Here is a 50,587-nt window from a genome sequence, read left to right on the forward strand (position 1 = left end):
AACGCGTCGACTTCGTCGCCGTTCATATCGCTCGTGGGGCCGTTTTGCAGCACCCGCCGATTGAGACTCGTCCACTTGATCCAGTTCATGGCGTAACGGCTGATGCGCCAACCGGTAATCACCCCGGCCTCGCGGGCCATGACCTCTTCCAGCGGGCCGTTGTCCATATTGTCGAGCCAGGTGTTGAAACGTTCGATCAGGGTGGGGTCGACGTCGTATTCTCGGGCTGTTGATCCGGCCATAACTAACCACGGCCATCGTACTTCCAACTCAGCGCCTAGTGCCGACTGCGGGGCCTGCAATGGCGCCCCAACCTTGTACGCCTCGCTGTACATATGATGCAGGGCAATTTGCGATAACACCTCATGGCCACCTGCTGCAGCTTTGCCCTGATCGCCGGGCGGGTAGCCGCCGCCAACGTCGGAGTGCATGCCGGGGTAGATATATTCCGTGGTGCCGTTGCGATAGGTGGACAGGCAGTTCGGGTCATCCGGATCGGCCTGGCGCCGGATCGAGTCCAGGGGAAAGCAACTGCGCTGCTCGTGGGCTGCCACCATATGCACGCAGCGCTCCAGAAATTCTTCGGAGTCGGACAGGCGCAGGGTGCCGTCGGCCCAGCCCATGTGGCCTGCGGCAAATGGCGCCAGATAGGGGATACCCACTGAGGCCACGGTATCGAACAGCCCCATAAACACAATCTTGATCGGCAGCCCGGCAAACAGGTAGCAGGTGGTGCCTTCCACTTCGACCTTGGTCAGGGCTTCCAGCCAGTTGGCAAATGCCCGCGCCTGGGCGGCGCCCCGTGAAAAGCCGTACACGAACAGGCGTATGGCCTTGATGGTCGGGATGGTCTTGCCGGCATGAGCGGCGTCGATCTGGGCTTTGAGTTCGGCCAGGGGCTGGGCCAACACTTCCTTGCGGCGGGTATAGCTGTTTTTGAAGACCGAAGCTGCGAGCATATCTTCGGTGAGACTGGTGCCCATTTTTTGTACCAGAGCGTAGCTTTCCGACATGGTCGGCGGCTTTTGATGGCACGCTTTTTTCAGCGCATCTATCAAACGGGTCAGCCCCCAGTTGATCCGGTTCTCTCCGCCTGTCGACATCGTCAAACCTTGGCTATCTGGTTTGAATTCGCCTATTTCCTTGAACTCGGTGCCAACGCCTTGCATGTAATAGGCATAGAAGCCTTCATTCTCAGACGTTTCCTTGTCATCCCTGCCTAAACTTGCGTGATACAGGCGTGCCACATTGGTAGTGGTCGAAGGCAAAGCCAGGCTGTCTGTTGGTTCATGGTTGTTGGTGCCGTCAAAGCAAAGGGTGATCGTCACGATTTGCATACAGGGCCGGCCCGCGTAAGCCCATCCGGCTGCATGAGCAGCGTCCATTGCTTGTTGTTCGAACGGGTCGAAGGCTTGCTGTTGCTTTCGATAATTGAAAAGCACATCTCCCGGTGTTTGGGGTAAAAGCCCGCCCATTTTGAAGTCGGGGGTCAGGCTGAGAAATTCGCCAGTGGATCTTTTAGGGCGCGGCGTCATGGTTTCGGACATGTGGCAGGCTCCTGCATTTTTTGAGGGTAATGAAACGGATAATCCGGCAGGCCGGGATAGGTCGCTCCAGCCGATACCGCGACCTGGTTACACGGCAAGAAATGCACGTTCACAAGTCCCAGATCTTCATACGGCGCAACAGCGGCAACAGCGCGATGGCGGGTGTAGTGGGTTTCGTGCTCATCCATACGTTTTCGCCACCCATCAGAAAACATCGGCTCAGGCCATCTTCCGTAGGCATACGGATCAGGGTCTTTTTCCCACTCGACCACTACGGTCAAGCCGGGGTGCCATTTCACGGGAAGCGTGGCGCAGCAGTTCTGTTTGCCGCCGCCGCCATAGGGGCTGATGTTGGGCCCGCCATTGCCATTGACCGAAAACCGGTTAATCGCCGCCGAGGTATGGCTATAACCCTCGATTGGCGCGCCCAGTCGGTCAGGCAGGGAGTCGGCACAGCCCTGTAGCGCAATCCCGGCGATAAACATCACCAGCAGTGAGCGAGTCATGGTTTCGGACATGTGGCAGGCTCCTGCATTTTTTGAGGGTAATGAAACGGATAATCCGGCCGGCCGGGATAGGTCGCTCCAGCTGATACCGCAACTTGGTTACATGGTAAGAAATGCACGTTTACAAGCCCCAACTCTTCATACGGCGCCACTGCTACAACGGCGCGATGGCGTGTGTATTGAGCTTCGTGCTCTTGAGCGGCCTTGGACCAGGCATCGGAATACCGGGGCTTGGGCCAGTCGGCATACGCATGCGGATCAGGGTCTTTCTCCCACTCGACCACCACGGTCAAGCCGGGGTGCCATTTCACGGGAAGCGTGGCGCAGCAGTTCTGTTTGGCGCCGCCGCCATAGGGGCTGATGTTGGGTCCGCCATTGCCATTCACGGAAAACCGGTTGATCGCCGCCGAGGTATGGCTATAGCCCTCGATTGGCGCGCCCAGTCGGTCAGGCAAGGCGTCGGCACAGCCCTGTAGCAAGAGGGCGCTGATTGATATCAAAAGATGCAAGCGGTTCATGAGTGGGTCTTGTCTCTTGTCAGGCTTATTGAAAGAACAGCGCCCAGTGCAATGCCAATGGGTGTTTGCCAAGTGTCTTTGAAGTATCAGTGAGATTATTAAGATGCCCGCGAGCGCGGCTGAAGTTCGGGCGTCTTGTAACTATCAAGTCTGATGTCGATAAAATCAATGCTCTTTGGGTTGTTGATATAAGTTTGCCAATGCAGGGGGGTGAAGTGTTTAAACAAATAAACGAAACTTATAAAAGTGCGCAAGAAGTTGCGCAGTACTGTTCGGTTTCTTGTGTTTTAGTCGGCAGATAACTGTTCGTCAGTTTGTTCTTGTAATAAGTGTGCAACTTCTTGCGCACTGGTTAATACCGAGCATTTGCGTGAATTGTCGGCGCCAGGATTGTCAGAGGCAGGTTGGGGGCAAGGGATGCGCAAGGCTTTGCGGGTTTTGCGTCGTCAGCGACACGTTTCTGGCCATGCATTGCCGCAACCGGCATAACCCCGCCGTTTTCATCCCGCTGATCTTGCCCCGCACCGCACCCCATCTCCTCGCAAACCCGCGCCGCACAGCGTCAAAAAATAGTTGGTGCGCAAATTGCTTTAACCACGGCAGTACAGCGGTGGGCGGCAAGCGTCCGTCAGACAGAGGAAAGACTGTGGACAAGTACCTATATGTGGCAATGACCGGCGCCAGTCAGAACGCTCTGGCGCAAAAGGCCCATGCCAACAATTTGGCGAACATCTCGACCAACGGTTTTCAGCGTGACCTGGAACAGGCCCGTTCGATGCCGGTGTTCGGTGACAGCTTTCCTGCGCGTGCCTTTGCCTTGAGCGAACGCCCTGCGACCGACTTCACTCCCGGCGCTCTGGTTGAAACAGGGCGGGATCTGGATGTGGCCGTGTCCGGCGATGGCTGGCTGGCCGTGCAGGCACCCGACGGCAGTGAGGCCTATGTGCGTACCGCGAGCATGAATGTGGACGCCCTGGGCATTCTGCGTGCTGGCAACGGGATGCCGATTATGGGCAACGGCGGGCCGATCGCGGTGCCGCCCCAGCAACAGATCGAAGTCGGCCAGGACGGCACCATCAGCATTCGTGCCCAGGGCGAAGGCCCACGGGTGATGGCGCAAGTGGACCGCATCAAGCTGGTCCAGCCGGACCTGAAAACCATGAGCAAGGGCCTGGACGGCCTTATCCACACCAACGACGGCCAACCGGCGCCAGCCGACGCCAACGTGCAGGTGGTCTCGGGGTTTCTGGAGGCGAGCAACGTCAATGCCGTCGATGAAATGACCTCGGTGCTGGCTCTGTCCAAGCAGTTCGAACTGCACATCAAAATGATGAACACCGCCAAAGAAGACGACCAGGCCATGACTCGGGTCTTGTCCATCAGCTAATTACTTGAACGCAGCGCCGAAAAACCGGCGCGCGAGGAGAGCACCATGCTTCCGGCACTGTGGGTTGCAAAAACAGGTTTGGCTGCACAAGACACCAACCTGACCACCATTTCCAACAACCTGGCCAACGTTTCGACTACCGGTTTCAAACGTGATCGCGCCGAGTTCCAGGACTTGCTCTACCAGATCAAGCGCCAGCCAGGTGCCCAGTCGACCCAGGACAGCGAACTGCCGTCGGGGCTGCAAGTGGGGACCGGGGTACGCATCGTAGGCACACAGAAAAACTTCTCCGCCGGTAGCCTGCAGACCACCGACCAGCCGCTGGACATGGCAATCAATGGCCGTGGTTTTTTCCAGATCATGCAGCCCGACGGGACCACGGCCTACAGCCGCGACGGTACTTTCCACCTGGATGCCAACGGCCAGATCGTCACCGCCAGCGGCTTTGCCCTGGAGCCGGCGATTGTGGTGCCCGCCGATGCCCAGACCTTCACCGTCGGCCAGGACGGCACCGTGTCGGTGACCATCGCCGGCAACCCGGCCGCCCAGGTGATCGGCAACGTGCAGACCGCCGACTTTATCAACCCGGCCGGTTTGCAGTCCCAGGGCGGCAACCTGTTCCTGGAAACCGCGTCCAGCGGCGCGCCGCAAATTGGTACCCCCGGCCTCAACGGCTTCGGTTTGACCATGCAGAGCATGCTTGAGACTTCGAACGTCAGCACCGTGGAAGAGATGGTCAACATGATCACCACCCAGCGCGCCTACGAGATGAACTCGAAAGTGATCTCCACGGCTGACCAGATGTTGTCGTTCGTCACGCAAAACCTGTAATTACGTGAAATAGCGGGAGAGCTCATGAAGCGCTTGTTTTCTGTTCTGGCACTGGGCGCCATTACCTTTGTGGCCGGTTGCGTCAGTCCGCCGCCGCGGGCCAACGATCCGTACTACGCGCCGGTCCTGCCGCGCACGCCGCTGCCGGCTGCGGCCAATAACGGTTCGATTTACCAGGCTGGCTTCGAGCAGAACCTGTACAGCGACCGCAAGGCGTTCCGCATTGGCGACATCATTACCATCACCCTGAACGAGCGGACGCAGGCGAGCAAAAACGCCAACTCGGCCATCGGCAAAAACAGCAACACCAGTATTGGCCTGACTTCGTTGTTTGGCAGCGGCCTGACCACCAACAACCCCCTGGGCAGTGGTGATCTGAGCCTCAATGCCGGTTACAGCGGCAGCCGTGCCACCAAGGGCGACAGCAAGGCCGGGCAGGGCAACAGCCTCACCGGCTCCGTCACTGTGACCGTGGCCGACGTATTGCCCAACGGCATCATCGCCGTGCGCGGCGAGAAGTGGATGACCCTGAACACGGGTGACGAACTGGTGCGCATTGCTGGCCTGGTGCGCGCCGATGACATCTCCACCGACAACACCGTGTCTTCGACCCGCGTGGCCGATGCGCGCATTACCTATTCGGGGACCGGCTCGTTTGCCGATGCGAGTCAGCCAGGCTGGTTTGACCGATTCTTCCTTAGCCCGCTGTTTCCCTTTTAGTGATGAACTTCACCATGCCCAACCTCAAGCATCTGCTGGCAGCCGTGTTGCTGTTGTCGACCTCCCTGGGCGTGCACGCCGAACGGTTGAAAGACATCGCCAGCATTTCTGGCGTGCGCTCCAACCAATTGATTGGTTACGGCCTGGTGGTCGGGTTGAATGGCACGGGCGACCAGACCACGCAAACCCCGTTCACCCTGCAAACCTTCAACAACATGCTGTCCCAGTTCGGCATCAAAGTGCCGCCAGGCTCGGGCAATGTGCAGCTTAAAAACGTTGCCGCGGTGTCCATCAGTGCCGACTTGCCAGCATTTGCCAAGCCGGGGCAGGTGATCGACATCACCGTTTCATCCATCGGCAACTCCAAAAGCCTGCGCGGCGGTACGCTGTTGCTGACGCCGCTCAAGGGGATTGATGGCAACGTGTATGCGGTCGCCCAGGGCAACCTGGTGGTGGGCGGTTTTGATGCAGAAGGCCGTGACGGCTCGAAGATCACCGTCAACGTTCCGTCGGCCGGGCGCATTCCGGGCGGGGCCTCGGTGGAGCGTGCGGTGCCCAGTGGCTTCAACCAGGGCAACAGCCTGACCCTGAACCTCAACCGTTCGGACTTCACCACGGCCAAGCGCGTAGTGGACAAGATCAACGACCTGCTCGGCCCGGGTGTGGCGCAGGCGATTGATGGCGGCTCGATCCGTGTTACCGCGCCGCTGGACCCAAGCCAGCGGGTTGATTACCTGTCGATCCTGGAAAACCTCGAAGTCGATCCGGGGCAGGCGGTGGCCAAGGTCATCATCAACTCGCGCACCGGCACTATCGTGATCGGCCAGAACGTCAAGGTATCGCCTGCCGCCGTGACCCACGGCAGCCTGACCGTCACCATTACCGAAGACCCGATTGTCAGCCAGCCCGGGCCGCTGTCCAACGGCGAAACCGCTGTGGTGCCGCGCTCGCGCCTCAATGCCCAGCAGGAAGCCAAGCCGATGTTCAAGTTCGGCCCGGGCACCACCCTGGACGAGATCGTACGGGCGGTGAACCAGGTCGGCGCGGCCCCAGGGGACTTGATGGCGATTCTCGAAGCACTGAAACAGGCCGGCGCCTTGCAAGCCGACCTGATCGTGATCTGAGGCCGACATCATGGACATGCGTAAGAGCGGGGTGGTCAGTGGCAGCGATTCGGGAGCGTTTACCGACCTTAATCGGCTGAACAACCTGAAGGTCGGCGACCGTGAAAGCGATGCCAACATGCGCAAGGTGGCGCAGGAATTTGAGTCGCTGTTCCTGAATGAAATGCTCAAGTCCATGCGCTCGGCCAATGAAGTGCTGGGCAAGGACAACCCGCTCAATACCCCAGCGGCCAAGCAGTATCAGGAAATGTACGACCAGCAACTGTCGGTGACCTTGTCCCGCCAGGGCGGCGGTATCGGTCTGGCTGACGTGTTGATGCGCCAGATGTCGAAAAACAAATCCGCCGTGCCGGGGGAGGCTGCGGCGACCACGGCACTGACCGCCGAAGTCAAAACCCCGACGGGCACCGCCACCGGCGACAGCCCGTTTGTTCGTAGCAGTGGCCAGCGTCCGTTGTGGGCTTCGCGGGTCACCCTCGCGCCGGATGCGGCAGCCGGCGGGCACAAAAATGACATGGTCATGCTCAATCAGCGGCGCCTGGCGTTGCCCACCAAGCTGACCGACCGCTTGTTGGCCGGGATCGTACCTTCGGCCGACCCTGCGCGCTCAACCCTCAATACGGGCGCCGTGCCGGGCCGCACTTCGCCGGGGCTGGACGCGGTGCTCAAGGGCGGTCGCCAGCCGATGCTCAGCGCCAGTGGCGCACAAGGGCGGATGCAGATTTACGGGCGTGCCGTGGCGCAGCCGCCACTGGCCCCGGCCAAGCAGGCGTTCAGCTCCCCCGATGCGTTCGTCGCGACGATGCTGCCGATGGCGCAGCAGGCCGCCGACCGTATTGGTGTCGATCCGCTGTATCTGGTGGCGCAAGCGGCACTGGAAACCGGCTGGGGCAAGTCGGTGATGCGCCAGCAGGACGGCAGCAGCAGCCATAACCTGTTCGGCATCAAGGCCACCGGCAACTGGCAGGGTGCGCAAGCGCGGGCCATCACCAGTGAGTTCAAGGGCGGGCAGATGGTCAAGGAGACGGCGGACTTCCGCTCCTACGATTCCTATCAGGACAGCTTCCACGATCTGGTCACGCTGTTGCAGAGCAACAATCGTTATAAAGAAGTGCTCAATGCGGCCGATAAACCGGAGCAGTTTGTACGTGAGTTGCAGAAGGCCGGTTACGCAACCGACCCTGAATACGCGAGCAAGATTTCTCAGATAGCCAAGCAAATGAAAACCTACCAGAGCTACGCCTCGACGGGTTCTCTCACGAATTTATAAGGTTTGAACCATGGCGAGTTTGATCAACATCGGGATGTCGGGGCTGAACGCCAGCCAGGGCGCATTGGCCACCGTGGGCAACAACATTGCCAACGCCAATACCTCGGGCTATTCGCGTCAGCAAATTGTCCAGGGCAGTGGCGCCTCGCAACAGGTGGGCGGGGTGTTTATCGGCACCGGCACCACCCTGGCCGACGTGCGCCGCGTGTACAACGCCTACCTCGACGCCCAGTTGCAAACCACCACCTCGCTCAATGGCGATGCCCAGGCGTATCTGGATCAGATCGGCACGGTCGACAAGCTGCTGTCGGATAAAAACACCGGGGTTTCGGCCGCACTCAGCAGCTTTTTCAGCTCGCTGCAAACCTCCGCGGCGGCCCCCGGTGATGTGTCCGCGCGCCAGTTGCTGCTGACCAGCGCGCAAACCCTGAGCAACCGTTTCAACTCGATTTCGTCCCAGCTCAATCAGCAGAACGAAGGCATCAACAGCCAGCTGGACACCCTGACCTCGATGGTCAACCAGCACACGGCAACCATTGCTTCGCTGAACAAGCAGATCGCCCAGGCCACCACCGGTGGCAATACGCCGAACAACCTGCTGGATGCGCGCAACGAAGCGGTGCGCACGCTCAACGAGCTGGTGGGCGTTACGGTTCAGGAACACGACAACGTTTACGACATTACCCTGGGCACCGGGCAGGCGCTGGTGCAAGGCTCCACCTCCAATACCCTTTCGGCGGTGCCGGGCCAGGTCGATAAAAGCCAGTACAGCATCCAGATCAATTACCAGCAGTCCAGCTCCGATGTGACCTCGGTGCTCAGTGGCGGCAAGATCGGCGGCCTGCTGCGCTATCGCGACGATGTGCTTGCACCGGCGATCAACGATTTGGGGCGCACGGCAATAGTGGTGGCCGATGCCATCAACCAACAGTTGGGCCAGGGCCTGGATGCCAACGGCGAGTTTGGTTCGTCGCTGTTCACTAACATCAACAGCGAAAAGGCGATCACCCAGCGCAGCCTGGCGGCGACGGGCAACAGCGTCGGCTCAAGCAACCTGAACGTGAGCATCAGCGACAGCAGCCAGCTGACGGCTTACGACTACAAGGTGACCTTCACCAGTGCCACCGAATACACGATCCAGCGTTCTGACGGCCAGGATGCCAAGGGCCCGTTCAAGCTCGGTGACAAGCAGGTGGTTGACGGTTTTACCCTTCAGCTCCCGAAGGACGGTGCGGTCGCAGCGGGCGACACTTTCAAAGTCAGCCCCACCCGCAGCGGCGCGAGCAATATCGGTGTGCAAATGACCGATGCCAATAAGTTGGCGTTCGCCGGGCCCTTGGTGGCGGGGGCAGGCGGCTCCAACACCGGTACCGGGGCGGTGGGCGGTCTGAACCTGTCATCGGCGCTGGATATTTACAGCGGCACAAACCTGGGCCAGTCCCAGATCGAAGCCGCGATGCCGGTGCGCATTGTCTTTGATGGCGTGAATGGCGATGGCGCCCATGCTTACCGGGTGCTGAACGAAAAAGGCGAAAAAATCAGCGACGGCACCTATGTGCCGGGCCAGGACAACGCGGTCACTATCAAGGTGCCAGTCACCAACGCTGATGGCAGCGTGACCGATGTCAGCTTCGATGCCACCCTCAGTGGCACGCCGGGCAAGGGCGACAGCTTCGATATCCAGTTCAACAAGGACGGCAAGGCCGACAACCGCAACGCCAACGAACTGCTGGGCCTGCAGACCAAAGCGACGGTGGGGGCGGACAGCCAGGGCAATGGCGGCGTGAGCATGGCCACCTCCTACAGCCAGCTGGTGTCCAAGGTGGGCGGCAAGGCCAGTCAGGCCGCCGTCGACGGCACCGCCAACGGCGCGGCGCTGGCGTACGCCAAGGAAGTGCGCAGCTCGGTGTCCCAGGTCAACCTGGACGAAGAAGCGTCCAACCTGGTCAAGTTCCAGCAGTACTACACGGCCTCGTCGCAGATCATCAAAGCGGCGCAAGCAACCTTCAGCACGCTAATCAACAGTCTTTAAGGGAGCCCGCGACGATGCGTATTTCTACTTCGCAGTTTTTTGAATCGACCAGTGCCACCTACCAGAACAACTTCTCGTCGGTGATCAAGACCCAGGGCCAGATCGATTCCGGCGTGCGTATCCAGACTGCCGCAGATGATCCGGTGGGCGCCGCGCGCCTGCTGCAATTGCAACAGCAAAAAGACATGCTGGGCCAGTATTCCACCAACATGAACAGCATCAAGTCTTCCCTGGGGGCTCAGGAATCGGTGCTCGACAGCATCAACACCGCCTTGCAAAAGGCCGGTGAACTGGCGCTTGGGGCTGGCAGCGGGAAAAGCGACGCGGATCGCACGGCCATCGCCAACGAACTGGGCAGCATTGAAGAGCAGGTGTTCAGCCTGCTCAACAGCAAGGACTCCGCAGGCAACTACATGTTCTCGGGCTCCAAGACCGATACTGCGCCCTACACCCGTAACAACGATGGCACCTACAGCTATCAGGGCGACGACACCCAGCTCAACCTGAAAGTCTCGGACACCCTGACCCTGGCCAGCAGCGACACGGCCAAAAGCTTTATGGAAGGTTCGGTCAATACCGGGCGCACCCAGGCGACTTTCGTACCGGTGCTGGACGCTGACGGCGTGGCATCGGTCAATGATGGCAAGCTTTCCGTCTCGGCTGGCCTGGTCACTTCAAACCCGGTGTTCAACAAAAGCTTTGCCGAGGGCCAGCCGTACAAACTGACGTTTATCAGCAGCACCCAGTTCAAACTGACTAAAAGCCCGGATGACGAGGACATTACCTCGCAAATTCCGGGAAATGGCGTATTCGACCCGACCAAGGAAGGCTCGCAGAGCATCAGCCTGCATGGCGTATCCTTCGATATCACCCCCAATCTCAAGGACGTCCCAGCGGCTGAGCGGGATGCGTTGGTGGCGGGGCGCAGCTTTACGCTTGAGGCCAAGGCGGACTCGTTCAACGCTTCGCGCACACCGGGCAACGGTTCGACTGCGCAGATCAGCCAATCGACAGTGACCGACCCCGGGGTCTACGGTGATAGCTTTCCGAGCAATGGCGCGGTGATCAAATTCACCAGCGCCACGGAGTATGAGGTCTATGCCCAGCCGCTGACGGCCGACAGCAAGTCGATTGCCCAAGGCAACGTTGCCGACGGTGCGCTGGGGATCAAATTCGACTTCACCGGTACGGCGCAAGCGGGCGACCAGTTTGCGATCAACCGCAACAACCACCAGAGCCAAAGTGCGCTGGACACCATCAGCCAACTGCGCAAGGCGCTGGTGATCCCGAGCGACAAAGACCCGCTGGCCCAGCAAACGCAAAAGGACGCGATCAACTCCGCGATCGGCAACCTGAAAAACGCCAGTGCCGGCGTCGACAGCGCCCGGGGTTCGATTGGTGCGCGCTTGAAGACGGTGGACATCCAGGCTGACGAAAACATCAGCTTGGGCCTTGCCAACGACTCCACCACAGCGGCCATTGGCAACACCGACATGGCGGGGGCATCCATCGAACTGGCATTCCAGAAAGCCATGCTCGAAGCCTCGCAACTGGCGTTCGTCAAAATCTCCCAGCTGAGCCTGTTTAACCAGCTTTGATTGACGACGGCATACCTGACCTGTAGTCGCTGACGAGGAACGAAGGCTGCGATCGAATACGCAGTCTTCGCAAGCCCGGTTCTCGCAGTGTTTCTGATGCATCGAGGGTGAATGGATTACGAGTGCTTCGTCCTCGATCGCAGCCTTCGTTCCTCGTCAGCGACTACAGGCCTGGTTCTGTGCTCTCGTAATGTTTTGTATAAAACCACACAAAATAGCGTGACCTATGAGTCATAACGGGCATCTTCACTGTATCGTGTGAAACGTACGGGCGGGTGCCGGGCCTTTTTCAGGCTGTTTTGTCTATTTTTATGCACCCACATTCGCCGCAATCCTGCGCGATAAAGCCCTTTTATTGTCAGCGCCCCTCGATTGTGCGAGCGGGTGATCTCCAGCTATTCAGTATTGGGAAGCCACAATGATTGGCATTAAAAGCATCGCCAGTTACGTGCCAGCAAGCGGTGTAGACAACTACGCGCAAGGCGCGAAGTTCTCCAAGGACGAAGAATTCATTCTGGGCAAGATCGGTTCGGCCTTTCTTCCGCGCAAAGACGCCGACCAGGAAACCTCGGACCTGTGTGTCGAAGCGGTCAACGCGCTGTTCGCCAACAATCCGCAGCTCAAGCGCGAATCCATCGACGCGCTGATCGTCGTCACCCAGAACGGCGACGCCGAAGGCCTGCCGCACACGGCCGCCATCGTTCAGGACAAACTTGGTCTGCCGACCCACGTGGCTGCCTTTGACATTTCCCTGGGGTGCTCGGGCTATGTCTACGGCATCTACGCGATGAAAGGCTTTATGGAAGCCACGGGCCTGAAAAACGGCCTGCTGATCACCGCAGACCCGTATTCGAAAATCGTCGACCCTGAAGACCGCAACACCACCATGCTCTTCGGCGACGCGGCCACCGCCACCTGGATGGGCGAAGACGCTCCATGGCAGCTGGGCAAGGCCAAGTTCGGCACCGACGGTTCCGGCGCTCCGCACCTGAAAGTCAGCGATGGCGTGTTCTTCATGAACGGCCGCCAGGTCTTCAACTTCGCGCTGCTCAAAGTGCCTGCGCACCTGAACGAGCTGCTGGAAGAGTCCGAGCTGACCTCCAAGGACATCGACGCCTTCTGCATCCACCAGGGCAGTGCGGCCATTGTCGACGCCGTGGCCCGCCGTTTTGAAGGCGAGCCGGAGAAATTCATCAAGGACATGGTCGAGACGGGCAACACCGTGTCGTCGAGCATTCCTTTGCTGCTGGAAAAACACGTCATGGAAGCCAGCTGGAAGCGCGTAGCGCTGAGCGGTTTTGGCGTGGGCCTGTCCTGGGGCTCGGCGATCATCTATCGCCCATAAGCGTCAAGCCGACACACAAAACGCCCGTGGCCCAAAAAGCCACGGGCGTTTTGCGTTCTGACAGGGGCTGATGCCATCTGTGGGAGCGGGCTTGCTCGCGATGGCATCAACCCGGTTTCCCTGAAGTACCGCGCCGCCCGAATCGCGAGCAAGCCCGCTCCCACACCAGGGGATGTCTGGCAGGTCATCCCTCGCTAACCCCCTGAAATACAAGGGATGGCCTCCTGCCAGTAAAAAAATTCAAAAAACCTCTCAAGCAACCCGCTTTGACGACGATAACTATTACGAAGGTTCTCTAGGCCACACCCGGCGGTTGCCAGGGCCGGAAGCCGCAGTATTCATCCAATGAGGATTTCGTCATGGCTTTATCAGTAAACACTAACGTCACGTCCCTGACCGTTCAGAAAAACCTGAACAAAGCCGGTGATGCGCTTAGCACCTCGATGACCCGTTTGTCTTCCGGCCTGAAAATCAACAGCGCCAAAGACGACGCGGCTGGCCTGCAAATGGCTAACCGTCTGACTTCGCAGACCAAAGGCATGACCGTAGCGATCGCCAACGCCAACAACGGCAACTCGATCGCTCAGACTGCTGAAGGCGCGATGCAAGAGTCGACCAATATTCTGCAACGTCTGCGTGAACTGGCCCTGCAGTCCGCGAACGGTGATAAAAGCGACGCTGACCGTGCGTCCCTGCAACAAGAATTTACAGCAAAAACCGGTGAACTGACCCGTATTGCTCAAACCACTACCTACGGTGGTCGTAACATCCTGGACGGTTCGTTCACTAACCAGTCTTTCCAAGTCGGCGCTGATGCCAACCAGACCATTTCGTTCGGCATGAGCGATATCAGCGCTACTGCTTTGAAGGGGTCTTACAGCGAGGCATCTTCGGGTGGGGCGGCTATGCAGGGGCTTTCAGCTTCTGCTATAGGCTCTGTACTGGCTGGTACGGCTACCACGACTACTACAGCTGCTTTTGCTAGTACTGATGGTACTGCTGATCTTACTTTAACTACTGGCGGAGCAGCGTCATCGATAACAGCTACGGATAAAATTACTATTAATGGTAAGACCGTTGCTCTGACTGATGGCATGAAAGGCAACGATCTCGCCGCTGCCATTAACACTGCCGATTCTAGCGTTACAGCAACATTTGATAATACGACTGGTGTGATGAATCTTGCCTCGGCAAAAGACATTGTCGTTGGTGGCGCTGATGCTGCTAAAACAGGTATTGCTGCTACTACAATTTCTGCTGGGGCTACTGCTACCAGTTCAGCTGTTGATAATTTGAAAACAGGTGGCACTTCGAATCTTGCAGCTACAGATAAAATCACGATCAACGGTAAAAGCGTAATTGTTACTGATGGTATGTCGGGTACTGATCTTGCCACAGCTATTGGTAAAGCTGATGGAGATGTTAATGCAGTTTTTGATGCTGCCACCGGTGTAATGAAGCTTACTTCTACATCATCTATTGTTGTCGGTGGTGCCGATGCAGGTAAGGCGGGCCTTACAGCAATTACATCTCCACAAACAACCGCTACAACAACGAATGTCTCAAAAACTAACAGCTCAAACATGGGGGCTGATGGTGGAATTTCCGTTAACGGTAAATCAGTAGCTTGGACAGCGTCTGAAACAGTCGATCAAGTGTTGAATAAAATGAAGGCGGTTGATGGGATCAAATCTGCTTCAATCAATAGCGATGGGCGAATCGAACTCACGTCAAAGGATGGGAGTGATATCAAGCTGGCTAACACTCAAGGTGGTTCGTTGGCTCAGTTAGGGTTGTCGGCTGGCACTTCTCAAGCAAAATTGACCGCTGATACTTCGATTGAGTTGAACGGTGTTGAAGTTAAGTTCAAGAAGGGGGATAACGCCGACGCAGTCGTCTCTTCGATCAACAGCGCCAGCACAGGTGTGACCGCCAGCAAGAATGAGGACGGCACGTTGAAGTTGTTTTCTAACAAAGACATTACTGTCAAAGATGGTGGCGCCGGTACAGGCTTGGCTGCACTGGGTCTGAAAGCTGTTTCTGATGCTGGCACTGCGAAAGCAACCACTGTTGAAACTAGCGTTGCCAGCCTGAGTGTTCTGACCGCCGCTGATTCGCAGCGTACCGTTCAGGCGCTGGCTGATGCGATTCAGCAGATCGACACGCAGCGTTCGGCTTTGGGTGCTGTGCAAAACCGTTTTGACAGCACAGTGGCCAACCTGCAGAGTATCTCCGAGAACTCCACCGCTGCACTGGGTCGCGTTCAGGACACTGACTTCGCTTCCGAAGCGGCTCAGCTGACCAAGCAACAAACCCTGCAACAGGCTTCGACTGCGATCCTGTCTCAGGCGAACCAACTGCCTTCCGCTGTGATGAAACTGCTTCAGTAATTTCAGCGCTCGGTTGATAACGGAAGGGCGAGTTTACTCGCCCTTTTGTTTTTTCAGAGGTGAGGTGATGACATTGACATGAGCATCAAACTGAATACCGCCCACCCAGCCGCCGTCAGCCCGTCCAGCCCCGCGACCGCACCGGTTGCAATTTCCAGGGCTGACGCAGATGACTTCGCGCTGCTCGGCAAGCCGCCTAAAGCAGTCAGTGATTTGCGTGACTTTGCGCAGTCTAATCAGCGCCAGCTGAATTCTTCGATTGATGACACCACCGGCATCATGGTGGTCAAAGTCATCGCTACGCACAGCGGTGAAGTGATTCGCCAGTTGCCTTCAGAAGTCGTTCTAAAGCTCGCGCAAAATCTGGCAGACCCTAATAGCCTACTTTTTAACGCCAGCGCTTGAAGGTGGCATGAAATGTGAAGCTATCCGTGGCTTCGGCATTCTTTGTCAATAAAGTGTTCGCCAGCCAAGCGGCAGCCACCGGATAAGGAGAATAAAGATGGCCAGTTCAACCATTACAGGTGTGGGTTCGGGGTTCGATACAGTCGGTATCGTAAAGGCCTTGGTCGATGCTGAAAAAGCACCCAAGCAAGCCCAGATTACCAAGTTGCAAACCGTCACCACGACCCAGCTCTCGGCGGTGGGCATCGTGAAAGCCTCGCTTGAGACTTACCGCACAGCCATTGCCAAGCTCAACAGTGTCTCCAGTTTCAACGGATTGGCGGCGACGTCATCCGATGAAAAGATTTCCAAGGTCACCCTCGGCGACAAAGCCGCCAGCGGTACCTATGCGCTGAAAGTCACGCAACTGGCGACCGCGCCAAAAATCACCAGCAAGGTGTTTGAAGGCAGCTCGGCAGTGGTTAACGCCAGCGAAAAAGATCAAACCCTGACCCTCTTGCAGTCGGATAGCAGCTACGACGTGAAGATCCCGGCGGGCGCGACCATGCAGCAGACTCGCGATGCGATCAACACGCAGCTGCAATCCAAGGGCTTTAGTGCCAACGTCCTGACGGACGCCAACGGCTCGCGTCTGGTGATCAGTTCGCAGACCACCGGCAAAGGGTCCGACATCACCATCAGCGGTGACTCAGAGCTGGCTACGGGCTATGACGCCGGTAAACCGCCAGTCAATGCTGAATACACCATCGATAACATTGCCATGGAGTCGACGAGCAACAAGGTGACGTCGGCCATCAGCGGCGTGAGTCTTGAGTTGCTGGACACCAAGGAGTCCACGATTACCGTGGCGTCCAACACCTCGACCCTGAAAACCTCGGTGCAGTCGTTTGTCAGTGCCTACAACGCGCTGATGACCATTATCAACACGCAAACTAAAGTCACCGCCACCGGCGATGCGGCGACCACCACCACCGGCGCTCTGACCGGTGACTCGTCTATGCGCCAGTTGGTCAACGGTATTCGCAGCGAGCTGCTACAAAATACCAGCGGCTCTTCCATCGGCAACCTGGCGCAAATGGGCATCAGCACAGACCAAAAAACCGGGTTGTTGACCCTCGACGACACCAAGTGGAGCGCCGCCGTGGCACTGCCTAACGGTGCGACCGAGATTGCCAAGGTTTTTGCCGGTGACACCGGTTTGATCTCGCGCATGACCAAAGCCACCGACAGCTATGTGGGGACGGCCGGGCTTCTAACAACTCGTGCGGCAGACTTGAATACCAAACTGACGGACCTGACGACTCAGCAGGGCGATCTGGATCGCCGAATGGACTCGCTAAAGACATCCCTGACCGCCAAATATACGGCGATGGACGGCCTGATCGCGAAGATCAACGCCAGCAGCTCAAGCATCATGACCACGCTTAATTCATTGAATAACCCTAAGTCGTCCAGCTGATTTTTCAGTGTGTGCGGCGCGGCTTCATGGCTAAAGTTTTCAGCGCCACAGTCGACATAAGGGTTAAGTCCCAGACAATTTGTTACGAGGTAAGAACATGAACCCGATGCGCGCCCTTCGTCAGTATCAGAAGGTTAATTCCCACGCTCAAATCTCCGAAGCCAGCCCCCATCGCTTGATTCAAATGCTGATGGAAGGCGGTCTGGATCGCATGGCCCAGGCCAAAGGCGCAATGAGCCGTGGTGATATCCCGCAGAAGGCCATGTTGATCACCAAGGCCATCGACATCATCACCGGCCTGCGTCAGGGCCTGGATGAAGACAAGACCGATGACAAGGCTGCGTTGCAGCAGCTGGACAGCCTGTATGAATTCATGGCGGTGCGTTTGACCCAGGCCAATGCCAAGAACGACCCTGAAATCATCGATGAAGTGGCTCGCCTGCTGATCACTGTAAAAAGTGGTTGGGATGCCATTGCCCCGCAATAAGCCCGAGGAGTGTGTCATGAGCCAACTGCAACGAATTCAGGAAACCCGCGTAGCGCTGATTGATGCTCTGGCCGAGCGCAATTGGGATGCCATCGGCGAGCTGGACTCGGCTTGTCGGGTGTGTGTCGAGAGTGTTCTGGATGAGGCGCCGCTGGATGAGGCGGTGTTGCGCGAGAATCTGGAAGGGCTGTTGGTGGTGTATCGCATGCTGCTGGAAGCCGCGACCGATGAGCGTCAGTCAGTCGTTGAGCAAATGGGGCAGATCAATCAAGCAAAAAATGCGTCAAAGGTTTACCATCTATTCGGTTAAGGCCTAAAGAATATGTGGTTAATCGCGTTTTAAACCGCCATAAATTTGACTATGCACAGTTTTTTGACTTAACTAGCTCGTTATTCTGTATTCAGTCGTCTTAGATATCCAACAGGGTTAGGGCGTCTACATATGCCCTGCCATCCGGGGCATTGAGTTGACTAGGGAAGTTGCTATTGCATGTGGCGTGAAACCAAAATTCTGTTGATCGATGACGATAGCGTCCGTCGCCGCGACCTGGCGGTGATTCTGAATTTTCTTGGTGAAGAAAATTTAGCCAGTCCTAGCCACGAATGGGAGCAAGCCGTCAAAGTCTTGCCGTCCAGTCGTGAAGTACTCTGCGTGCTTGTAGGCACGGTGAGTACTGCGGGTGGTCTTTCAAGCTTGCTTAAGACACTGGCTGTGTGGGATGAGTTCCTGCCGATCATGCTTTTAGGTGAAGTTTCTTCAGTCGATTTGCCTGAAGACCAGCGCCGCCGGGTGTTGTCCAGTCTTGAAATGCCCCCCAGCTACAGCAAATTGCTTGATTCCCTGCACCGTGCCCAGGTCTATCGCGAGATGTACGACCAGGCCCGTGAGCGCGGCCGTCATCGTGAGCCCAACCTGTTTCGCAGCCTGGTCGGTACCAGCCGTGCGATTCAGCATGTGCGCCAGATGATGCAGCAAGTGGCCGACACCGATGCCAGCGTCTTGATCCTCGGCGAGTCCGGGACCGGCAAGGAAGTGGTTGCACGTAACCTGCATTACCACTCCAAGCGCCGTGACGCGCCGTTTGTGCCCGTCAACTGTGGGGCGATTCCAGCCGAACTGCTCGAAAGCGAGCTGTTCGGGCATGAGAAGGGCGCCTTCACCGGGGCAATCACCAGCCGTGCCGGGCGTTTCGAGCTGGCCAATGGCGGCACGCTGTTTCTCGATGAAATCGGCGATATGCCGCTGCCGATGCAGGTCAAGCTGCTACGCGTGTTGCAGGAACGTACCTTTGAGCGCGTGGGCAGCAACAAGACCCAGTGCGCCGATGTGCGGATCATTGCCGCGACCCACAAAAACCTCGAAAGCATGATTGAAGTCGGCGCCTTCCGCGAAGACTTGTACTACCGCCTCAACGTATTCCCGATTGAAATGGCGCCCCTGCGCGAGCGGGTCGAAGATATTCCGCTGTTGATGAACGAGCTGATTTCGCGCATGGAGCACGAAAAGCGTGGCTCGATCCGCTTCAATTCTGCCGCGATCATGTCGTTGTGCCGTCATGCATGGCCGGGCAACGTCCGTGAGCTGGCCAATCTGGTGGAGCGCATGGCGATCATGCATCCCTATGGCGTGATTGGCGTGGTTGAGCTGCCGAAGAAATTCCGCTACGTGGATGACGAAGACGAGCAGATGGTCGACAGCCTGCGCAGCGACATGGAAGAGCGCGTGGCCATCAACAGTGCTACTACCGATTTCGTCGCCAGCGCCAATGCGATGCTGCCGCCCGAAGGCCTGGATCTCAAGGACTACCTGGGTGGGCTGGAGCAGGGGCTGATCCAGCAGGCGCTCGACGACGCCAATGGCATCGTCGCCCGCGCGGCAGAACGCCTGCGGATTCGTCGCACCACCCTGGTGGAAAAAATGCGCAAGTACGGCATGAGCCGTCGTGAAGGCGAAGAACAGGCAGACGATTGACGCCTGTCTCTGTGGGAGCGGGCTTGCTCGCGATAGCATCACCCGTTATTCCTGACACTGCGAGGCGCCCAAATCGCGAGCAAGCCCGCTCCCACATAAGTCGGGACCGGCATTGCGGTTCGCTAGTGTTATCTATTCAGGCACGGGTATTGCTTCGCTTGGTTCAACGAACCGTTTTATGACGGTCAGCCAAGCGAGCACGCACCATGCCTCAAGCCGCCGTCCAGCTTTCTTCCGTTCCTGATCCCTATAGCCTGCTCCAAGCCCGTGTTTCGGAGCTTACGGGGGAGCTGGCGGTGGTCAGCGAGCAGCGCATGGCTGAGCTGGCGGAAAAAGAGCGACTGGCCAATCGCCTGCAACACCTGCTTGATCTGCTGCCGGGCGGGGTCATCGTCATCGATGATCGCGGACGGGTGCGCGAGGCCAACCCTGCGGCCTGCGAGCTACTGGGCCTGCCCCTAGAGGGCGAGCTGTGGCGCCATGTGATTGCCCGCTGTTTTGCACCCCGCGAAGACGATGGTCACGAAGTCTCCCTCAAGGACGGTCGGCGCCTGTCGATTGCCACCCGTTCGCTGGATGCCGAGCCGGGGCAACTGGTCTTGCTCAATGACCTGACAGAAACCCGGCGCCTGCAAGATCAGCTTGCCCGCCATGAGCGTTTGTCGTCTTTGGGGCGGATGGTTGCCTCCCTGGCCCACCAGATTCGTACGCCACTGTCGGCAGCGCTGATCTACGCCAGTCATTTGACCGAGCAGGCGCTGCCGCTGGAAACCCAGCAGCGCTTTGCCGGGCGCCTCAAGGAGCGTCTGCACGAGCTTGAGCATCAAGTACGCGACATGCTGGTCTTTGCCCGGGGCGAATTGCCGCTGACAGATCGGGTCAGCCCCAAGGTCCTGATGCAAACCCTGCAGGCCGCCGCGCAAACCCATGTTCAGGGCGTGTCGATACGCTGGCAGTGCGATGCCTATACGGGGCAGCTGCTGTGCAATCGCGACACCCTGGTGGGCGCGCTGCTGAACCTGATCGAAAACGCCCTGCAAACGGGTGCTGTGCAGGTGCGGCTTAAAGTCCATTTATACCGCCGTGATAACTGCCTGAGGCTGTGCGTGAGCGACAGTGGCAGTGGCATTGAACCCCGAGTCCTGGCGCGTTTGGGCGAACCGTTTTTCACCACCAAGGCGACCGGCACCGGTCTCGGGTTGGCGGTGGTCAACGCGGTGGTACGGGCGCATCAGGGCCACTTGCAGTTACGTTCGCGGCTGGGGCGTGGTACCTGCGCCTTGCTCAGCTTGCCGCTGATTCCCGGTGTGGCGGAGGCAAACTGATGATGATGCGAATTAACGTGCTGTTGGTCGAAGACGATCACGCGTTGCGCGAAGCGCTGGCGGACACGCTATTGCTGGCCGGTCACGGCTTTAAGGCGGTCAGCTCGGGGGAAGAAGCCCTGGCGGCGGTCACTTCGCAGGCGTTCAGCCTGGTGGTCAGTGACGTCAACATGCCGGGCATGGATGGCCACCAGTTGCTCGCTCGCCTGCGCGCCTGTCAGCCCCAGTTGCCGGTGTTGCTGATGACGGCTCATGGCGCCGTGGAGCGGGCGGTGGATGCCATGCGCCAGGGGGCGGTGGACTATCTGGTCAAACCGTTTGAACCCAAGGCCTTGCTCGATCTGGTGGCTCGCCATGCCCTGGGCAGTCTGGGGGTGGCGGACACTGAAGGTCCGGTGGCGGTTGAGCCGGCCAGTGTCCAGCTGTTGGAGTTGGCGGCGCGGGTGGCGCGCAGTGATGCGACGGTGCTGATCTCGGGCGAGTCGGGTACGGGTAAAGAAGTGCTGGCGCGTTATATCCACCAGCATTCCCGTCGGGTTGATCAGCCGTTTGTGGCGATCAACTGCGCGGCCATCCCCGACAACATGCTCGAAGCCACTCTGTTTGGTCATGAGAAAGGTGCCTTTACCGGCGCCATTGCGGCCCAGGCCGGCAAGTTTGAGCAGGCGGATGGCGGCACCTTGCTGCTCGATGAAATTTCCGAAATGCCTCTGGGCCTGCAGGCAAAACTGCTGCGGGTGCTGCAAGAGCGCGAAGTGGAGCGGGTAGGCGGGCGCAAGCCGATTGTGCTGGATATCCGCGTGGTCGCCACCACCAACCGTGATCTGGCGGGCGAAGTGGCTGCGGGACGGTTTCGCGAGGATCTGTTCTATCGCCTTTCAGTGTTTCCGCTGGCCTGGACCCCGCTGCGCGAGCGTACTGCCGACATCCTGCCGTTGGCTGAGCGGCTGCTGGCCAAGTACATCGGCAAAATGAAGCACACGGCAGTCGGGTTTTCGCCGGATGCCCGGGCGTGCCTGGGCGCATACCCCTGGCCCGGTAATGTGCGCGAGCTGGATAACGCGATTCAGCGGGCGTTGATTTTGCAGCAGGGCGGCCAGATCGAAGCGGCAGATTTTTGCCTGGCAGGGCCTGTGGCCTGCGCGCCCTTGCCGGCACTGGCTTCGCCGGTCGAGATTGTGGAGTCGGCGGGGGCGCTGGGTGATGATCTGCGCCGACGTGAATTCCAGCTGATTATCGACACCTTGCGTGCCGAGCGGGGGCGACGCAAGGAAGCTTCCGAGCGCCTGGGCATCAGCCCGCGGACCTTGCGCTACAAGCTGGCGCAGATGCGCGATGCGGGGATGGATGTTGAGGCTTATCTGTTTGCCGCAACCTGAGAGCGCCACTAAACCAGTGTGGGAGCGGGCTTGCTCGCGATTTGATCGACGCGGGGCATCAGACGTTGCGCGGTGATGCCATCGCGGGCAAGCCCGCTCCCACAGGTTAGGTGTGATCCTTGTCTGCGACGTTTTGTAACGGTAATTGTTATAAAACGACAAAGAGCTGGCACCCTTGTTGCTATACCTCGGTAAGCGCTGTGAAAGTGTCAAAAAATTGCGGGTCGTCGGAGGCAGTTGTCCATGAGCCAGGGTATTGAATTTAATCGATTGATGTTGGACATGCGGGCCATGCAGATGGACGCCATGGCTCAGCCAAAATCGGCTGTGCAGGCGGTTCCCGAAGCCGGTGCCAGCAGCTTTTCCGACATGCTCGGCAATGCGATCAACAAGGTCAGCGACACGCAGCAGGCATCGAGCCAGTTGTCGAACGCATTCGAAATCGGCAAGACCGGCGTAGACCTGACGGATGTGATGATTGCTTCCCAGAAGGCCAGTGTTTCTTTCCAGGCGTTGACCCAAGTCCGTAACAAGCTGGTTCAGGCATACCAAGACATCATGCAGATGCCGGTTTAAGGGCGATATCAAGTCATGGCAGATGCACTCCCGGATAACGTTCCGGCCCAAACAGGCCCAGCCGGCGGCAAGCCGCCGCTGTTTGGCCTGTCTTTTCTGGACAACCTGGCCGATATGACCATGCTGCGTCAGGTCGGCCTGATGGTCGGCCTGGCGGCGAGCGTGGCCATTGGTTTTGCCGTTGTGTTGTGGTCCCAGCAACCCGATTACCGGCCGCTGTATGGCAGCCTGGCCGGTATGGATGCCAAGCAGGTCATGGAAACCCTGGCCTCCGCCGACATTGCCTACACCGTTGAGCCCAACTCGGGCGCCTTGCTGGTCAAGGCCGACGACATTGCCCGTGCCCGACTGAAACTGGCGGCCGCAGGCGTCACGCCGACCGACAGCAATATCGGTTTCGAAATCCTCGACAAGGACCAGGGCCTGGGCACCAGCCAGTTCATGGAGGCCACGCGTTATCGTCGAGGTCTGGAAGGCGAGTTGGCGCGCACCATTTCCAGCCTCAATAACGTCAAGGGTGCACGGGTTCACCTGGCGATTCCCAAAAGCTCGGTGTTCGTGCGCGATGAGCGCAGGCCCAGTGCGTCGGTCCTGGTTGAACTCTACGCGGGCCGCTCGCTGGAGCCGGGCCAGGTGCTGGCGATCGTCAATCTGGTCGCCACCAGCGTGCCTGAATTGAGCAAGTCCCAGATCACCGTGGTCGACCAAAAAGGCAATCTGCTTTCGGATCAGGGTGAAAACTCCGAACTGACCATGGCCGGCAAGCAGTTCGACTACAGCCGCCGCATGGAAGGCATGTTGACTCAGCGCGTGCACAACATCTTGCAGCCGGTGCTGGGCAATGACCGTTACAAGGCAGAAGTGTCGGCCGATGTGGATTTCAGTGCCGTCGAGTCCACCTCCGAGCAGTTCAACCCCGATCAACCGGCGCTGCGCAGCGAGCAATCGACCAGCGAGCAACGCACCGCCAGCAATGGCCCCCAAGGCGTGCCCGGTGCCTTGAGCAATCAGCCGCCGAGCCCGGCCACCGCCCCTCAGCAAACCGGCCAGGGCGCCGCCGCAGCGGGCATGATCCAACCGGGTCAGCCTTTGCTCGATGCCAACGGTCAGCAAATTATGGACCCGGGCACCGGCCAGCCAATGCTGGCACCGTACCCGGCAGACAAGCGCTCGCAATCGACCCGCAACTTCGAGCTGGACCGCTCCATCAGCCACACCAAGCAGCAGCAGGGCAGGGTCAATCGCCTGTCGGTGGCGGTGGTGATCGACGACAAGATCAGCGTCAACCCGGCCAACGGTGAAATCACCCAGGTACCGTGGAGCACCGATCAACTGGCACGCTTTACCCGCCTGGTGCAGGACGCCGTGGGTTTTGATGCCAGCCGTGGCGACAGTGTCAGTGTGATCAACGTACCGTTCTCCACCGAGCGCGCCGAAGTGATCGCCGACATCCCGTTCTATTCGCAGCCCTGGTTCTGGGATGTGGTCAAACAAGTACTGGGCGTGCTGTTTATTCTGGTGCTGGTGTTTGGTGTGTTGCGCCCGGTGCTCAACAACATCACCGGCAACGGTCGCAACAAGCAAGTGGCAGGCATTGGCAGCGATGCCGAGATGGGCGGCCCGGGCGGACTCGATCGTGAGTTGGCCAACGACCGTGTCAGCCTCAGCGGTCCGCAGAGCATCATGTTGCCAAGCCCGAGCGAAGGCTATGACGCTCAGTTGAACGCAATCAAGAGTCTGGTCGCAGAAGATCCGGGCCGTGTGGCCCAGGTAGTAAAAGAGTGGATCAATGCCGATGAGTGATAACCGTGCGGGCGCCAACGCCAAGTTGACCCGGGTCGACAAGGCCGCCATTTTGCTGCTGTCCCTGGGCGAATCCGACGCGGCCCAGGTGCTGCGCCACATGGGCCCCAAAGAGGTCCAGCGGGTGGGGGTGGCGATGGCGCAAATGCGCAACGTTCACCGTGAGCAGGTCGAGCAGGTGATGAGCGAGTTCGTCGAGATCGTCGGCGACCAGACCAGCCTTGGCGTGGGGTCGGACAGCTACATTCGCAAAATGCTCACCTCGGCCCTGGGCGAAGACAAGGCCAACGGCCTGATCGACCGCATCCTGCTGGGTGGCAACACCAGTGGCCTCGACAGCCTGAAGTGGATGGAACCGCGTGCCGTGGCCGACGTGATCCGCTTCGAGCACCCGCAAATCCAGGCCATTGTGGTGGCGTATCTGGACCCGGACCAGGCGGGTGAAGTGCTGGGTCACTTCGACCAGAAGGCGCGCCTGGACATCATCCTGCGGGTTTCGTCGCTCAATACCGTGCAGCCGGCGGCGCTCAAAGAGCTGAACCAGATCCTCGAAAAACAGTTCTCCGGCAACTCCAATGCGGCGCGCACCTCTCTGGGCGGCGTCAAGCGGGCGGCCGACATCATGAACTTCCTCGACAGCTCGATGGAATCCCAGTTGATGGATTCGATCCGCGATATCGACGAAGACCTCTCGGGTCAGATCGAAGACCTGATGTTCGTGTTCAACAACCTGGCCGATGTAGACGACCGGGGGATCCAGGCGTTGCTGCGCGAGGTGTCCTCGGACGTGCTGGTGCTGGCGCTCAAGGGCTCCGACGAGAACGTGCAGGAAAAAATCTTCAAGAACATGTCCAAGCGCGCGGCCGAACTGTTGCGTGACGACCTGGAAGCCAAGGGCCCGGTACGTGTCAGTGATGTTGAAACTGCGCAGAAAGAAATCCTCACCATCGCCCGCCGTATGGCCGAAGCCGGAGACATTGTTCTCGGCGGGAAGGGCGGCGAAGAGATGATCTAAGTGAGCAGCGGTGACTCTCCCGGAGATGTGATCCGGGCCAAGGATGTGGGTGCCTTCGATGTATGGGGCCTGCCCAGCTTTGACCCTTGGCGCGAGCCCGAAGAGCCTGAGCCCGAGCCGGTCGAAGAGCTGCCGGTGGAAAGCGAAGAAGTGCCGCTGGATGAAGTCCAGCCACTGACCCTCGAAGAACTCGAAAGCATTCGCCAGGAGGCCTGGAACGAAGGCTTTGCCACGGGCGAAAAAGAAGGTTTTCACAGCACTCAGCTCAAGGTTCGCCAGGAAGCCGAGGTTGCCCTGAGCGCCAGGGTGGCCAGCCTTGAACGCTTGATGAACAGCTTGCTGGCGCCGCTTGCCGAGCAGGACCAACAACTTGAAAAAGCCATGGTCGGGCTGGTCGAGCACATGACCCGGCAAGTGATCCAGCGTGAGCTCAAAACCGATTCGACCCAGATCGAGAAAGTGCTGCGCGAGGGTTTGAAGCTGTTGCCGATGGGTGCCGAGAACATTCGGCTGTTCATCAATCCGCAGGATTTCGATCAGATCAAGGCCTTGCGCGAGCGCCACGACGAACACTGGCGGATTGTCGAAGACGACACCCTGCAGCCCGGCGGTTGCCGGATTGAAACCGAGCACAGCCGCATCGATGCCAGCATCGAAACCCGTATCAAACAGGCCATGAACCAGTTGCTCGACCAGCTCCACGAGCAGTCGCTGCATCCGGCGGCGCCTGACATCGACATCGACCTCGATGCACCTTAAGCGCACCAGCTTTGCCAAGCGCCTGAGCACCTATGCCCCGGCTGTGTCTTTGCCTGCGCAGCCGGTGGTTGAAGGCCGATTGCTGCGCATGGTTGGCCTGACCCTTGAAGCCGAAGGCCTGCGCGCCGCCATGGGCAGTCGTTGCCTGGTGATCAACGACGACAGTTTTCACCCGGTGGAAGTCGAAGCCGAGGTGATGGGCTTCTCCGGTGGCAAAATCTTCCTGATGCCCGTGGGCAGCGTCGCCGGGATCGCGCCGGGCGCCCGTGTGGTGCCCCTGGCCGATAATGGCCGCCTGCCGATGGGCATGAGCATGCTCGGTCGGGTGCTTGACGGCGCCGGGCGTGCACTGGATGGCAAAGGGCCGATGAAGGCCGAAGACTGGGTACCGATGGACGGGCCTGCCATCAACCCCCTCAAGCGTGACCCGATCAGCGTGCCGCTGGACGTGGGCATTCGCAGCATCAACGGTTTATTGACGGTCGGGCGCGGCCAGCGTCTGGGCCTGTTTGCCGGTACGGGCGTGGGCAAGAGTGTGCTGCTGGGGATGATGACCCGTTTTACCGAGGCCGACATTATCGTGGTTGGCCTGATCGGTGAGCGGGGTCGTGAGGTAAAGGAATTTATCGAGCATATCCTCGGCACCGAAGGCCTCAAGCGCTCGGTGGTCGTGGCATCGCCTGCCGATGACGCGCCGCTGATGCGTTTGCGTGCAGCCATGTACTGCACGCGAATCGCCGAATATTTTCGCGACAAGGGCAAGAATGTCCTGTTGCTGATGGACTCCCTGACCCGATTCGCCCAGGCCCAGCGGGAAATCGCCCTGGCCATTGGCGAGCCGCCAGCGACCAAGGGCTATCCGCCTTCGGTGTTCGCCAAACTGCCCAAGCTGGTGGAGCGGGCCGGTAATGCCGAGGCCGGTGGCGGTTCGATCACGGCGTTCTACACCGTGCTCTCTGAAGGCGATGACCAGCAGGACCCCATCGCCGACTCGGCGCGGGGCGTGCTCGACGGCCATATCGTGTTGTCCCGGCGCCTGGCCGAAGAAGGGCATTACCCGGCCATCGATATTGAAGCGTCCATCAGCCGGGTCATGCCGTCGGTGGTCACGCCAGAACACATGCGTCGTGCGCAGCAGTTCAAACAGCTGTGGTCCCGCTTCCAGCAAGCACGCGACCTGATCAGCGTGGGCGCCTATGTGCCGGGTGGCGACCGTGAAACCGATACCGCCATTGCCTTGCAACCGGCAATGGTGGCGTACCTGCGCCAAGGGCTGAACGACAACATCAGCCTGGCCGAGAGCGGCGGGCATCTGGGCAGCATCTTCGCCCCGGCAGAGGGTGGTTAATCGACGATGGCCGGTGATTCAAGGGCAGTGCGCCTGGCGCCAGTGGTCGATATGGCCGAAAAGACCGAGAAGGCGGCGGCCCAGCGATTGGGGCACTTTCAAGGGCAGGTCAACCTGGCGAACAGCAAGCTGGGGGACCTGGAAAACTTCCGTGGCGAGTACCAGGCGCAGTGGGTTGATCGCGGCAGCCAGGGCGTGTCGGGCCAATGGCTGCGCAACTATCAATATTTCCTTGGCCAGCTGGAAACCGCCGTCGGCCAGCAGCGCCAGAGTCTGGTGTGGCATCAGAACAACCTCGACAAGGCCCGTGAGACGTGGCAGACGGCCTATGCCCGCGTCGAGGGGCTGCGCAAGCTGGTTCAGCGTTACGCCGACGAAGCCCGCCAGCTGGAAGACAAGCGCGAGCAAAAATTGATGGACGAGTTGTCCCAGCGATTGCCGCGAAAAGACGTGTACTGACCCCTCTACACAAAGCGTCTATAGTTGCTGGGACAACCTCGGGAGCATCCACATGGCAGTGATATCTGAAGTCTCCGAAGATGGCAGCAAGCTGACAATCGCAATCAAGGGCCGGTTCGACTTTGCCAAACATCAGGAATTTCGCAGCGCCTATGAGGAATTGAACCCCAAGCCCGCTTGCGTGGTAGTGGATTTGAAAGACGCGACCTACCTCGACAGTTCGGCGCTGGGCATGTTGTTGCTGTTACGCGAGCACGCCGGTGGCGATGAGTCGGATATCCGGGTAGTCAACAGCAGTCCGGATGTGCGCAAGATTCTCGGTATTTCCAACTTTGACAAGCTGTTCGATATCAATTGAGCCGCTCAATGGAGCGCCTGCGGCGCTTGCAGCAAACCGTGCTGCAGCAGCGTGACTTGATAGCCGAGCACAACGATTACCTGCTCAACGAGCAGCGGGTAGCCAAGGCGGTATTTGATCGGGTGGCGCATTCAGGGTGTCTGGATGCCCCCAATATCCGCTTCTTGCAATCGCCCTATGCCTTGTTCAATGGTGATCTGTTATTGGCGGCCTACACCCCCGCCGGGGATACCCACCTGCTGCTCGCTGATTTCACCGGCCACGGTCTTCCTGCGGCCATTGGCGCAATGCCACTGGCCGAGGTGTTCTACAGCATGACGGCCAAAGGCTATGGCCTGGCCGAAATCCTCCGTGAAATGAACGCCAAGCTTAAGCGCATCCTGCCCGTCGACATGTTCTGCTGCGCCACGTTGCTGTGTGTCAGTGCCCAGCGCCGTTGTGTCGAGGTCTGGAATGGCGGGATGCCCGACGGTTACTTGCAGTCCGGTGGTGAGCGTACGGCATTGACGTCGCAACACCTGCCGCTGGGGGTGTTGCGCGCTGAAGTGTTTGACCATGCCACTCAAGTCTTTGCGATGCTGCCCGGTGATCAGGTGTTTTTGTTGACCGACGGCGTGATCGATACCTGTGGCCCGGATCAGCAACTGTTCGGGGTTGAACGTCTGGAGCGGGTGCTCGATGCCAATCGCCATCCGCTGCAACTGATTGCCGAGGTCGAACAGGCGTTGCGCGATTTTCAGGGGCGGGCCCGGGATGACGTGAGCATGGTGCATATCACCTCACAATTGCCGCAGTTTCTGGGTGTGCCAGCCATCGTCTATTCAGACAGCGGCCAATGCAGCCCGCGGGACTGGTCGTCCCGTTTCGAGTTTCGGGCGCGAACCCTGCAACAGTTCAATCCACTGCCTTTCTTGCTGCAATTGCTGATGGAGGTCCACGGATTGCGTGCCCAGGGGCCGGTGATCCATGCGGTGCTGTCCGAGCTTTACAATAATGCCCTGGAACACGGGGTGCTGGGCCTCGACTCTCGGCTCAAGCGCGATACAGAAGGGTTTGCCCATTATTACCAGCAGCGCAGGGAGCGCTTGGCGACCCTCAAAAGCGGATTTGTGCGGGTGTCGTTGCAGGTCGAGCCGATCGGGGAGAGCGGACGCCTGTTTATCCAGGTTGAAGACAGTGGTGCCGGCTTTGATGTCGACAAAGTCATGTCCAGACCCCTTGATTCAGACCGTCTGTCGGGGCGTGGCGTGAGTTTGGTCCGGCAACTGTGCCCTGCGGCCCGCTGGGCACCTGATGGCCGCAGTGCGACCGTAGAGTTTTCATGGGGGGGTCTGGCATAATCCGGCCATTCTTGATCAAGGAGTGAACAAGTGTCTGACATTCATATGGATCCGAAAGTGGTCGATGCGTTGCGAGACGTGATGGAGGGCGGTTTTGCAGACCTGCTCGATACCTTCCTCTCTGACTCCGAAGAGCGCATGGGGCAATTGCACAACACCCGCGAAGCCGACGACCTGACACTGGTTGCCCACAGCTTTAAAGGCAGCAGCAGCAACATGGGTGCCATTCGTTTGGCGCACTTGTGCGGCCTGCTCGAAGAGCGTGCGCAAAAGAAGCAACTGGCCGGTATCCAGGAGCTGGTGATCAAGATCGACGATGAATACCAGATGGTTCGGCGACTTTATCGTGCCGAGCGCCATCGCTCAGGGCCTCCGTATTTTGTGATCAGCTGATTGCGCAAAGCTGGCCCAAACCTTGCTCTGACTCTCTGACCTGTACCTATGCCTGCCGTACAGCGGAGACCCGTTAATGCCCGTTGCCGCCCAACCCTTGCTTCAGATACCTGCCGTTGCTGCGCCAAAAGCAGCGGCGGGCAGCCCTGCGCAACCTGCCACGTCCCCGGCACAACCCTTTGCCGCGGTGTATGCCAGCGCGTCTGAGCCGGCGCCAGCCGTTGCCGATAGCGGCAACCCATTGCCTGGCGGCAAGACCAGGGATGCAGCCATGACTGATCAGGATGACAGCGCTGGCCAGTCGGGCGACGACTTGGCCGTTGTCGATCCACTCATGCTGCTGCCTGTGACGGCACCTCCCGCGGCGGTTGTCGAGGCGGTACCCGAGACACCAGAGGTGCCGGTAGCTGCACAGGCCCAAGCGGCACAGCCACGGGTGGCTCAAGCTCAGGTTCAGTCGCTTCTGCAACCGGCAGCCGACGACACCTTCGACCCCGAAGCGGATCCTCTCGACGCGATGCCGGCCGTGCGCCTGGCGATGGAGCAGGGCGGGCATGTATCGGCCAGCAGCCAGAGCCCGGTCAAGATCCCGTCGAACGAAACCCCACCGGCCACGGTTCAGGGGCAGGCCAGCAGCATCGCCATGCTGATCGATGGGAGTGCTGGCGAGTCAGCGACCGGTGAGGGCGGCGAGAAGGCTTTCAAGGGCTTGCTCGATGACGGTCTCAAGGATCTGAAAAGTACGTCCAGCGATACGCGGGTCGATGACTTCGCCAATCGCCTGGCGGCCCTAACCCAGGCTGCAGTGCCCAAGACCGTGAACACGCTGCCGGTCAATCAGCCCCTGGCCATGCATCAGGGCGGCTGGTCTGAAGAGGTCGTCAATCGGGTGATGTACCTGTCCAGCGCCAATCTCAAATCTGCCGACATCCAGCTGGAGCCAGCGGAGCTGGGGCGCCTGGATATTCGGGTCAACATTGCCGCTGACCAGTCGGCGCAGGTCAACTTTGTCAGTGGTCATGCTGGCGTGCGCGAAGCGCTGGACAGCCAGATGCACCGCTTGCGCGACATGCTGGCACAACAGGGGATGGGGCAGGTGGACGTCAACGTCTCCGACCAGCCGCGCAACTGGCAAGGGCAGCAGGGCCAGGAGCAACAGGCCCGCAGCGGAAGCGGTGGTCAGCGGCTGGACAGTGTCATGGATGACGAGCCAGTGGACGTCGCGGCGGTCGCGCCAAGCGTAGTATTGGGCTCCAGTGCAGTGGATTACTACGCCTGAGTAAAAACCCTGTGGGAGCGGGCTTGTTCGCGATGGCTTCGGCGCGCTGTAACGGCGGCGCCCCATAGCCTGTATCGCGAGCAAGCCCGCGTCCACAAAGTCACCCACCGTCCTGCTTCTGGCATAACACTTGCTGTGCCTACCCCGGCATCTGTGAAAACCAAATAGTGACGGATTATTGGCATGGCGACGAGCGACGCGGTAGATGAACCGGCCGGCAAAGGCAAACTCAAGCTGATTATCCTGATCGTCGTGGCTGTACTGCTGGCGATTGGTCTTTCTGTAGGCGCCACCTGGTATTTCATGCACAGCCCCAAGAGCGAGCCTGTGCCGCAAGTGGACAGCAACGTCAAACCGGCCGCCCTCTATGAGCCCATGGCCCCGGCCTTCGTGGTCAATTACAACGCCAATGGCCGCCAGCGCTACATGCAAGTGAGTGTGACCTTGCAGGCCCGCGACCCCGCCGATCTGAAGGCGCTCATGGTGCATATGCCGGTGATTCGCAACAACCTGGTGATGCTGTTTTCCGGTCAGTCCTTTGACGACCTCGCAACACCGGTGGGCCAGGAAATTCTGCGCCAGAAAACGACTGCCAGCGTGCAGGACGTAGCACAGAAAGAACTCGGCAAAGTGGTTATCGACCAGGTGCTCTTTACTAACTTTGTATTGCAGTAGGATCACGACATGGCCGTGCAAGACCTGCTGTCCCAGGATGAGATTGACGCGCTGTTGCATGGCGTCGATGACGGTCTGGTACAGGCCGAAACAGCTGCCGAGCCCGGCAGTGTCAAAAGCTATGACCTGACCAGTCAGGACCGTATTGTCCGGGGGCGCATGCCGACCCTGGAAATGATCAACGAGCGTTTCGCCCGCTATACCCGTATCAGCATGTTCAACCTGCTGCGCCGCTCGGCGGACGTGGCGGTGGGCGGGGTGCAGGTCATGAAGTTCGGCGAGTACGTGCACTCGCTTTACGTGCCTACCAGCCTGAACCTGGTCAAGATCAAGCCGTTGCGCGGCACGGCACTGTTCATCCTCGACGCCAAACTGGTGTTCAAGCTGGTGGACAATTTCTTTGGCGGCGACGGCCGTCACGCCAAGATCGAAGGCCGGGAATTCACCCCTACCGAATTGCGCGTGGTGCGCATGGTGCTGGAGCAGGCCTTCATTGATTTGAAGGAGGCCTGGCAGGCGATCATGGAGGTCAATTTCGAGTACATCAACTCAGAAGTTAACCCGGCCATGGCCAATATCGTCGGCCCCAGTGAGGCCATTGTGGTGTCCACTTTCCATATCGAGCTCGACGGCGGTGGCGGCGACCTGCACGTGACCATGCCGTACTCGATGATCGAGCCGGTGCGCGAAATGCTCGATGCCGGATTCCAGTCCGACCTCGACGACCAGGACGAACGCTGGAGCAAGGCCCTGCGCGAAGACGTACTCGACGTCAGCGTGCCGCTCAGTGCCACCGTGGCCCGCCGTCAATTGCGCCTGCGGGACATCTTGCACATGCAGCCCGGCGATGTGATCCCCATCGAACTGGAAGATGAATTGGTAATGCGCGCCAATGGCGTGCCTTCGTTCAAGGTCAAACTGGGCTCCCACAAAGGCAATCTTGCCTTGCAAGTGGTTGAGCCCATCGGGCGGCGTTAAGCCGCTCCACACCCATCCAATGATTGACTGCCCGCCGAGGACACCCCATGGCTAACGAACACGATACAACTGCTGCAGACCAGGCGCTGGCTGATGAATGGGCTGCGGCGCTGGAAGAAACCGGCGATGTTGGCCAGGCAGATATCGATGCTTTGCTGGCGGCTGATGCAGTCACCAAACCGGCCCCCAACCGTCTGGCAATGGAAGAGTTCGGCAGTGTGCCGCGCAACAACCAGCCGGTGACGCTGGATGGCCCTAACCTGGACGTGATTCTGGATATCCCGGTGTCGATTTCCATGGAAGTGGGCAGCACCGACATCAATATCCGTAACCTGCTGCAACTCAACCAGGGGTCGGTGATCGAGCTGGATCGCCTGGCTGGCGAACCGCTGGACGTGCTGGTGAACGGCACCCTGATTGCTCACGGCGAAGTGGTGGTGGTCAACGAAAAGTTCGGCATCCGCCTGACTGACGTGATCAGCCCCAGCGAACGCATCAAGAAGCTGCGTTAAGTGAAGCGGTTACTCGGCGGTTTAGTGGCCTTGCCCTTTAGCGTGCTGGCGGCCGAACCTGTGGCCACGGCTGTCGCGGCTCCGGTGGTGGGCACCAGTATTGGCGGGCAATTGACGCAATTGGTGCTCGGCCTGCTGCTGGTGCTGGGGGTGATATTTGCCCTGGCCTGGCTGCTGCGCCGTGTCCAGCAGGCGGGCCCGCGTCAGGGGCAGGTGATCGAGCTGATCAGTACCCGTGCCCTGGGTGCGCGGGATCGGCTGGTGCTGGTGCAGGTCGGCAGTGAACAGATCCTGCTGGGCCTGACGCCGGGCCGTATCACCCCGCTGCACGTGCTCAAGGAGCCGGTGCAAGTGCCCGGCACAGCGCAACCTGCAACCCCCGAATTTGCCAAGCGCCTGATGGAAATACTGGGTCAGCAAAAGGACAAGCCGTAATGCGTTTAGTTGTCGCGCTGTTGTTGGCGCTTGTCGCGCCGTTGGCGTCAGGGGCTGACCCGCTGTCGATTCCGGCGATAACCCTGGGCACCGGGGCCAATGGCCAGCAGGAATATTCAGTCAGTCTGCAAATTCTGCTGATCATGACCGCGCTGAGTTTCATTCCGGCGTTCGTCATGCTGATGACCAGCTTTACGCGGATCATCATCGTGTTCTCGATCCTGCGTCAGGCCCTGGGCCTGCAGCAGACACCGTCCAACCAGATCCTCACGGGCATGGCGTTGTTTCTGACGATGTTCATCATGGCCCCGGTATTCGACCGGGTGAACAACGACGCCCTGCAGCCTTATCTTGCCGAAAAGCTCTCGGCCCAGGATGCGATTCTCAAGGCTGAAGTGCCGATCAAGGACTTCATGCTGGCCCAGACCCGGACCAGCGATCTGGAGCTGTTTATGCGCCTGTCCAAGCGCACCGACATCGCCACTCCGGATGCCGCTCCCCTGACCATCCTGGTGCCCGCGTTCGTCACCTCGGAACTGAAAACCGCGTTCCAGATCGGGTTCATGATTTTTATCCCGTTTTTGATCATCGACCTCGTGGTGGCCAGTGTGCTGATGGCCATGGGCATGATGATGCTCTCGCCGTTGATCATTTCGCTGCCGTTCAAAATCATGCTGTTTGTGCTGGTGGATGGCTGGGCGTTGATTATCGGCACCCTGGCCAGCAGTTTTGGCGGAGTGTGAGTCATGACCCCAGAAGTTGCGGTTGACCTGTTTCGCAGTGCGCTGTGGCTGACCACCCTGATGGTCGCCGTGCTGGTGATCCCCAGCTTGCTGGTCGGGTTGCTGGTGGCCATGTTTCAGGCGGCGACCCAGATCAACGAACAAACCCTCAGCTTTCTCCCGCGACTGCTGGTGATGCTGATCACGCTGATCGTGGCAGGGCCCTGGCTGGTGCAGACCTTTATGGAATACATCCTGCAGTTGTACGGCAGCATTCCGCAGTTGATCGGTTAAATGTCGCTTCTGGCCCTGACGGACGCGCAGATCAGTACCTGGGTCGCCAGCTTTATGCTGCCACTGTTTCGGGTGGGCGCACTGCTGACCACCATGCCGATCATCGGCACGACCCTGGTGCCCAAGCGGATCAAGCTGTTTCTGTCATTGGCGATCACCCTGGCGATCATGCCCAGCCTGCCGCCGCTACCCGTCGTCAACCCGCTGGACCTCAGCGGCCTGATGCTGATTGCCGAGCAAATCATCATTGGTGCATTACTGGGGTTTTCGTTGCAGCTGTTTTTCCAGGCGTTCGTGGTGGCCGGGCAAATTGTCGCGATTCAGATGGGCATGGGCTTTGCGTCCATGGTCGATCCGGCCAACGGCGTTAACGTGGCGGTGATCGGGCAGTTTTTCACCATGCTCGTGACCTTGCTGTTTTTGTCCATGAACGGCCATCTGGTGGTGTTTGAGGTACTCACCGAGAGCTTCACCACCTTGCCGGTGGGTGGCGGGTTGCTGAGCCATCACTACTGGGAAATCGCCAACAAGCTCGGTTGGGTGCTGGGGGCGGCGCTGCTGCTGGTGCTGCCTGCCATCACCGCGTTGCTGGTGGTCAACATCGCGTTTGGCGTGATGACCCGGGCTGCGCCGCAACTTAATATTTTTGCCATCGGCTTTCCGCTGACCCTGGTGCTGGGCATGGTGATTCTGTGGATCAGCATGGCGGACATTCTCAACCAGTATCAACCGCTGGCCTCCGAGGCCCTGCAGTTTTTACGTGAACTGGCACAGGCGAAGTAGACCGCTATGGCAGAGAGTGAAAGCGGTGCCGATAAAACAGAAGACCCCACGGAGAAACGGAAAAAGGACTCCAGGGAAAAGGGCGAGATCGCACGCTCAAAAGAGCTGAATACCTTGGCCATCATGTTGGCCGGCTCGGCGGGTCTGCTGATTTTTGGTGGTGCGCTGGCCCAGGACATGATGGAGTTGATGCGCTACAACTTCAGCCTGAGCCGCGAGGTGCTGCTCAATCCTGACTCCATGGGCCTGTTTTTACTCCACTCGGGAAAAATAGCCCTGCTTGCCCTGCAGCCGGTATTGGTCACCTTGCTGATCGCCGCTCTGGTCGGGCCGATTTCCCTGGGAGGCTGGCTGTTCGCCGCTGGCAGCCTGGCCCCTAAATTCAGCCGCATGAACCCCGCAGCGGGGATCAAGCGCATGTTCTCGGCCAAGGCGCTGGTCGAGTTGCTCAAGGCCCTGGCCAAGTTCTTCATCATCCTGATCGTGGCCTTGCTGGTGTTGAAGTCCGATATCGACGACCTGCTGCGCATCGCCCATGAGCCGCTGGAACTGGCGGTGATCCATAGTCTGCAAGTGGTGGCCTGGAGCGCCTTGTGGATGGCCTGCGGGCTGATCCTGATTGCCGCCGTGGACGTGCCGGTGCAGCTGTGGGAAAGCCATCAGAAACTGCTGATGACCAAGCAGGAAGTGCGCGACGAACACAAGGACCAGGAGGGGCGGCCCGAGGTCAAGCAGCGGATTCGCCAGTTGCAGCGCGATATGTCGCAACGGCGGATGATGGCGGCGATCCCGGATGCGGATGTCATCATCACCAACCCGACCCATTACGCCGTGGCCCTCAAGTACGACCCGGAGAAAGGCGCGGCGCCGATGTTGCTGGCCAAGGGCAGTGACTTCCTGGCGCTGAAGATTCGCGAGATTGGTGAAAAGCACAACATCCTGCTGCTTGAATCCCCTGCGCTGGCGCGTTCGATCTACCACTCCACCGAGCTGGAACAAGAGATTCCTGCCGGGCTGTACCTGGCCGTGGCCCAGGTGCTGGCCTACGTGTACCAGATCCGCCAGCACCAGGCGGGCAAGGGCAAGCACCCGGACGCGCTCAAGGACCTGCCGATCCCGCCGGATTTGAAACGCGATGATTGAGAAGCCGTTAATTCTTTCATTGCATTAGACAGTGCTTGAATGAAGTGCGTATAAGTATTCTTAAGTAATACATATGTTGGAGTTGAAGTGCTTGCGATATGTTTCGTGAAAAACATATAGTTATTACTTCAGTGCGTAGGTGATTGAGAGGCTTTTAATTGTTGTTGGTTTCCTACGTTTATTTTCGAAGTTTCCTTCTATCTTATGAAGTTGTCCTGCGTGCCGGTAATAAAGTTCCTGCGTGCTGATAGTCAATGTCTTGCATATTTTTTAATGATTTGATTGTTAAATTCCCTCCGCTCTTTTTATGGGGCTGCACTCGATCACAGCAAGAAAGTTTGACTGTGTTCTGAATCAAATAAACAACTCAAATCCATATTTGTTTTATATGGTTTAACAGTGTTTGTGTGGGAGGCATTTTGATGAATGTTGTATTTAAAACAGTCGTGGCATCCATGGCTATTCTGATGGCTTCTGTGTCGGGAGCTCATGCGGCAGGTGCCGGTACAGGCACGATCAGTTTCGAGGGAGAAATCCTCGAAGCGGCGTGCTCTATCGTGCCAACCAGTGTCGATCAGACGATTCCATTGGGGCAGGTTGCCAAGTCGCAACTGAGTACTGGGGGTGTTACCAGTCCTGAGAGCTTTCAAATCGAACTGACCGGATGTGCGCTGACGGCACTCACCGATAAAACAGTCACGGCCACCTTTACGGGTGCAGCTTCTACAGACGTGACAGGGGCATTGGGTATTGCCGGCACGGCCCAGGGCGCGGGCATCATGATGGTCGATGGTGCTGGCACCCCGATCGTTCTGGGCACGCCGACCAGGCCGCAACTCCTTCAGCCGGGCGAGAATACCCTGACCTATGGTGCCTACTTGAAAGGCAAGGCCACGGGCGATATCACGCCGGGCGTGTTTACTGCTGTGACCAACTTCTCCTTGGCTTATCAGTAAGTGATTACCCTGCTACCGCTCACCCGGTAGCAGGGCAACTACAGGTGGGAGTTGGGTGTGAAAATACTCTCGAGGCTGAAAGTTTTCTGCGCGTTTATTCTGTTTGCTGTTTCGTTTGATACGGTCAGTGCGCAGCAACTGTATCAGGGTGGTGGTCGAGTCACGTTGGTTGGGCAAGTTATTGATTCTGCGTGCGCACTGGATGCAAACAGTATTTATCAAGTGATTGAATTTGATCCATTGCCCATGGGGCAACTTATTCGGCTGGGTGAAAGTGCGCCGCGTACATTCATATTGCGTTTAATCAAGTGTTCATTGGTACGGCCTGATCCTGGTCGCCCGGGTGCGTTTCTGCCCGATTGGCAGCATGTCAGGGTGACCTTTGATGGGCAGGCCGACAGTGGCGGCAAGTTGTTTGCCGCTGCGGGCTCTACAAGAGGTCTGGCCTTGCGCATTACTGACGGGCAAGGGCTGCAAAGTTTACCGGGCGTACCCATGTCTCTGATGTCTCTCTCCGGAGGAGATCAGGAATTGCGCTACACCCTTCAAATGGTTGGCAACGGAAGCCCTATGGCGGTTGGATCTCATCGTGCTGCGGTGCGTTTCAGGCTGGAGTATTTCTGACATGTACGGGCTGCTTGATTTGCGAGACTACTCAGTTGCCAAAACGCTTCTGTGGACGGGCGTGTTGAGCGGGCTGATGACAATGGGAGGCAAGGTGCTTGCCGTTGAAGACATTCAGTTCAATACCGACATTCTCGATCTGAACGATCGCACCAACATCGATTTATCACAGTTTTCGCGTAGCGGATTTATCTTGCCGGGTACTTATCCAATGCAAGTGCAGATCAACACGCAGTTGCTGCCTGAGCAGCGCATTCCCTTTTACCCTCCGGACGACGACCCCAAAGGCAGTCAGGCCTGCCTGTCACCTGATCTGGTAGAACAACTGGGCCTCAAGAGCGACAAACAAGCCGGGCTCAATTGGTGGAGGGGTACAGAGTGCCTGGATATCAGCGGCCTGCCGGGGATGGAAGTCAGCGGCGACCTGAGCACTTCCACTCTCTATATTTCCTTGCCCCAGGCTTATCTGGAGTACAACGCCTTGAACTGGGACCCGCCTTCGCGGTGGGATGACGGCGTGCCCGGTGTGTTGATCGATTACAACCTGACGGCGCAGTCCATCAACCAGCGCGACACGGCCCGGCGCACCAACTTGACGGGCAACGGTACGTTTGGTGCCAACGCAGGGCCTTGGCGCTTTCGCGCTGACTGGCAAGGTCGTATCGAAGAGGCAACTGTCAGCCGTGAGCAACGGCTTGAGTGGAGCCGCTTTTATGCGTATCGCTCGTTGCCGTCCATCCAGTCGCGGCTGATGCTGGGGGAGAACTACCTCTACTCGGACCTGTTCGACAGCTTTCGTTTCAACGGCATTGCCCTCAGCTCGGATGACAACCAGTTGCCGCCCAACCTGCGCGGCTACGCGCCCGAAGTCGTGGGTGTGGCCAAGACCAATGCCAAGGTCATCATCAGTCAGCAAGGCCGGGTGCTTTATGAGGCGCTGGTCGCGGCGGGGCCCTTTCGCATTCAGGATCTCAATGAAGCCGTCACCGGTACGCTTGATGTCCGGGTCGAAGAGCAGGACGGCAGCGTCACCACCTTCACGGTTGAGTCCGCCAGCATTCCCTACCTCACGCGGCCCGGCACCGTGCGCTACAAGCTGGCTACCGGCCAGCCCTCAAGCCTTCATGATGGCGGGCAGGGGCGTACCTTCGGGATGGGGGAGTTTTCCTGGGGGGTCAGTAACGGCTGGTCCCTGTATGGCGGTGGCATCAGTGATAACAATTACACAGCACTTTCTGTCGGGGCAGGGCGCGATCTGCTGGCCTTCGGTGCGATGTCATTCGATGTCACACGGGCCAGCGCCACACTTCACGACAAGGCCTTGTCGGGTGACTCCTATCGCCTGAGCTACTCGAAAAAATTCGACCAATACGACAGTCAGATCACGTTTGCCGGTTACCGTTTTTCCGAAAAAAACTACCTGAGCATGAGTGAATACCTGAACGCCCGTCATTACGGCGGGCCTGTGGGGGGCAGCAAGTCACTCTACACCGCGACTTTTAACAAGCAGTTTCGCGATGCGGGGCTTTCCGTCTATTTGAATTACAGCAACCAGTCCTATTGGGATCGCCCGGCCAGCGAGCGATGGAATCTGTCGCTGGCCCGCTATTTCAGTGCGGGCACGGTTAAGAACATGAGCCTGTCACTTAACGTGTTCAGAAATCAGGAACGCAACCAGCACAACGGCATCTCCAACAACAGCAGCGGGATGTACCTGTCACTCAGCCTGCCGCTGGGCCGCTCGGGCACCCTGACCACCACCGCCAGCAACTCGCTGGGCAAAAACAGTTATGGCGCACGTTTCAGTGACCGGCTGGATGAGCGCAACAGCTATCAACTGTCAGTCAGTAATACGTCAGTCAGCGGTTATCTGAGCCATATCGGTGATCAGGCTGAAATCTCTGCGAGTGTCGCCCAGCAAGAAAACAACTACACCAGCCTCAACGTTTCTGCCCGAGGCGGTGCCACGCTCACGTCCAGGGGCGGCGCAGGGCATAGAACGTCCGGCACCGGTGGCACCCGGTTGCTGATCGACACCAGTGGTGTGCCCGATGTGCCGGTGCGGGGGTATGGCACGCCCACCCGCAGCAATGTGTTTGGCAAGGCGGTGATCGCCGATGTCAGCAGCTTTTTGCGCACGGGCGCCAGTGTTGACCTGGAGAACCTGCCCGCCAATGTGGAAGCGACGCAGTCCGTGACCCAGCTGACCCTGACTGAAGGCGCCATCGGCTATCGCACGCTGGATGTGATTGCCGGCCACAAAGCGATGGTGCTGCTGAGTCTGCCTGACAGCAGCGTCCCGCCATTCGGGGCCACGGTGAAGAATGAAAAACAGCAGGACACTGGCATCGTCAATGACGGTGGCAGCGTCTACCTGAGCGGAATTCGCCCCGGGGAACGGATGACTGTCAGTTGGGGAGGGGCCGAACGCTGCACGCTGATCATGCCTTCAAGCCTGCCGGATGACGGACTGACCACGACCCTGAAGCTGCCCTGCCAAATCCTCGACCCTGCGCCAGCGCCGCTGACCTCACTTATCGATACGGAGAAAAAGTCCACATGATTCTGAATTTGCGCTGTGCGCCTGCGACGCTGGCCCTTTTGACGTTGAGTCTGTTCAACAACGCGAATGCAGCCATAGGCCTTGATCGAACCCGGGTCGTATTTGATGGCAACAAAGATGCCGTCAGCATGAGCATCACCAACAACAACACCCAGTTGCCCTACCTGGCCCAGGGCTGGGTCGAGGATGAGCAGGGCAACAAGATCACCTCGCCGCTGATCGTGCTGCCGCCGGTCCAGCGCCTGGAGCCCGGCAAGCGCAGTCAGGTGAAAGTCCAGTCGCTACCGGCAGTCAAATCCTTGCCCCAGGACCGTGAGACTGTCTATTACTTCAATCTGCGGGAAATCCCGCCCCGTAGCGACAAGGCCAACAGCCTGCAAATTGCCTTGCAGACCCGTATCAAGCTGTTTTACCGCCCGGCTTCGATAGTCCCTGGTCAGCAGGAGCAATCTGACCCCTGGCAGCAACAACTGACCCTTACCCGTGAGGGTGATCACTATCGGGTCAATAACCCCACCCCCTACTACATCACCCTGATCGATGCCCGTCGTGGCAAGGACGCAGAAACCGCCCCGGGTTTTGAGCCGCTCATGGTCTCGCCAAAGGATTCATTGAAGTTGGGGGCGACGGTGACTGCATTGGGGGCCGCGCCCTTGCTGACGTATGTCAATGATTACGGTGGCCGTCCGACGCTGGTGTTCAGTTGTACCGGTGATACCTGCAAGGTGGACCAGCAAGCGTCTTCAACCAATGAATAGCGTGCGCAGACACCCCGTCACACCCGGCAGGGTAACGGCGCTGAGTTGTTTGTTGCTGACATTGCATGCCGTGCAGAGCCGTGCCGAAGTTGGAGGCATGAGCGGGATTCTGGATATATCGGGCTCACTGCACAATTCACCCTGTGTGCTGGACATGGCTTCGGCGGATCAGGCCATAGACCTTGGCAGCGTGCCGCGCAGTCAATTGATGCGCCCTGGTGATCAGGCATCGCCCGTGGCTTTTCAGTTGCGCTTCCTCGATTGCCAGCGCGCTTCCGGGAGCATCCTCAATGCCCGCACGGGCCAGCTGGTGTGGAGCGCCTATCAGCCTGTGGTGTCCGTGGCTTTTGTGGCGCCAGCCGATGCGGACGATCCGCGGCTGGTCAAAGTGCAGGGTGTTACAGGCATGGGACTGCGACTGACCGATGCCCTTGGGCGGGACGTGCGCCTGGGGTCGGGCGGTGAACCCTTGTTTCTGGAGCGCGGCGATGACGCTCTGACGTGGCAGGTCCAGCCAACCCGCACATCGGCAGCACTGAGCAATGGTGCTTTTCGGGCCACGGTTGATTTCAGGCTTATGTATGAGTGAGGAAAAACGATGAGCATGCCATCTGTTTCGCGGGTTCTGCTCGCCTGTGGTTGTTTGCTGCTGGCCCTTTGCGAAGGGGCTCGGGCAGATGTCAGTGTGTCTATCCGTGGCGTGGTCATGGCGCCTGTGCCTTGCGTCGTCAACGGTGGCAGCACGCTTGATATCTCTTTCGGCAGCGAAGTAGTCACGAACCAGGTTGACGGTTCGAACTACCGCAAAACTGTGCCCTATACGGTGACGTGCGGGCCACAGCCAACGAACAACATGACGTTGACCTTGCTGGGCAGTGGGGCCGGGTTTGACAGTGCAGTTCTGCGCACCAGCAAGAATGATCTCGGGGTCAAGCTTCTGGTAAGCGGTGTTGCCTGGCCCCTCAATCGTGCGCTGAATTTCACATACCCCATCTTGCCGAGAATGGAAGCGGTGCTGGTGAAAAACCCTGGACGCACACTGACTGGCGGGGCGTTTTCAGCCACCGCTACGTTAGTGGTTGCCCTGCGATAAGAAGGATTCACATATGAAACGTTGGCAACTCTCTGCTTTTTTTACCCTGTGCGCTTTGGGTCTTGGCCCCGACGCAATGGCAAACCTCACGTTCCGCGGCACGCTGGTAGAGCCGCCACCCTGCACCATCAGCAGCGGCAGCACGATCGATGTCAACTTCAACAACGTGGGCATCAATGCCGTCGACGGTGTGAACTACCTTCAGCCCTTGAGTTACACGATCAACTGCGCTGCCAGCCCATTGCCCTGGCGGATGATGTTGACGGTGCAGGGCACGGCAACGACGTTTGACCCGGCCGCCGTGCAGACCAGCGCTGCAGACATGGGGGTTCGACTCTTGCGAGATGGTGTGGCTTTCACGCTCAACACGCCGATATCGATCAACCCTTCGAGCCCTCCGGTACTGCAAGCGGTCCCGGTCAAACGACTTGGGGGCTCGCTCGCTTCGGGCGGGTTTACGGCCTCCGCAACGTTGCTGGCCTACTACGAGTAGAGGCGGGTACTCCATGCACATTCAGATAGAAACCCAAGGTTGGAAACCCTTGGCATTGGCACTGCTGATGGGGGTGCCCTTGTCGTTGCCCGCCAGCGCCAGGGCTGCGGACAATCTGCGTTTCAGCGGGGGGCTGGTGGCCGAGGCGTGCTCGTTCAGGCCCGGCGATGAGGCGATCGTACTGGATCAGCTGGAAGCTTCGAGCCAATACCTGTACCTGAACGCCCGCACGGTCAGCAAGCTCTTCCAGATCCACCTTGAAGGGTGCGACACCAGTATCAGCAGCTTTGTCACGACCAGATTCAGTGGTAATGAGAACCCTGCGCTGCCCGGTTTACTGGCACTGGGCGGTGGCAGTACAGCTGCGGGAGTCGCCATCGGGATAGAAACCCCCGGGGATAATCTGGTGCCGTTAAATGTGGCCAGTGACAGGCAGCTATTAAGTAATGGCGCCAATGTAATTGCTTTTAAGGCATTTATTAAGGCTGAGCCACAGGCCATTGTAAATCGATCAATAACGGCTGGTAACTTTACGGCTACTTCGATCTTTATGTTGAATTATCCTTAAAGTGGTATTCCTGTTGTCAGGCTATTTTATAGTGAAGAGATTGATATGAAGTATTTAATTGGGCTGATGATATTGATGCTGGCTCAGATTGCCAGCGCAGCGGAGTGCCGGGTAAATGGCGGCGAGTGGGTTAATCCGGCGGGCCATGGGTTTAATGTTTATGTCGAGGTGGCAGCGAACACCAGTCTCGGGAAAATTTTGCTCGATGGTTATACGATGGACTGCAGGCATGGAATGCCTAGCTCTTCAAGTCCCTATCAACACGTAGTGACCTATCCCGAAGCTGTAAGGCTGAGTCCGAATTACAGCAGTCTCGAGGGCGGGTTGAGCGTGAACGGGAGTGCTTATTATCCGATCCCTGTGAGAGGCGGTATTCTCCTTTCAGTACAGAGAAATGAGCCTTATATGAGTGTGCCGGGTCGGCCATATTTAAACATTGCCACGACGCCGGGTAGTTATATCAAGATCGACTCAGGGACACTCATCGCGACCATTACTTTGGGTATACGTCCCTTTACGTTTTGGGGGGCAGAGAGGGAGATCAGTACAATTGTCAATGTGTTTGCCCGCAATTCTCTCAACTTGAGCCCGTCAACCTGCACGATTAACAATAATAACCCACTGGATGTGGACTTTGGTCCGGTGGATCCCGTTGCGGTAGGGGAAACGCCACACAGTTCACCCAACTTGAAAATTGTCACGCTCAATTACACATGTCCTTCCCCAGGCATTTTTTCCGGCATAGAGGTCTCGTGGAGGGGGGCCGCCTCTTCGTTCAACTCAAGTGCCCTGGCCACCAGCAATGCCAATCTTGCTACCACCATGACTCGGGGCACTTCGGTAGTACCTGTAGGAGGCTCTTTCAGGACCTCTATCAGCAACAGTTCAGGGAGGGACTCGGTAGCGTTTTCACTGATCCGCAAACCCGGCAGCTTTCCTGCCGCAGGGCCTTTCACGGGGAGTGCCACGCTGGTATTGAGCGCGCCCTGAGTCTGGCTGGTGCTTGTACAAACGACTGTTTTAGAGGCCAGTGACGAAAGTTGGAAGGTTTCTTGCACAGGCAGGCTTTACGGCGCACATGGCGTCAAAAGTTTGCTAAAGGTTTGTCGCAATGTCACTGGATCGCTCTCAGTTAATCAACACCGCACGCAGCGGTCTGGCCGGCCTCGGTCGGGGACAGTTGGGTGTGCCGCTGTTGTTGCTGGTGATGCTGGCAATGATGATGTTGCCCGTTCCGCCGTTTCTGCTGGACGTGTTTTTCACCTTCAACATCGCGCTGTCGATTGTGGTGCTGCTGGTGTGCGTCTACGCCCTGCGGCCGCTGGATTTTGCGGTGTTCCCCACCATTTTGCTGGTCGCCACCCTGATGCGGCTGGCCCTGAACGTGGCCTCGACCCGGGTGGTGATGCTCCACGGTCATGAAGGTCACGCGGCCGCAGGCAAGGTGATCCAGGCCTTCGGTGAAGTGGTGATCGGTGGTAACTACGTCGTCGGTATCGTGGTTTTTGCGATTTTGATGATCATCAACTTCGTGGTCGTGACCAAGGGTGCCGGGCGTATCTCCGAAGTGAGCGCCCGCTTTACCCTCGACGCCATGCCCGGCAAGCAAATGGCAATCGATGCCGACCTCAACGCCGGTCTGATCGACCAGAACCAGGCCAAGGCCCGCCGTCAGGAAGTGGCCCAGGAGGCCGAGTTCTACGGCTCGATGGACGGTGCCAGCAAGTTCGTGCGCGGTGACGCCATCGCCGGTCTGCTGATTCTGTTTATCAACCTGATCGGCGGCATGGCCGTCGGTATCTTCCAGCACGGCATGACCTTCAGCGAAGCGGGCAAGGTGTATGCCTTGCTGACCATCGGTGACGGTTTGGTGGCGCAGTTGCCGTCCCTGTTGCTGTCCACCGCTGCCGCGATCATGGTGACCCGTGCTTCGGGCTCCGAAGACATGGGCAAGCAGATCAATCGCCAGATGTTTGCCTCACCCAAGGCGCTGGCGGTGTCGGCAGGCCTGATGGCTGTGATGGGGATGGTGCCGGGCATGCCGCACTTTTCCTTTCTCAGCCTGGCTGCAGTCGCCGGTGGCGTCGCGTACCTGATGTGGAAGAAGCAGAACGTGGTCAAGGTCCAGGCCCTGCAGGAGGTCAAGCGCCAACAGGAGCTGTTGCCATCGCCTGCCCGCGCCCAAGAGACCAAGGAGCTGGGCTGGGATGACGTGACGCCCATCGACATGATCGGCCTGGAGGTTGGCTATCGGCTGATTCCGCTGGTTGACCGCAATCAGGGTGGCCAGTTGCTGGCGCGGATCAAGGGCGTGCGCAAAAAGCTGTCCCAGGACCTGGGCTTTCTGATGCCCACCGTGCATATCCGCGACAACCTCGACCTGGCCCCCAGTGCGTATCGCCTGACCCTGATGGGGGTGATCCTGGCCGAGGCCGAGATCTACCCGGACCGCGAGATGGCGATCAATCCGGGGCAGGTGTTCGGCACGCTCAACGGCATTACCACCAAGGATCCGGCCTTTGGTCTGGAAGCGGTGTGGATTGAGGTCAGCCAGCGCAGCCAGGCGCAATCGCTGGGCTATACCGTAGTGGACGCCAGTACGGTAGTGGCGACCCACCTTAACCAGATTCTGTACAAACACTCCCATGAGCTGATCGGTCATGAAGAAGTGCAGCAGTTGATGCAACTGTTGGCCAAGTCTTCACCCAAGCTGGCTGAAGAGCTGGTGCCGGGCATCCTGAGCCTGTCCCAACTGCTCAAAGTGTTGCAGGCCCTGCTGGCTGAACAGGTGCCGGTGCGCGACATCCGCAGCATTGCCGAAGCCGTCGCGAACAATGCCCATAAGAGTCAAGATACTGCCGCTTTGGTTGCCGCGGTGCGGGTCGGGTTGTCGCGCGCCATCGTGCAAAGCATTGTAGGCGTTGAGTCTGAGCTGCCTGTGATCACCTTGGAGCCAAGGTTGGAACAAATATTGCTCAATAGTTTGCAGAAGGCCGGACAAGGCCAGGAAGAGGGCGTGTTGCTGGAGCCAAGCATGGCAGAAAAGCTCCAGCGCTCGTTGATCGACGCTGCTCAGCGTCAGGAGATGCAAGGTAATCCGGTGATTTTGTTGGTGGCAGGCCCGGTACGCGCGATGCTTTCGCGTTTTGGCCGTCTGGCGGTGCCCAACCTGCATGTACTGGCTTACCAGGAAATCCCTGACAACAAGCAGGTCACGATCGTTGCGACAGTAGGCCCTAACGGCTGAGGGTTTGGTTTATGCAAGTGAAGCGATTTTTCGCCGCCGATATGCGTCAGGCCATGAAGCTGATTCGTGATGAGCTGGGGGCTGACGCCGCCATTATTGGCAACCGCCGGATAGCCGGGGGCGTTGAGTTGACTGCGGCCCTGGACTACAAGCTGTCCGCGCTGGCACCCCGTGTACCGAACATTGAGCTCGAAGAAGAGCTGCGCAAGACCCAGTCGCGGATTGTCTCGGCCCAGGCCGAGTTGAGCCTGCGCGGTGAGGGCGAGGCGGGGGACAACCGTCAGTTGTTTGCCGGTCTGCCGCTGACCGCCGCCGAACCGTTGATCGAGCCGACCCTTGAAGAGCCGCCGCGCCCTGCGCCTGCGCCAGCCGCACCGACGATTGATCAGCGCGCATTCGACAACATGCGTCATGAACTCAACGGTTTGCGCGAGTTGCTCGAAGTGCAGCTCGGCTCGCTGGCCTGGAGCCAGCTGCAGGATGCCAAGCCTGCCCAGGCCAATCTGTGGCGTCGCCTGCAGCGTATCGGCCTGTCCGGGCCGCTGTCCCGTGATCTGCTGGCGCAAGTGGCCGGCATCGAGGAGCCGCGTCAGGCCTGGCGGATGCTGTTGGCGCACCTGGCGCGCATGATTGCCACGCCTGAGCTGGAACCGCTGGAAGAGGGCGGTGTGATCGCGATGGTCGGCCCCGCAGGGATGGGTAAAACCACCACGCTGGCCAAGCTGGCGGCGCGTTATGTGCTCAAGTACGGCGCGCAGAACATTGCCCTGGTGAGCATGGACAGCTTTCGTATTGGCGCCCAGGAGCAACTCAAGACCCTGGGCCGGATTCTCAACGTACCGGTGACCCACGTGGCCCCCGGTCAGTCGTTGGGCCAGACCCTTGAGCCACTGGTGCGCAAGCGCGTGGTGCTGGTGGACACTGCCGGGCTGCAAGCCAGCGACCCGGCGTTGCGCCTGCAGCTGGAAAGCCTCGCGGGGCGGGGCATCAAGGCCAGAAATTATCTGGTACTGGCCACCACCAGCCAGAAACAGGTGCTGACGGCGGCGTACCTCAGTTACAAGCGTTGCGGGCTGGCCGGTTGCATCCTGACCAAACTGGATGAAACGGCAAGCCTGGGCGAGGTGTTGAGCCTGGCGATCAGTCACGGGCTGCCGGTGGCGTACCTCACCGATGGTCCAAGGATTCCGGATGACCTTCACCTGCCGCGCCGTCACCAGTTGGTGAGTCGCGCAGTGAGTGTGCAAATGCAGGAAGAACCCAGCGAAGAAGCCATGGCCGATATGTTCGCTGATATCTATCACAGCCCTCCCAAGCGGGTAGGCTGAGGTAGTCAAGATTACGTTGCAATGTACCTACATCTGATGGTCTGAAGGTTTTGTTCCAATGGGGAACGGGCAGCCAACGCATGTAGCCGCGTCTAAGTAAGACAAGGTAAAAAAAGATCATGGGCAGCATGCATCCCGTACAGGTGATCGCAGTGACCGGCGGCAAGGGTGGCGTCGGTAAAACTAACGTCTCAGTCAACTTGTCCATCGCATTGGCCGAGCTGGGCAGGCGCGTTCTGTTGATGGACGCGGACCTTGGACTGGCGAATGTCGATGTCCTGCTGGGCCTGACCCCCAAATTCACCCTGGCCGATGTGGTCGAGGGGCGTTGCGAGCTGCGCGATGTCTTGCTGCAAGGCCCTGGCGGGATTCGTATCGTGCCGGCGGCTTCGGGCACCCAGAGCATGGTGCAGCTGAGCCCGGCGCAACACGCCGGTCTGATCCAGGCCTTCAGCGACCTCGGCGACAATCTGGATGTGCTGGTGATCGACACCGCTGCCGGGATTGGCGAGTCGGTGGTCAGTTTTGTGCGCGCCGCCCAGGAAGTGCTGCTGGTGGTCTGCGACGAGCCGACATCGATCACCGATGCCTATGCGCTGATCAAGTTGCTCAATCGCGATTACGGCATGAACCGCTTTCGCGTACTGGCGAACATGGCCCAGAGCCCGCAGGAAGGGCGCAATCTGTTCGCCAAATTGACTAAAGTCACCGACCGCTTTCTGGATGTGGCCCTGCAATACGTGGGCGCCGTTCCGTATGACGAATGCGTGCGCAAGGCCGTGCAAAAACAGCGGGCCGTCTACGAAGCGTTCCCGCGCTCCAAGTGCTCCCTGGCGTTTAAAGCCATCGCCCAGAAAGTCGACACCTGGCCGCTGCCCGCCAACCCCCGCGGGCATCTGGAGTTCTTTGTCGAGCGTCTGGTGCAGCAAGCAGGGGGGCGCTTTTAATGACCGCCAGTGGCTATCGCATGTACAGCAAGGCGTCCCGTGACAGCCAGTACGAGCTGATCGAGCGCTACGCCCCTTTGGTCAAGCGCATCGCCTATCACCTGTTGGCGCGCTTGCCGGCCAGCGTGCAGGTGGACGACCTGATCCAGGCCGGGATGATCGGGCTGCTCGAGGTGTCGGGCAAATACGACGCCACCAAGGGGGCGAGTTTTGAGACCTATGCCGGGATTCGCATTCGTGGCGCCATGCTCGATGAAGTGCGAAAAGGCGACTGGGCCCCGCGCTCTGTCCACCGCAATACGCGCATGGTCAGCGATGCAATTCGGGTAATTGAAGCAAAAACCGGTTGTGACGCTAAAGATCATGAAGTTGCGGCCGAACTCCAGTTAAGCCTTGATGATTATTACGCCATCTTGAATGACACCCTGGGCAGCCGCCTGTTCAGTTTCGACGACTTGTTGCAGGACGGCGAACACGAAGGGCTGCATGAGGATGGCGCAAGTGCTCACCCGGAGCCGTCCCGCGATCTGGAAGACGAACGCTTCCAGGGCGCGCTGGCCGATGCGATTGCCCATCTGCCCGAGCGTGAGCGGCTGGTGTTGGCGCTGTACTACGACGAGGAACTGAACCTCAAGGAAATCGGCGAAGTGCTGGGGGTCAGCGAGTCCCGTGTGAGCCAGCTGCACAGCCAGTGCGCAGCGCGGCTGCGTGCACGCCTGAGCCAGTGGCGAGCGCACTGACCGGAACACGCGTACTTATTGTGGGAGCGGGGGGGGGTGGGCGGGGGGGGCGCCCCGGGTGCACTCAAAAAAACCCCCCCCCCACCCCCGCACACCCCCCCCC

At 58.9% G+C, this 50,587-nt stretch carries 49 protein-coding genes and 1 pseudogene (1 of these 50 running past the window's edge); 47 read left to right on the plus strand and 3 right to left on the minus strand.

All coding sequences use genetic code 11. The features are described 5' to 3' along the window. The 3 genes in view from KO536_RS22215 to KO536_RS22225 are tightly spaced (each overlapping or abutting the next) and all read right to left on the minus strand, a layout consistent with a single transcriptional unit that may run on beyond the window. Positions 1 to 1,547, minus strand: partial view of a DUF2235 domain-containing protein gene (locus tag KO536_RS22215; protein ID WP_219262963.1) — the 5' portion only. 1,033 nt of this gene lie to the left of the window's left edge; the window shows 1,547 of its 2,580 coding nt (coding positions 1-1,547); it begins with the start codon at positions 1,545 to 1,547; its stop codon lies beyond the left edge, outside the window. After that, positions 1,532 to 2,065, minus strand: a complete 534-nt coding sequence (locus tag KO536_RS22220; RefSeq protein WP_219262965.1) for a DUF3304 domain-containing protein — start codon at positions 2,063 to 2,065, stop codon at positions 1,532 to 1,534. Before KO536_RS22220 ends, KO536_RS22215 begins: the two co-directional genes overlap by 16 nt. Then, a complete protein-coding gene (locus KO536_RS22225) occupies positions 2,050 to 2,571 on the minus strand; it encodes a DUF3304 domain-containing protein (RefSeq protein ID WP_219262966.1) in 522 nt (173 codons plus the stop codon). Before KO536_RS22225 ends, KO536_RS22220 begins: the two co-directional genes overlap by 16 nt. 646 nt (positions 2,572 to 3,217) lie before the next feature. Here KO536_RS22225 and KO536_RS22230 point away from each other — a divergent pair. From KO536_RS22230 to fliA, 47 genes and pseudogenes are all read left to right on the plus strand, one after another. Next, positions 3,218 to 3,958, plus strand: a complete 741-nt coding sequence (locus KO536_RS22230; protein ID WP_019828794.1) for a flagellar basal body rod protein FlgF — start codon at positions 3,218 to 3,220, stop codon at positions 3,956 to 3,958. Between the two features lie 45 nt (positions 3,959 to 4,003). Continuing rightward, entirely contained in the window at positions 4,004 to 4,789 is a 786-nt protein-coding gene (gene flgG / locus KO536_RS22235) for a flagellar basal-body rod protein FlgG (protein ID WP_133075986.1), read from the plus strand. 24 nt (positions 4,790 to 4,813) lie between these two features. Continuing rightward, positions 4,814 to 5,509, plus strand: coding sequence for a flagellar basal body L-ring protein FlgH (gene flgH / locus KO536_RS22240; protein ID WP_133075987.1), 696 nt, complete (start codon positions 4,814 to 4,816; stop codon positions 5,507 to 5,509). A 14-nt stretch (positions 5,510 to 5,523) separates the two neighbouring features. Continuing rightward, positions 5,524 to 6,633, plus strand: coding sequence for a flagellar basal body P-ring protein FlgI (locus KO536_RS22245; protein WP_133075988.1), 1,110 nt, complete (start codon positions 5,524 to 5,526; stop codon positions 6,631 to 6,633). 10 nt (positions 6,634 to 6,643) lie between these two features. Further along, positions 6,644 to 7,903, plus strand: coding sequence for a flagellar assembly peptidoglycan hydrolase FlgJ (flgJ, locus tag KO536_RS22250; protein WP_219262970.1), 1,260 nt, complete (start codon positions 6,644 to 6,646; stop codon positions 7,901 to 7,903). A 10-nt stretch (positions 7,904 to 7,913) separates the two neighbouring features. Beyond that, positions 7,914 to 9,935 carry a flagellar hook-associated protein FlgK gene (gene flgK, locus KO536_RS22255; RefSeq protein WP_219262971.1) on the plus strand — a complete coding sequence of 674 codons (2,022 nt, stop codon included), beginning with the start codon at positions 7,914 to 7,916 and terminating at the stop codon, positions 9,933 to 9,935. A 14-nt stretch (positions 9,936 to 9,949) separates the two neighbouring features. After that, positions 9,950 to 11,533, plus strand: a complete 1,584-nt coding sequence (locus KO536_RS22260; RefSeq protein WP_219262972.1) for a flagellar hook-associated protein 3 — start codon at positions 9,950 to 9,952, stop codon at positions 11,531 to 11,533. A 418-nt stretch (positions 11,534 to 11,951) separates the two neighbouring features. After that, positions 11,952 to 12,878: a ketoacyl-ACP synthase III gene (locus tag KO536_RS22265; protein WP_019828801.1), complete on the plus strand. Its 927-nt coding sequence runs from the start codon at positions 11,952 to 11,954 to the stop codon at positions 12,876 to 12,878. A gap of 359 nt (positions 12,879 to 13,237) precedes the next feature. Beyond that, entirely contained in the window at positions 13,238 to 15,268 is a 2,031-nt protein-coding gene (locus KO536_RS22270; protein ID WP_219262973.1) for a flagellin, read from the plus strand. A 72-nt stretch (positions 15,269 to 15,340) separates the two neighbouring features. Continuing rightward, entirely contained in the window at positions 15,341 to 15,673 is a 333-nt protein-coding gene (locus KO536_RS22275; protein ID WP_219262999.1) for a flagellar protein FlaG, read from the plus strand. Between the two features lie 97 nt (positions 15,674 to 15,770). Next, a complete protein-coding gene (gene fliD / locus KO536_RS22280) occupies positions 15,771 to 17,132 on the plus strand; it encodes a flagellar filament capping protein FliD (RefSeq protein WP_219262975.1) in 1,362 nt (453 codons plus the stop codon). Between the two features lie 97 nt (positions 17,133 to 17,229). Beyond that, a complete protein-coding gene (fliS, locus tag KO536_RS22285) occupies positions 17,230 to 17,619 on the plus strand; it encodes a flagellar export chaperone FliS (RefSeq protein ID WP_133075993.1) in 390 nt (129 codons plus the stop codon). Positions 17,620 to 17,635: 16 nt separating this feature from the next. After that, complete coding sequence (locus KO536_RS22290; RefSeq protein ID WP_019828807.1) at positions 17,636 to 17,929, plus strand: hypothetical protein; 294 nt, start codon at positions 17,636 to 17,638, stop codon at positions 17,927 to 17,929. Between the two features lie 180 nt (positions 17,930 to 18,109). Beyond that, positions 18,110 to 19,591 (plus strand): sigma-54 dependent transcriptional regulator, encoded by a 1,482-nt coding sequence (locus tag KO536_RS22295; RefSeq protein WP_133075994.1) that lies wholly within the window; start codon positions 18,110 to 18,112, stop codon positions 19,589 to 19,591. A gap of 206 nt (positions 19,592 to 19,797) precedes the next feature. Then, positions 19,798 to 20,916 (plus strand): PAS domain-containing sensor histidine kinase, encoded by a 1,119-nt coding sequence (locus tag KO536_RS22300; RefSeq protein WP_219262977.1) that lies wholly within the window; start codon positions 19,798 to 19,800, stop codon positions 20,914 to 20,916. Between the two features lie 5 nt (positions 20,917 to 20,921). Beyond that, positions 20,922 to 22,295, plus strand: coding sequence for a sigma-54 dependent transcriptional regulator (locus KO536_RS22305; protein WP_219263001.1), 1,374 nt, complete (start codon positions 20,922 to 20,924; stop codon positions 22,293 to 22,295). A gap of 243 nt (positions 22,296 to 22,538) precedes the next feature. Beyond that, positions 22,539 to 22,871 carry a flagellar hook-basal body complex protein FliE gene (gene fliE / locus KO536_RS22310; protein ID WP_019828811.1) on the plus strand — a complete coding sequence of 111 codons (333 nt, stop codon included), beginning with the start codon at positions 22,539 to 22,541 and terminating at the stop codon, positions 22,869 to 22,871. 15 nt (positions 22,872 to 22,886) lie between these two features. Beyond that, on the plus strand, positions 22,887 to 24,674 hold the full coding sequence (gene fliF / locus KO536_RS22315; protein ID WP_133075997.1) for a flagellar basal-body MS-ring/collar protein FliF: 1,788 nt from the start codon (positions 22,887 to 22,889) through the stop codon (positions 24,672 to 24,674). Then, positions 24,667 to 25,689, plus strand: a complete 1,023-nt coding sequence (gene fliG, locus KO536_RS22320; protein ID WP_133075998.1) for a flagellar motor switch protein FliG — start codon at positions 24,667 to 24,669, stop codon at positions 25,687 to 25,689. The genes fliF and fliG overlap by 8 nt, the downstream gene beginning before the upstream one ends. After that, positions 25,690 to 26,448, plus strand: coding sequence for a flagellar assembly protein FliH (gene fliH, locus KO536_RS22325; RefSeq protein ID WP_133075999.1), 759 nt, complete (start codon positions 25,690 to 25,692; stop codon positions 26,446 to 26,448). Continuing rightward, a complete protein-coding gene (gene fliI, locus KO536_RS22330; protein ID WP_133076000.1) occupies positions 26,438 to 27,796 on the plus strand; it encodes a flagellar protein export ATPase FliI in 1,359 nt (452 codons plus the stop codon). Before fliH ends, fliI begins: the two co-directional genes overlap by 11 nt. 6 nt (positions 27,797 to 27,802) lie before the next feature. Beyond that, on the plus strand, positions 27,803 to 28,255 hold the full coding sequence (fliJ, locus tag KO536_RS22335; RefSeq protein ID WP_133076001.1) for a flagellar export protein FliJ: 453 nt from the start codon (positions 27,803 to 27,805) through the stop codon (positions 28,253 to 28,255). Between the two features lie 52 nt (positions 28,256 to 28,307). Next, entirely contained in the window at positions 28,308 to 28,613 is a 306-nt protein-coding gene (locus tag KO536_RS22340) for an STAS domain-containing protein (RefSeq protein WP_133076002.1), read from the plus strand. Between the two features lie 2 nt (positions 28,614 to 28,615). Beyond that, positions 28,616 to 29,953: pseudogene (locus tag KO536_RS22345) on the plus strand (SpoIIE family protein phosphatase); the annotation flags it as partial. Between the two features lie 30 nt (positions 29,954 to 29,983). Next, positions 29,984 to 30,346: an Hpt domain-containing protein gene (locus tag KO536_RS22350; RefSeq protein WP_133076004.1), complete on the plus strand. Its 363-nt coding sequence runs from the start codon at positions 29,984 to 29,986 to the stop codon at positions 30,344 to 30,346. Between the two features lie 76 nt (positions 30,347 to 30,422). After that, positions 30,423 to 31,625 carry a flagellar hook-length control protein FliK gene (locus tag KO536_RS22355; RefSeq protein ID WP_219262981.1) on the plus strand — a complete coding sequence of 401 codons (1,203 nt, stop codon included), beginning with the start codon at positions 30,423 to 30,425 and terminating at the stop codon, positions 31,623 to 31,625. Positions 31,626 to 31,808: 183 nt separating this feature from the next. Further along, positions 31,809 to 32,300 carry a flagellar basal body-associated protein FliL gene (fliL, locus tag KO536_RS22360; RefSeq protein ID WP_133076006.1) on the plus strand — a complete coding sequence of 164 codons (492 nt, stop codon included), beginning with the start codon at positions 31,809 to 31,811 and terminating at the stop codon, positions 32,298 to 32,300. A 9-nt stretch (positions 32,301 to 32,309) separates the two neighbouring features. After that, on the plus strand, positions 32,310 to 33,278 hold the full coding sequence (gene fliM, locus KO536_RS22365) for a flagellar motor switch protein FliM (RefSeq protein ID WP_019828822.1): 969 nt from the start codon (positions 32,310 to 32,312) through the stop codon (positions 33,276 to 33,278). A gap of 47 nt (positions 33,279 to 33,325) precedes the next feature. Continuing rightward, a complete protein-coding gene (gene fliN / locus KO536_RS22370) occupies positions 33,326 to 33,790 on the plus strand; it encodes a flagellar motor switch protein FliN (protein WP_219262982.1) in 465 nt (154 codons plus the stop codon). Next, positions 33,791 to 34,225, plus strand: coding sequence for a flagellar biosynthetic protein FliO (gene fliO / locus KO536_RS22375; protein ID WP_219262984.1), 435 nt, complete (start codon positions 33,791 to 33,793; stop codon positions 34,223 to 34,225). After that, complete coding sequence (gene fliP / locus KO536_RS22380; protein ID WP_133076009.1) at positions 34,225 to 34,968, plus strand: flagellar type III secretion system pore protein FliP; 744 nt, start codon at positions 34,225 to 34,227, stop codon at positions 34,966 to 34,968. Before fliO ends, fliP begins: the two co-directional genes overlap by 1 nt. 3 nt (positions 34,969 to 34,971) lie before the next feature. After that, entirely contained in the window at positions 34,972 to 35,241 is a 270-nt protein-coding gene (gene fliQ, locus KO536_RS22385; RefSeq protein ID WP_019828826.1) for a flagellar biosynthesis protein FliQ, read from the plus strand. Further along, positions 35,242 to 36,024, plus strand: a complete 783-nt coding sequence (fliR, locus tag KO536_RS22390; protein ID WP_133076010.1) for a flagellar biosynthetic protein FliR — start codon at positions 35,242 to 35,244, stop codon at positions 36,022 to 36,024. A gap of 6 nt (positions 36,025 to 36,030) precedes the next feature. Further along, on the plus strand, positions 36,031 to 37,167 hold the full coding sequence (gene flhB / locus KO536_RS22395; RefSeq protein ID WP_133076011.1) for a flagellar biosynthesis protein FlhB: 1,137 nt from the start codon (positions 36,031 to 36,033) through the stop codon (positions 37,165 to 37,167). Between the two features lie 422 nt (positions 37,168 to 37,589). Next, positions 37,590 to 38,123, plus strand: a complete 534-nt coding sequence (locus KO536_RS22400) for a fimbrial protein (protein WP_219262986.1) — start codon at positions 37,590 to 37,592, stop codon at positions 38,121 to 38,123. Between the two features lie 57 nt (positions 38,124 to 38,180). Then, positions 38,181 to 38,747: a fimbrial protein gene (locus KO536_RS22405; protein ID WP_326427188.1), complete on the plus strand. Its 567-nt coding sequence runs from the start codon at positions 38,181 to 38,183 to the stop codon at positions 38,745 to 38,747. Between the two features lies 1 nt (position 38,748). Further along, complete coding sequence (locus tag KO536_RS22410) at positions 38,749 to 41,310, plus strand: outer membrane usher protein (protein WP_219262987.1); 2,562 nt, start codon at positions 38,749 to 38,751, stop codon at positions 41,308 to 41,310. Next, positions 41,307 to 42,068: a fimbria/pilus periplasmic chaperone gene (locus tag KO536_RS22415; protein ID WP_219262988.1), complete on the plus strand. Its 762-nt coding sequence runs from the start codon at positions 41,307 to 41,309 to the stop codon at positions 42,066 to 42,068. Before KO536_RS22410 ends, KO536_RS22415 begins: the two co-directional genes overlap by 4 nt. Continuing rightward, positions 42,061 to 42,657: a fimbrial protein gene (locus KO536_RS22420; protein ID WP_374105726.1), complete on the plus strand. Its 597-nt coding sequence runs from the start codon at positions 42,061 to 42,063 to the stop codon at positions 42,655 to 42,657. Before KO536_RS22415 ends, KO536_RS22420 begins: the two co-directional genes overlap by 8 nt. Positions 42,658 to 42,666: 9 nt before the next feature. Further along, entirely contained in the window at positions 42,667 to 43,161 is a 495-nt protein-coding gene (locus tag KO536_RS22425; RefSeq protein WP_219262989.1) for a fimbrial protein, read from the plus strand. A 13-nt stretch (positions 43,162 to 43,174) separates the two neighbouring features. Then, positions 43,175 to 43,654, plus strand: coding sequence for a fimbrial protein (locus KO536_RS22430; protein WP_219262990.1), 480 nt, complete (start codon positions 43,175 to 43,177; stop codon positions 43,652 to 43,654). A 13-nt stretch (positions 43,655 to 43,667) separates the two neighbouring features. Further along, complete coding sequence (locus KO536_RS22435) at positions 43,668 to 44,222, plus strand: fimbrial protein (protein WP_219262992.1); 555 nt, start codon at positions 43,668 to 43,670, stop codon at positions 44,220 to 44,222. Positions 44,223 to 44,267: 45 nt separating this feature from the next. Continuing rightward, positions 44,268 to 45,212: a fimbrial protein gene (locus KO536_RS22440; protein ID WP_219262994.1), complete on the plus strand. Its 945-nt coding sequence runs from the start codon at positions 44,268 to 44,270 to the stop codon at positions 45,210 to 45,212. A 127-nt stretch (positions 45,213 to 45,339) separates the two neighbouring features. After that, positions 45,340 to 47,469 (plus strand): flagellar biosynthesis protein FlhA, encoded by a 2,130-nt coding sequence (gene flhA / locus KO536_RS22445; protein ID WP_133076257.1) that lies wholly within the window; start codon positions 45,340 to 45,342, stop codon positions 47,467 to 47,469. Between the two features lie 11 nt (positions 47,470 to 47,480). Next, positions 47,481 to 48,797 (plus strand): flagellar biosynthesis protein FlhF, encoded by a 1,317-nt coding sequence (gene flhF, locus KO536_RS22450; RefSeq protein ID WP_095021423.1) that lies wholly within the window; start codon positions 47,481 to 47,483, stop codon positions 48,795 to 48,797. A gap of 119 nt (positions 48,798 to 48,916) precedes the next feature. After that, positions 48,917 to 49,744 (plus strand): flagellar synthesis regulator FleN, encoded by an 828-nt coding sequence (fleN, locus tag KO536_RS22455; protein ID WP_095028721.1) that lies wholly within the window; start codon positions 48,917 to 48,919, stop codon positions 49,742 to 49,744. Beyond that, positions 49,744 to 50,484: an RNA polymerase sigma factor FliA gene (gene fliA / locus KO536_RS22460; RefSeq protein ID WP_019828842.1), complete on the plus strand. Its 741-nt coding sequence runs from the start codon at positions 49,744 to 49,746 to the stop codon at positions 50,482 to 50,484. The genes fleN and fliA overlap by 1 nt, the downstream gene beginning before the upstream one ends. Positions 50,485 to 50,587 lie beyond the last annotated feature (103 nt).

This window comes from Pseudomonas sp. NKUCC02_KPG (genome assembly GCF_019345465.1).
In the GTDB taxonomy this organism is placed as follows: domain Bacteria; phylum Pseudomonadota; class Gammaproteobacteria; order Pseudomonadales; family Pseudomonadaceae; genus Aquipseudomonas.

Coding starts and splice junctions, on each gene's coding strand:
- KO536_RS22410 (WP_219262987.1), top strand. CDS start 38,749: ATGTACGGGCTGCTTGATTTGCGAGACTACTCAGTTGCCAAAACGCTT.
- KO536_RS22290 (WP_019828807.1), top strand. CDS start 17,636: ATGAGCCAACTGCAACGAATTCAGGAAACCCGCGTAGCGCTGATTGAT.
- KO536_RS22420 (WP_374105726.1), top strand. CDS start 42,061: ATGAATAGCGTGCGCAGACACCCCGTCACACCCGGCAGGGTAACGGCG.
- KO536_RS22295 (WP_133075994.1), top strand. CDS start 18,110: ATGTGGCGTGAAACCAAAATTCTGTTGATCGATGACGATAGCGTCCGT.
- fliM (WP_019828822.1), top strand. CDS start 32,310: ATGGCCGTGCAAGACCTGCTGTCCCAGGATGAGATTGACGCGCTGTTG.
- fliF (WP_133075997.1), top strand. CDS start 22,887: ATGGCAGATGCACTCCCGGATAACGTTCCGGCCCAAACAGGCCCAGCC.
- KO536_RS22430 (WP_219262990.1), top strand. CDS start 43,175: ATGAAACGTTGGCAACTCTCTGCTTTTTTTACCCTGTGCGCTTTGGGT.
- KO536_RS22305 (WP_219263001.1), top strand. CDS start 20,922: ATGCGAATTAACGTGCTGTTGGTCGAAGACGATCACGCGTTGCGCGAA.
- fliR (WP_133076010.1), top strand. CDS start 35,242: ATGTCGCTTCTGGCCCTGACGGACGCGCAGATCAGTACCTGGGTCGCC.
- fliN (WP_219262982.1), top strand. CDS start 33,326: ATGGCTAACGAACACGATACAACTGCTGCAGACCAGGCGCTGGCTGAT.
- fleN (WP_095028721.1), top strand. CDS start 48,917: ATGGGCAGCATGCATCCCGTACAGGTGATCGCAGTGACCGGCGGCAAG.
- KO536_RS22225 (WP_219262966.1), bottom strand. CDS start 2,571: ATGAACCGCTTGCATCTTTTGATATCAATCAGCGCCCTCTTGCTACAG.
- flgG (WP_133075986.1), top strand. CDS start 4,004: ATGCTTCCGGCACTGTGGGTTGCAAAAACAGGTTTGGCTGCACAAGAC.
- KO536_RS22220 (WP_219262965.1), bottom strand. CDS start 2,065: ATGTCCGAAACCATGACTCGCTCACTGCTGGTGATGTTTATCGCCGGG.
- KO536_RS22245 (WP_133075988.1), top strand. CDS start 5,524: ATGCCCAACCTCAAGCATCTGCTGGCAGCCGTGTTGCTGTTGTCGACC.
- KO536_RS22440 (WP_219262994.1), top strand. CDS start 44,268: ATGAAGTATTTAATTGGGCTGATGATATTGATGCTGGCTCAGATTGCC.
- KO536_RS22415 (WP_219262988.1), top strand. CDS start 41,307: ATGATTCTGAATTTGCGCTGTGCGCCTGCGACGCTGGCCCTTTTGACG.
- fliE (WP_019828811.1), top strand. CDS start 22,539: ATGAGCCAGGGTATTGAATTTAATCGATTGATGTTGGACATGCGGGCC.
- flgK (WP_219262971.1), top strand. CDS start 7,914: ATGGCGAGTTTGATCAACATCGGGATGTCGGGGCTGAACGCCAGCCAG.
- KO536_RS22435 (WP_219262992.1), top strand. CDS start 43,668: ATGCACATTCAGATAGAAACCCAAGGTTGGAAACCCTTGGCATTGGCA.
- KO536_RS22340 (WP_133076002.1), top strand. CDS start 28,308: ATGGCAGTGATATCTGAAGTCTCCGAAGATGGCAGCAAGCTGACAATC.
- KO536_RS22300 (WP_219262977.1), top strand. CDS start 19,798: ATGCCTCAAGCCGCCGTCCAGCTTTCTTCCGTTCCTGATCCCTATAGC.
- KO536_RS22260 (WP_219262972.1), top strand. CDS start 9,950: ATGCGTATTTCTACTTCGCAGTTTTTTGAATCGACCAGTGCCACCTAC.
- flhF (WP_095021423.1), top strand. CDS start 47,481: ATGCAAGTGAAGCGATTTTTCGCCGCCGATATGCGTCAGGCCATGAAG.
- fliI (WP_133076000.1), top strand. CDS start 26,438: ATGCACCTTAAGCGCACCAGCTTTGCCAAGCGCCTGAGCACCTATGCC.
- KO536_RS22425 (WP_219262989.1), top strand. CDS start 42,667: ATGAGCATGCCATCTGTTTCGCGGGTTCTGCTCGCCTGTGGTTGTTTG.
- KO536_RS22270 (WP_219262973.1), top strand. CDS start 13,238: ATGGCTTTATCAGTAAACACTAACGTCACGTCCCTGACCGTTCAGAAA.
- fliP (WP_133076009.1), top strand. CDS start 34,225: ATGCGTTTAGTTGTCGCGCTGTTGTTGGCGCTTGTCGCGCCGTTGGCG.
- fliG (WP_133075998.1), top strand. CDS start 24,667: ATGAGTGATAACCGTGCGGGCGCCAACGCCAAGTTGACCCGGGTCGAC.
- fliQ (WP_019828826.1), top strand. CDS start 34,972: ATGACCCCAGAAGTTGCGGTTGACCTGTTTCGCAGTGCGCTGTGGCTG.
- flgH (WP_133075987.1), top strand. CDS start 4,814: ATGAAGCGCTTGTTTTCTGTTCTGGCACTGGGCGCCATTACCTTTGTG.
- fliL (WP_133076006.1), top strand. CDS start 31,809: ATGGCGACGAGCGACGCGGTAGATGAACCGGCCGGCAAAGGCAAACTC.
- KO536_RS22355 (WP_219262981.1), top strand. CDS start 30,423: ATGCCCGTTGCCGCCCAACCCTTGCTTCAGATACCTGCCGTTGCTGCG.
- fliJ (WP_133076001.1), top strand. CDS start 27,803: ATGGCCGGTGATTCAAGGGCAGTGCGCCTGGCGCCAGTGGTCGATATG.
- KO536_RS22400 (WP_219262986.1), top strand. CDS start 37,590: ATGAATGTTGTATTTAAAACAGTCGTGGCATCCATGGCTATTCTGATG.
- fliS (WP_133075993.1), top strand. CDS start 17,230: ATGAACCCGATGCGCGCCCTTCGTCAGTATCAGAAGGTTAATTCCCAC.
- KO536_RS22265 (WP_019828801.1), top strand. CDS start 11,952: ATGATTGGCATTAAAAGCATCGCCAGTTACGTGCCAGCAAGCGGTGTA.
- fliA (WP_019828842.1), top strand. CDS start 49,744: ATGACCGCCAGTGGCTATCGCATGTACAGCAAGGCGTCCCGTGACAGC.
- flhB (WP_133076011.1), top strand. CDS start 36,031: ATGGCAGAGAGTGAAAGCGGTGCCGATAAAACAGAAGACCCCACGGAG.
- fliD (WP_219262975.1), top strand. CDS start 15,771: ATGGCCAGTTCAACCATTACAGGTGTGGGTTCGGGGTTCGATACAGTC.
- flgJ (WP_219262970.1), top strand. CDS start 6,644: ATGGACATGCGTAAGAGCGGGGTGGTCAGTGGCAGCGATTCGGGAGCG.